Raw genomic sequence first — 56,513 nt, 5'->3', positions numbered from 1 at the left:
AAGCAGAAGCTGCTCGCCGCGCGGCCTGATGACTGCCCGGAGCCGCCGGTCGTCGTGGATGGTCAAGAGTATCCCTACTCCTCCTCGGCGCATCACCTGATCCCCGGCGAGGCGTCCCTGCCGAAGAGCGTGCTGATCAAGTTCATCTCCAAGGGTGCGAAGGGAAGCAAGATCTCGGGAGACATCGGTTATGACGTCAATGGTGGCGAGAACGGTGTCTGGTTGCCCACCCATCACGCGCTCTCGGCGGAGATGAAGGGGGGCCTCGTCCTGCCAGGCGAGGAGCAGGCGCTCAAATACTCAGCGCTTACCCGGCGCGTGAAGCAGCGAAATGAGGAGAATCAGTTCGTCGCGACCTTTCAGGAGCGGTTCACCGCCGCCATCATGGAGCGAGCGGGGCGGCAGTTTCACGACGCCCACCCCGATTACAGCGGGTTCGTGATCAAGGTCCTCGACAAGATACATACGAACATCGTCATGCTGAGCCAGAGCTCGGCGTGTGGAAAATGCGACGAGGTGAGGAATCAGAAGGGGAAATTCCCTCCTCCGCATGGGCTCGTGTCCCGGTTGAACAGCGTCTCCTCCCGTCTCTATCAGTTCCTGGTAGGTCCCCCGCAAACCTGGAGGCCTCCTCTGTACACGTCGCGCTTCGCGGCGAGCCTGGCGGAGCTGGAGCGAGCGTGGCTGCGGAGGCAAAGGTAGCATGCCGGACTATTACATGTTGGAGTGCTACGCGTCTCCGGAACAGTGGGAGTATACCGGTGTCGACGGACCCCCGCCGAGCATCGAGGGCATCCAGAGCTGGCTGTCGGGGAGACCTTTCGACGTCGCAGTGCGTGAGCCCATCGAGCTGTCCTGGGACCCTGACACCAGGGGCCCGCGAAAGTACCTCTACGACGCGGGCATCCCGCTCTACCACCGCGCGCTCTGCGCGGCGTTGAACGAGGCTGGCGTCGACAACCTGCAGACCTACCGCACGGCCATCGTCGATCCTCGGGATGGGGAGATCTGCAGGGATTATCTGGCAGTCAACGTCGTCGGCCTCGTGGCCGCCGCTGATCTCGGCAAGTCGGTCTATCGGGCGCAACGCGACCCGCCGCTCATCGACTCGGATTTCGATTCGCTGGTCATCGATCCGATGCGAGCCGCAGGGCTATTGATGTTTCGGCTTGCGGAATGCGTCTCCGGTGTGGTGATCCATCAGCGGGTCAAGGAAGCCCTGGAGGCGAGAGGTGGCTTCGGGCTGACGTTCGTGCCGCCGCAGGACTGGATCGGGTGATGAACGCCAGATCGAACGGACGGCTCGGACGCGGAGGCGCCCGAGCCGTGCCTGTCGCTCCGTCGAGCGGCCAGCGCGCGAGACCGGTAGCCAGCGGCTCGCGCGTCTCAAGGCGTCCGGGGCGCGTCTTGGGTGCCCGGACCGCGTTTCCTTTCCGATTCCGAGCGGCGTACTACGGCCGTCGCCGTCTCGATCCGTGGTGAGACCACATCAGCCAAGCAGGTGCCCATGCGCAAGATCGTCGTCCACGAGCCCGGCAGCCACGACAAGCTCCGCGTCGAGGAGCACCCCGATCCGCGCCCTGGGCGCGGCGAGGTGCTCGTCGACGTGCGCGCGGCTGGCGTCAACTACGCCGACTGCGTCGTCCGCATGGGCCTCTACGAGTCGGCGAAGAAGTACGTCGGCTGGCCGATCACGCCCGGCTTCGAGTTTGCCGGCACCGTCGCCGCGCTCGGCCAGGGCGCCTCCGATCTCGCGCCGGGGGCGCCCGTCTTCGGCGTGACGCGCTTCGGTGGTTACGCCTCGCGCGTCGCGGTGCCGCGCCACCAGGTCTTCCCGCTGCCGGCGCGGCTCACGCCGGAGGAGGCGGCCGGCTTCCCCGCGGTGTTCATGACGGCGTACTACGCGCTCTTCGAGCTCGTGCGGCTGCGGCCGGGCATGTCCTTGCTGGTGCACTCGGCCGCCGGCGGCGTCGGCAGCGCGCTCGTCCAGCTCGGCAAGATCGCGGGCTGCCGGGTGGTCGGCGTGGTGGGCGCGGCGCACAAGGTCGAGGCGGCGAGGCGCCTCGGCGCAGACGCGGTGATCGACAAGAGCAGCGAGCCGCTCTGGGCGGCGGCGGAGCGGCTCGCGCCCGAGGGCTACGACGTGATCCTCGACGCGAACGGGGTCGAGACGCTGCGGCAGAGCTACAGGCACGTGGCCTCGGCCGGCAAGCTCGTCGTGTACGGCTTCCACACGATGCTTCCGCGGCAGGGCGGCCGCCCGAGCTACCCGAAGCTCGCTGTCGACTTCGTCCGGATGCCGCGCTTTAACCCGCTCGATCTCTGCAACGACAACAAGAGCGTGCTGGCCTTCAACCTCTCGTATCTCTTCCACAGGACGGAGATCCTGCGCGAGGCCATGGATCGGCTCATCGGCTGGGTGGAGGAGGGGCGCCTCTCGGCGCCGCCGGTGAAGACGTTTCCGCTGGAGAGCGCAGGCGAGGCTCACCGGGCGATCGAATCGGGCAGCACGGTGGGCAAGCTGGTGCTCACGCTGTAAGGCGGGGGCGCCGGCGGCGGGCGGGACGATTGAAAATCAATCCCGAGGGTGTCGAGAGGTTCCAGGGAGGATTGAAATTCAACCCGGCGGGTGTCGACTCCTGTCGGTAGAGTCGGGAGAGATGAAATCCAACCCCGAGGGTGTCGAGATACGACGGCTACCTCGATGTTGCCGTCGGTACGTCACCGCCGGGATGCGACGTCCGCAGGGGGGCTCGACGTCGACAAGAAGCGACTGCACCAGCGCGCCCAGCAGAGGCGCGCTAGCTGCAACGCCGGCCGGTAGAGCAACGGTTTCGTGAACCGTAGATCTCGGGTTCAGGAGCTCCCAAGCTCGTCGCGTTGCTCAGACCACCAGGGCCAGCGGCCTCCTGCTCACCCACAGGCGAGCGAACACGCTGGCATTCACTTTGAGCCACCTTCGGGACTTGAACCCGAGACCTACGGTTTACGAAACCGTTGCTCTACCACTGAGCTAAGGTGGCACGCCTCTCGTTGAGGAGGCGCGCAGATTACCCACTCGGCCTGCCGAGTCAAGCTCTTTTATTTCCGTCCTCGAGCGACGCGGTTTCGCTCGCTGCTTCGGCTGCTTTCCCGGTTCCCTCGCCCGTCGCGTCCCCGGCGTCTCCTCCCGCGGCGAAGAACTCGCCCAGCCGCTCCGCCAGCTCCGCCGCCGCCGACCAGTGCATCATGTGCCCGGCCTCCGGCAGCTCGACGTGCACCGCGCGTTTGAGCCTCGCCGCCCGCTCCGCTTCGTCTTCCGGGTGCCACCCGGTCTGGCCGCCGCTCACGAGCAGCGTCGGGCACGCGATGCGCTCCAGGAACGTCATGAACGCCTCCACCTGGAACAGCAGCGGCGAGGTCGTCCGGTGCATCGGATCGTACGCCCACGCGAGCCCGCCGTCCGGCTCTTCCCGCGTGAGCAGCGGCGCGCGCGTCGCCAGCACGTCGCGCGGCACGCGCGGGTGGTTCGCCACGAGCCGCGCGATCGCGTCCCGCATCGACGAGAGCTTCCGCGGCGCGCGATCGAGCTCCGACATCTGGCGCAGCCATGCCTCGACGCGCACGACGGCGACCTCGGGCCCGCTCGCCGGCGGCCCCATGCCTTCGAGCAGCGCCAGGCGCTCTACGCGGCCGGGGCACGCGCCCGCGTAGTACACGGCGACCGCGCCGCCCATCGAGTGGCCCACCACGCCTAGGCGCGCCGGCGCGAGCGCGTCCACGAGCGCCGCGACGTCGGCGATGTAGTCGGGGAAGTAGTAGTAGCTGCCAGGTCCGACGCGGGCGCTCCGGCCGAACCCGCGCAGGTCCGGCGCGACGACGTCGTGCCCCGCCCGCGCGAGCGGCTCGGCTACGAGGTCCCACGTGCTCCCGGCGTCGAGGAAGCCGTGGAGCAGCAGCAGCGTGAGGCCCGTCGGCTGCGCGTGGTCGTCGCGGAAGCGATGGACGCAGAGATCCAACCCGTTGGTGTTCAAAAATTCCGACGACCTACGCACCACGCGCGCGCTCCCGTCAGCAGATCTCCCGTCAGCCCTCCGCGCGGCCGCGCGGTCCGCGCGGTCCGCGCGCGACCCGCCGGCGCTCCTGCGCCGCGTGCGCGCGCGGGCGTCACCGCCTCCCCGGCGGACCTTTCGCCGGGGGCGCCGCGGGGGCCGCCGGGGGCAGCATCGTCCCCGTCGCCACCGGCGCGGCGGTGGCCGGCTCCGCCGCTCCCGCAGGCGCCGCCGCGGGCGCCGCCCCGGTGGCGGCCGGCGCCGCGGTGTCCGCTCCGGCCGGCGCTGCGCTGCCCGGCGCCGCTGGCGCGACCGGGAGCGCGGCGCCCGTGAGCTGCGCGGCGTCCTTCAGCACCTCGTCCGCGTGCACCCCGGGATCCACGTCCGGATAGACCTTCGCGATCTTGCCGTCCGGATCGACGAGGAACGTCACGCGCGCCGTCGCACCGAGCCGCATCGGCACGCCGAACGCCGTGGCCCACGCGTGATCGGTGTCGACGAGGATCGGGAACGGCAGCTTGTTCTCGGTCGCGAACTTCTCGTGCGACTCGCGGGTGTCGGAGGACACGCCGAAGACCTGCACGTTGGCCTGCTTGAAGCGATCCCACGCGTCGCGGAACGCGCACGCCTCCTCGGTGCAGCCCGGCGTCCCGTCCTTCGGATAGAAGTACACGACCACGGCCCGACCCCGCTGGTCGGACAGCCGCTGGATCGCGCCGTGCTGATCCGCGGCGAACACGTCGGGCGCCGTCGCGCCGACCGGGATCAGCCCTTGTCCACCATCGGGTCGCTCGGCCGCGCCACACCCGAGCAGCGAGGCAAAGGCAAAGACGACAGCAAGTACGACAAAAACGACCGCAATCGGGAAGCGTCTCTTCATCAGAGCGCCACGTTAGCACGCACTCGGTAGGATCGATCCGACGCTTCTGGTACGTTCCCGCGCCAGGAGACGAGGCCGATGGCGATCTTCGGAAACGACAGCGGCGCCGCGCCTGGCGTGGTGCGCCAGGGCAGGGAGGTCACCTACCCCGATTTCTCTTCGCCCACCGTGGATAAGGTCATGGTCGAAGAGCGCGCAGCCGGGCTCGGCAAAAGGAGCATCAAAGGCCCCGCCAAGGTCGCCGGCCTCAAGCTCGCCATCTCGATGATGGACCTCACCACCCTCGAGGGGAAAGACTCCCCGGGAAAAGTTGAGCAGCTCTGTCAGAAGGCGCTTCGACCCCACGAGCGCGCGGACATCCCTTCCTGTGCGGCGGTGTGCGTCTATCCCAAGCTCGTCTCCGTGGCGAAGCGAGCGGTCTCGGGCTCGGCGGTCAAGGTGGCCAGTGTGGCGACCGCCTTCCCGAGCGGCCTCTCCACGCTCGCCGTCAAGCTCGCCGACGTCCGCCAGGCGGTCGAGCTCGGCGCCGACGAGATCGACATGGTGATCGACCGCGGCGCGATGCTCTCCGGCGAGTACCGCGCCGTGTACGACGAGATCGCCGCGACCAAGGAGGCGTGCGGGCACGCGCACCTCAAGGTGATCCTGGAGACGGGCGAGCTCGGGACCTACGATCGCGTCCGCAAGGCGAGCCGCATCGCGATGCTCGCGGGCGCCGACTTCATCAAGACCTCGACCGGGAAGATCACGCCGGCGGCGACGCCTCCGGTGACGCTGGTGATGCTGGAGGCGATCCGCGATCACGCGCAGGCGACCGGGCGGCGCGTCGGGATGAAGCCGGCCGGCGGGATCCGCACCGCGAAGCAGGCGCTCCACTACCTCGTGCTGGTCAAGGAGACCCTCGGCGACGCCTGGCTCACGAGCGACCTGTTCCGCTTCGGCGCGTCGACGCTCCTCAACGACGTGCTCATGCAGCTCGAGAAGGAGCGGACGGGCGCCTACCAGAGCGGGGACCATTTCAGCAAGGACTGACCGCGCCGCGAGGGCGGGTCCGCGTCGGTGTTCAACGCGCGGCCGCGGGCGTAGAGTGCGCTGCATGAGCGACAACAGCACCGCCGCGGCTGGCGGCGACGGGGGCTCGCCCCGGGACGCGACCGCGGCGCGGGACGCGGCCGTCGTGTTCGGCGACGCCTGGCGCTACGCGCCGGCGCCCGAGGGGCGCGACCACGTGAAGATCGCGCCGCGGTACGAGCTCTTCATCGGCGGCGCGTGGCGCGCTCCGGCCTCGGGCCGCTACCTCGACAGCATCAGCCCGTCGACCGAGGAGAAGCTCTGCGAGTTCGCCGAGGCCTCGGAGCAGGACGTCGATCTCGCCGTGCAGGCGGCGCGGGCCGCGTACGAGAAGCACTGGTCGCGGATGCGCCCGCTCGATCGCGGCAAGTACCTCTACCGCGTCGCCCGGGCCCTCCAGGAGAAGGCGCGCGAGCTCGCCGTCGCCGAGTCGCTCGACGGGGGCAAGCCCATCAAGGAGTCCCGCGACGTCGATCTCCCGCTCGCGGCCGCGCACTTCTTCTACCACGCGGGCTGGGCGGACAAGCTCGAGCACGCGTTCCCGGGGCGCGACCCCCGGCCGCTCGGCGTCGCGGGCCAGGTGATCCCCTGGAACTTCCCGCTGCTCATGGCGGCGTGGAAGCTCGCCCCGGCGCTCGCGGCGGGCAACACGTGCGTCCTCAAGCCCGCCGAGACGACGCCGCTCACCGCGCTGCTCCTCGCGAAGATCATCGAGGAGGCCGATCTCCCGCCCGGCGTCGTCAACGTGGTCACGGGCGCCGGCGCGACCGGCGCCGCGGTCGTCGGCCACCCTGGCGTCGACAAGGTCGCGTTCACCGGGTCGACCGAGGTCGGCAAGCGCATCCAGCGCGCGCTCGCCGGCACCGGGAAGCGGCTCACCCTCGAGCTCGGCGGCAAGGCCGCGAACATCGTGTTCGAGGACGCGCCGCTCGATCAGGCCGTCGAGGGGATCATCGGCGGCATCTTCTTCAACCAGGGCCACGTCTGCTGCGCGGGCTCGCGCCTCCTCGTCGAGGAGAGCGTCCACGACGCCCTCCTCTTCAAGCTGCGCGAGCGCATGGCGACCCTGCGCGTCGGCGATCCGCTCGACAAGAACACGGACGTGGGCGCCATCAACTCGCGGGCGCAGCTCGCGAAGATCGAGGAGCTCGTGGCGGCGGGGGAGCGCGAGGGGGCCTCGCGCTTCTCGGTGAGCTGCGCGCTCCCGCAGCGGGGCTACTGGTTCGCGCCGACGCTCTTCACGGGCGTCGCGCAGTCGCACCGGATCGCGCGCGAGGAGATCTTCGGCCCGGTGCTCTCGATCTTGACCTTCCGCACGCCCGAGGAGGCGATCGAGAAGGCGAACAACACGATGTACGGGCTGTCGGCGGGCGTCTGGACCGGCAAGGGCTCGAAGAGCTTCTGGGTCGCGCAGCGGCTCCGCGCCGGCGTCGTCTGGGCGAACACCTTCAACAAGTTCGATCCCAGCGCGCCGTTCGGCGGCTACAAGGAGAGCGGCTTCGGCCGCGAGGGCGGGCGCCAGGGGCTGCTCGCCTACCTCGAGGTGGACTGATGGCGCTCGGCGACAAGGACAGCGGCGGCGACGAGGGGTGCACGCCGATCGGGGATTGCGCCGGCGCGGCCGCGCTCGACGCTCCTCCGGGCGAGGCGCGCGCGCGGGTCGGCGTGCGCAAGGCGTACAAGATGTTCGTCGGCGGCGCGTTCGTGCGCTCGGAGTCCGGGAGGTACACGCAGGTGCGCGATCACGGAGGCGCGGGCGCGGTCGAGAACATCCCGCGCGCCTCGCGCAAGGACGGGCGCGACGCCGTGCTCGCGGCGGCCGGCGCGCTCGGCGGCTGGTCGGCGCGCGCCGCGTACAACCGCGGGCAGATCCTCTACCGCCTCGCCGAGATGCTCGAGGCGCGGCGCGCGGAGCTCGCGGCCTCGCTCGAGCGAGGCGGGCAGGGCGCAGGCGCCGCCGAGCGCGAGGTCCTGGCGGCGATCGATCGCGCGGTCGCTTATGCGGGCTGGGCCGACAAGTACCAGAGCCTCTTCGCGAGCCTGAACCCCGTGTCCGGCCCGCACTTCACCTTCACGGTGCCCGAGCCGATGGGGGTGGTCGTCATCGCGGCGCCGCCGCGGCCGGCGCTCCTCGGCCTCCTGGGCGCTCTCCTGCCGGTGATCACCGCCGGCAACACCTGCGTCGTGCTCGCGAGCGAGGCGGATCCGCGCACGGCGCTCGTCTTTGGCGAGGCGCTCGCCACGAGCGATCTCCCGGGCGGCGTCGTCAACGTCCTCACCGGCCAGCTCGCGGAGGTGCTGCCGCACCTCGCCGCGCACATGGACGTCGCCGCGCTCGATCTCCACGGCGTGGACGCGGCGCTGACGAAGCGCCTCGAGGAGGCGGCCGCGGCCAGCGTCAAGCGGGTGCGCGCCCGATCGCTCGGCGAGGCGGAGTGGTTCGACGACAGGGCGGCGACGTCCCCCCGCTGGATCGAGCGGTTCGTCGAGATGAAGACGATCTGGCACCCGGCCGGGCCGTGACGCGGGCGGCGCTCGACGACAGGGCGCCGTGAACGGCGCCCGGGGCGCTCAACGACCGAGCACCATCCCCGTCTGGAGCGTCCGCCCGGCGACGAGGTCCGCCGCCGCGAGCGGCTTCCGCCCCTCGACCTGGGCTCGCACGATCTGGATCGCGCCCGCGCCGCAGGCGACGATCACGACGCTGCGGCCGGCCATCACCACGGTCCCCGGCGGCGCGCCGGCCTGGTCGGCCTCGCTCTCGACATGCGCGGCCAGCACCTTGAGCGCCTTGCCGTCGATCGTCGTGAAGGCGCCTGGCCACGAGGTCATCCCCCGGATGTGGTCGTGGATCTGCCGGGCGCTCCGCTCCCACCGGATGCGCCCGTCTTCCTTCTTCAGGAGCGCCGCGTGCGTCGCCGCCTCGTGGTCCTGCGGCGTCAGCGTGAGCTCGCCGTCCACCGCGCCGCGGAGGTCCTCGCGCACGACGCGCGCGGCGAGCGCCCCGAGATCGATCGCGAGCTCGTCGGCGGTCGTGTCCGGGCCGATCGGCGTCCGGCGCACCGCGTAGACGGGCCCCGTGTCCATGCCCTCGTCCATCTGCATCAGCGAGATGCCCGTCTCGGTCTCGCCCCCGACGATCGCCCAGGTGATCGGCGCGGCGCCGCGGTAGCGCGGCAGGATCGACGCGTGCAGGTTCATGCAGCCGCGCCGCGGCGCCTCGAGCACCGCCTTCGGCAGGATGCGCCCGTAGGCGATCACCAGCGCGACGTCCGCTCCGGCGCCCGCGACCCACGCGGCGAACTCGGGCGTCCGGACCTTCTCGGGCTGCAGCACGGGCACGCCGAGCTCCAGCGCCTTCACCTTCACCGGCGGCGCCTTCAGCTCGAGCCCGCGGCCGGCGGGCCGATCCGGCTGACAGACGACGCCGACGACGTCCGCGATCGACGCGAGCGCCTCGAGCGACGGCACGGCGATGGCGGGGGTACCGAAGAACAGGGCGCGCACGCCCTGGCTTCTAGCAGGACCTGCGCCCGTCGTGCCGCCTTCTTCGCTCGCGGCGAGCGCCGCCGTGGAGGCTCGGCCTCAGGGCCCGGGCGCTCGGCGCCCGCCGCGCTCTTCGTTCGCGTCGCGCGCCGCCGCGCCGCTCGCGGGCCGAGGATCGGCGCAGCAGCGGAAGCCGGTCTCGTAGAACACGAACTTCGGATCGTGCGCGTCGTTCGTCCCGCGGCAGCCCGTCCACGGCTTGGCCCAGAAGCCCCCCATGAGCGCGCCTGGCCACCGGCGGCCGCGGCGCGAGGCGACCCACTCCTCGACGTTGCCCATCATGTCGAAGATGCCGAAGGTCGAGGCGCACCCGGGATGGGAGCCGCTCGGCGCGCCCTGCCAGAGCCGCTCGACCTCGCGCTGCGCCGCCTCGCCGGAGGCGCCGAGCTTCCGCTCGTCGACCGGCCGCCAGGCCTTGCCGCTGTTGCAGACCGCCTTGTCCACGCGCCAGCCGTAGGCGAGGGGACGCCGCTCGGGGCCCTCGCACGCGAGCTCCCACTCCTGCTCGGCGCACACCCGCTTGCCGCGCGCGGCGCACCACGCGGTCGCTGTCTCGAACGACTGCATGACGAGCGGCTTCGCCCCCCGCTGGTTCGGCGCCTCGAACTGGTCCATGCACACGGAGATCTCGGTCGACGGCCCCTCCTCGGCCGTGATGTCCTCCCAGTACGCGAAGCAGTGGGTCGCCTTGCCGCTCTTGACCGGCTCCACGCAGACGTGCTGCACCTCGTCGCGGTGCGTGCCGGTGACGAGCCGCATGTCCGCCGGGCACGCCGGGCTCGGCCCTGGATCGAGCGACGGCGCCGCCGGCAGGCCGAGCATCGCGATCGCGAGCGCGCCGAGGCCGAGCAGGGGATCGATCATCGTTCAGCGAGGGCCAGGGTGTCGCTCCGTGCCGGGCGCAGCCTCGGCTGCGCTGCGCGGCGAGGCCGAGGCGCGCCTCCTCCGCGCGCCGCGTTGACCCGGCCGCCGAGGATCCTGCGCCGCGCCGCGCGCGCCAGGTGGTGACGAGCGTGACGAGCGAGCGCTGCAGGTCGGAGTCGGACCTGACCACCCGCAGCGTATCCTCATTCAAAAAAATGGCCAGGGCTGTGGCACGCGGCATGCGCCGTGTCTATGGTGAGTTCCCGTAGCCTCGCGGGCTGTCTTCCACCAAGAGCTGCCAGCAGGGCTCCGCGTTGCACCATCCGCATCCGTCTGGATGCAAGCCAAGATGACCGGGGCGCGCGGTGGCCGCGCGGCCCGGCTGCGTGTTGATGAAGGGGTTTACCTCCCCCGGTCGGGTGCCTAGAGGAGATCGCCATGTCCGAGAAAAAGAACCCGCCGATGCCGCCGCGCTCCGAGGAAGAGGTCGTCTTCGGCGACGAGCTGCCGGTTCTGCCGATCCGCAATGCGGTGCTGTTCCCGGGCGCCGTCGCGCCCTTCGATGTCGGCCGCGAGAAGTCGGTCGCGCTGGTGGAGGATGTCGACAACCTCCCCGGCCCGGTCATCGCGATCTTCGCCCAGCGCGATCCGTCGACCGACGATCCCGGGGCGGAGGACCTGTACCCGATGGGCTGCGCCGCGCGCGTGCTGAAGGCGCTGAAGCACAGCTCGGGCAACTACTCGTTGATCTTGCAGGGCCTCACGCGGATCAGGCTCGATAGCGTCACGGCCCACACGCCGTACCTGCGCGCCAAGATCCGCCGCATGGACGAGCCGGCGACGGAGGACGTCGAGGCCGAGGCGCTGGCGATGAGCCTGCGCGACATCGCGAAGCAGGTCATCCAGCTCATGCCGGAGCTCCCGCGCGAGGCGGGCTCGCTCATCGACTCCATCCAGGCGCCTGGCGCGCTCGCCGATCTCGTCGCGGCGAACCTCGACGCTCCGGTCGAGGAGAAGGCGCAGCTCATCGAGACGATCGACGTCAAGGAGCGCATCCGCAAGGTGCTGCGGCTGCTCACGCGGCAGCTCGAGATCCTGAAGATGCGCGAGCGCATCAACTCCCAGATCAAGGAGGAGATGGGCAAGAACCAGCGCGAGTACGTGCTGCGCCAGCAGCTCAAGGCGATCAAGGAGGAGCTGGGCGAGGACGACGGCGATCAGGGCGATCTCGACGGGCTCGAGGATCGCATCGCGAAGGCGAACCTGCCGACCGAGGCGGAGACCGTCGCGAAGAAGCAGCTGAAGCGGCTGCGCACGATGCAGGTCGGGTCGGCCGAGTACACCGTGGTGCGGACGTACCTCGACTGGATCCTCGACGTGCCCTGGACGCAGTCGACGCAGGACAACCTCGACATCGGCAGCGTCCGCAAGGTGCTCGACGAGGACCACTACGGCCTGGAGAAGGTCAAGAAGCGCATCCTCGAGTACCTGGCGGTCCGCAAGCTGAAGCAGGACAAGAAGGGCCCGATCCTCTGCCTGCTCGGGCCTCCCGGAGTCGGCAAGACGTCGCTCGGCCGGAGCATCGCGCGCGCCCTCGGCCGCAAGTTCCACCGGGTCTCGCTCGGCGGCGTGCACGACGAGGCGGCGATCCGCGGCCACCGGCGCACCTACGTCGGCGCGCTCCCTGGCCAGATCATCCAGGGCATGAAGAAGTCGGGGACGATCAACCCGGTCTTCATGATGGATGAGGTCGACAAGATCGGGCACGACTTCCGCGGCGATCCGTCGGCGGCGCTGCTCGAGGTGCTCGATCCGGAGCAGAACAACACGTTCGCGGATCACTACCTGGAGATCCCGTACGACCTGTCGCACGTGATGTTCGTCGCGACCGCGAACGTGGCGGATCCGATCCCGCCGCCCCTCCGCGACCGCATGGAGATCCTCGAGATCCCCGGCTACACGCGCAAGGAGAAGCTCGCGATCGCGCGGCAGCACCTGCTCCCGAAGCAGCTGTCGGAGCACGGGCTCACGACCGAGCAGCTGGAGGTCACGGACAAGGCGCTGGAGGAGATCATCGATCACTACACGCGCGAGGCCGGCGTCCGGTCGCTCGAGCGGCAGATCGCGGGCGTCATCCGCGGCGTGGCGGTGAAGGTCGCCGAGGGCGACACGCAGAAGCGGCGCGTCGACAACGAGGACGACCTGCACGAGTTCCTCGGCCCGGCGAAGTACACGAGCGAGGTCGCGGAGCGCACCGCCGAGAGCGGCGTCGCGACGGGCCTCGCGTGGACGAGCGTCGGCGGCGAGATCCTCTTCATCGAGGCGACGCGGATGTACGGCACGGGCAAGCTCCAGCTGACCGGCCAGCTCGGCGACGTGATGAAGGAGTCGGCGCAGGCGGCGCTGTCGTTCGTGCGCAGCAACGCGTCGAGGTACAGCATCGCGAAGGACTTCCTCGAGAAGAGTGATCTGCACATCCACATCCCTGCCGGCGCGATGCCCAAGGACGGGCCGAGCGCGGGCGTGACGATGTTCACGGCGCTCGTCTCGCTCCTCACCGGGATCAAGGTCCGCCACGACGTCGCGATGACGGGCGAGATCACGCTCCGCGGTCGCGTGCTCCCGATCGGCGGCCTGAAGGAGAAGGTGCTGGCGGCGCACCGCGCCGGCATCAAGCGCATCATCGTCCCCGAGCGCAACCGGGCGGATCTCGAGGAGGTCCCGAAGGAGGTCGTGGACGAGCTGCAGTTCTTCTTCGTCAGCCGGATGGAGCAGGTCCTGGAGGCCGCGCTCGAGCGACTGCCCGAGCCCGCGCCCGTGACCGAGGAGTCGAAGGACGGCGAGAAGAAGGAGATCGAGAAGTCGGAGAAGAGCTCGATCGCCAGCAACTGATGACGGCCGTCGCCAGCGATCGCTGAGCGACCTGTCTCCGAGGCGCCGCGCGGCTTGAACGCGCGGCGCCTTTTTTCGTGCTTTTTTTCGTGACGACGCCCGCGCCGTAGCGACGGGCGCCCTGCCTCTCGGCGAGCTTGGCGCGCTCGCGTTGCAGCGCGTGGGAGCGGCATCGCATCGCCCGCGCAGCGCGCGCCGAGCTGCGCGGCGTGCTCGCGCGCTCTCGCCAAAGCGCGGCTTTCGCCTCGACGGATGTCAAGCGAATCGGTAGCCTCGAGATCGCATGAGGCCGTGTCCGAACTGCGCGTGGATGCTCAAGGAGACCGACGCTGCCTGCTCGATGTGCGGTACGAGCGTGGCGGGCGCATCGCCTGGAGCCTCTGTTCCGGTCGCGCCTCCGCCGGTGCAGGCGGGGGCTGGCGCCTATGCTCCGCCTGGCCCGCCGGGCTATCCAGGGCAGCCAGCCGTCGCGAGTTATGGCGGCGCGGCGTCGCCAGGCTACGCGGCGGGGGGCGCGCAGGGCGCCTATCCGCCTCCTCCTCAGGCCTACGGGGTCGGGGGAGGCGGGCTCGCGGTGCCGGCATCGCCGGGCGGAAGCGTCCCCTTCTCGACGGGGGGGGAAGCTCCCTTCCCGGTCTCCCCCTGGGCCCGAGCGGCGCCTTCCGCGGGGCTCACGTCGCAGCCGGCGTCTCCTCCGATGAACGCGCCGGGCGTCCCGCCGGTCCAGCCGGCGCTCGGGGCACCGGGGCCAGGCATGGTGCCTGGCGCGTCGATGGGTGGCGCGATGGGACAGCAGCCCGTGGCGCCGGCGCCAGTCTTCGGCGCGCCTCCGCAGATGGTTGCGCCCCCGCCGATGGTCGTGCCGACGGGGGCGCCGGGGCTGGTCGCGCCGCCGATGGTGCAGGGGGGGGCGGTCGCGCCGCCGCCGATGGTGCAGGGGGGCGTGGTGGCGCCGCCGCCGATGATGCAAGGGGGGGCGGTCGCGCCGCCGCCGATGGTGCAGGGAGGGGTGCCGATGGTCGCTCAGGCCAGGGCGCCTGCGATCGTCGCGCCGCCGATCGTCCAGGGGGCGGTCTCGGGCGCGGTGCCGCAGATGTCGGCGCAGCCTGCGCGTGTCCTCGTCGGCTTCATCGTGACGTTCCAGAACGATCCCGGAGGCAGCTTCTGGCCGATCTACAGCGGCCGGACGCAGGTGGGGCGCGCCGGGGCGGACGCCGCGACGGAGATCGGGCTCGCGGATGCGAGCGCCTCTTCACGGCATGCGTCGATCCACGCGGATCCGACGACGGGTCAGGTCTTCATCGAGGACGACGGCTCGCGCAACGGCACCTTCGTCAACGAGCAGCGCCTCGGACAGGGCGAGCGCCGGCAGCTGCGCGACAACGACCGGCTGCGCCTCGGGAGCACGACGTTCGTGGTGAAGGTGCTGGTCGCCTGAGCGGAGAGCGAGGCTACTGGCCGTCGGCGCCGCCTGCACCGCCAGTACCATCTGCGCCGCCGGCGCCACCCGAGCCGCCGGTGCCGGTGCCTTCCGTGGGCCCTGTGCATTTGGAGAAGCCATCCACGATGAGGCACTCGAGCCCATCCGAGCAATCATCGCCGCCCCTGATACACGACTGCCCATCGCCGCACCGCGCTTTGCAGAGCGCGCCGCCACAGTCGATGTCGGTCTCCGTGCCGTCCTTCACGCCATTGAAGCAAAGCGGGAGGGCCGCCGGGATCTCGCAATTGAAATATTCCACCACCTCAGCCGAGGGGACCGCGTCGGAGCCCGCTCCACCATCGCCCCCGCCGCCAGTCCCCTCACTCCCCCCAGGCGCAATGATAGGTGGGTAGTGGATGCTGAAGGAAATGAAACCATTGTACTCATCGAGATCGTTGGGGTCCGCCTCCGGGGGGGGCTGTTTGCCTAGGCTCGTTTTGAGTATGGCCCTCGGAAGGAGCGCGTCGTAGCCGCCGCACTTCGTTTCGGCCTCGAGCCGGTTGAAGTGGTACTGCGTGCCCTCCGAGCAGCTCAGGTCGAGTGTTGCACGGCCTTCCGGCGTGATGACGGTCACTGCACCGCCGTCCACGTCGGCAGCCTCGTTGCCGCCCCCGCCAGCGGCGCCACCACCGCCGGCACTTGCGTTCTCGCATTGTGGGATGGTGGCGGCACCGCCGATACCATCGGCACCGCCGCCGCCACCACCATCACCACCGGCACCGGTTCCATTCCCGGTCTGGACGCATGGATTGATGGTCACCGAGTAGCTGAACTCCCCCGAGTACGTGAAGGCGCCGCATTCCTGCGCCTGGGCGTCGAGGCGCTTGAATGCGATGCTCTTCGGAGGGAACGCGGCGATGTCGAGCGGCGGGTCGAAGACGACCTGACCTCCCTCTCTGAGGAAGCATATGTCGAGGGTTTCGCGGCTGGCGAACTGGCCGCTGGGCCCGTTTCCTGCGCCAGGTGCACCGCACCGATTCAGAACATCGGCATGAAAATCCGCGTAGCAGTTGCTGCTGTCTTCGAGGAACGCGCAGACGTCATCGAATTCCTCTGCGCAGCCGGGCACGGAGACGGCTGCGGTCACGGCGAGGATCGGGGCAACGGCGGCGGTGAGCAAGACGTAACGGCGCATGGGCGCAGTCTACGCGTTCTCGCCGAGCGTGGGCCAGCTTCGCAGAGGTCTGCAGACGGCGCGCCGGCGGCGTGCGTCTCCGCCCCGCGCGCCGCCAGCTCCCCTCACAGCTCGGCGTAGGGCCCGGGGACGACGTACGCGTCGTCGTTGGCCGCGTACGTGAAGACCCCCCAGCAGACGAGCTTGTACTTGATGGCGAACGCCATCGCCTCCCTCAGGTTCGCCTTCGGCGCGAGCACGGCGAGGTTCGAGCGACGGACGCCCCACCAGCCTGGCCCGTGCTGCAGCACCGCGTCGTGGAGATCCTGCGTCGCGTGCTTGGAGTCCTCGAGCACCGCGAGGCGCAGGCGGACGAACGACTTGTCGCGCGCGGGGAAGTCGAACCAGTACAGGTTCGACCTCGCCAGCTTCGGGGTGATGCTCCCGGCGCCCTGCGCCGCGAGGAAGCGGCTGAGATCCTCGGGCGAGAGCTTCTGGGTGACCGGGTGCGTGTCGACGCCGCTGCACGTCTCGGGGCCGATCTTGAACTCACCCAGCGCGAGCGGCGCCTCGGGGCCGTTCTCGGGAGTCAAGAGGTACCGATCGATCGCGGGCAGATCGTCCGGGTACTCCACGCCGGCGTCGATGCCGCTGCACGCCGGGGCCCCCAGCGCAAGCGCGAAGGCTGCCGCGAGCGCGGGGCGCCGGGGCGCGCGGCGGCTAGACGCCGGACGCTCGTGGCCCTGGCTCGTGCGGGTGGAGGGGGGGCTCGGCGCGCTCGCCGCCGGTGCTCCGGCGGGCTCGCCCTTGCGACTCGGTTTGCTTTCGTTGGACATGTCTCTCTCGCGGCACGGGGTGCCGCCTCGATCGGCGGGCGCAGCGCTGCCCGGGCCGGGCAATCATTCAATGCCGGGCACCCCGAGGGCAAACTCCTCGGCGAACATTTGGCTGGCGTGCCCTCGCTGGCCTAGAGTTCCCCCCGATGAGGCACCTCGGAATGCCGACGCTCGCGCACCTCCCCGCCTTCCGCGCCCGCCATCCGCTCGCCGCCGGAGCAGCGGGGCGCGCGGGCGTGGCCTGCGCCGCCGTGGCCGCGATCGCGCTGCTCGCCGGCTGCGGCGGCTCCCCGACCGCCCCCAAGCAGGACGACGTCTTCTACCTCCACGGCGCGGCCGGCTCCCTGAGCAAGGACTCGAGCTTCGAGGTGTACTTCCCGCCGCTCGACGCGCCGGCGACGGACCGGGTGCCGCGCCGGATCGGCGTGGGCCTCATGAACGGCGACGTCCGGATGAGCCGCCCGATGGACTGGAACGTCGGCGGCGCCGACTACACGCCCGAGCGCCGCTTCATCACGTACCAGTCCCCGCGGCAGTTCCTGTTCTCGATCTACGAGCGCATCGACAGCCCCGAGGATCCGTGGCCCGACGTGCTCAAGCGCTACGAGGCGGACCTCGAGGAGCAGGGCGCCGAGATCCTCTCCGGCCGCGCGCCTGTGGCCACGGCGAACACGCAGGGGCGCAGCTACCTCGTCAAGGCGAAGATCCCGTCGAAGCCGATCTCGGATGCCTTCGCCCACGAGATCCTGCTCCGGAGCCCCCGCCGCATCCTGCTCGTGCAGATCGTGCACCACGAGAATGTCGACGCGAACGCCGACGAGATCTCGGCCGCGCTGCAGAGCCTCACCGTTTACTGAGCGCAGGGCGAGCCCACGGCGCGAGCGCCGCCGCGCGTTCCGGCGGCGCGCGGCCTCGGTCACATCGGCGGGGGCTCGCCCCGATCGTCGTCGTCCTCGTCGTCGCCGCCCGCGAGGTGCTTGTCGTCGAGGGGGATCGTGATCACGAGCCGCTCCGCCGCAGATCCGCCGATCCACGCGGTGCGCTTGAGCGTCGCGGCGCGCGGCGAGCCGAGCTGGAACCGCGGCGCCTCCTCCGTGTCGACGTGGATCTCGAGCATCACGTCGTGGATGCCCGGCGTGAACGTCTCGATGACGCCGCGGACCAGATCCTGCCGCCGGCCCCCGGGCAAGAAGGAGAGGTACTCGTCGTAGCCGACCGGGCCGAGCACGACCTTGTAGCGGCCGGAGCCGTCGAACACGTAGCGCCCCAGGGTCAGGCTCTCGCCCAGCTGGTGGTTCATCACGCCGAGCTTGTTCCTGAACGGCTTCTCGATCTTCGTCCAGTGGCCGACGAACTGCTCGATCTTCACGCCGATGTTGCCGAGCATCTCGGACAGCACCGTCTCCAGGTTCCTCGCCGAGCGCGACTTCGAGGCGAGGACCGACGCGTAGCGGAGGAAGAAGAAGCGATCGAGCGGCGTCTCGTAGCCGCGGAAGCCGTCGATGCCGACCGCGCAGAGCATCCGGCGCGAGAAGGGATCGGCGCCCTGCTTGCGGTACGTGACGGGCAGGCGGTACTTCGTCCACGCGCGGTAGAGCAGCGACAGGAGCCGGTGGTGGAAGACGTCGAGGAGCTCGCGGATCGGCTGCGGGCCGCCCTGGTAGTCGGCCTGCGCGATCTGCTCGATGAAGTACGCCGGCAGCGGCGACACCGAGCCGTACAGGGCGAGGAACGTGGTCGAGACGCGGGCGCGCTCCACGCCGTCGGCGGCCTTGACCGGCGCGAGCTCGCTCACGTCGCTCGAGGCGAAGATGAGCGAGGGGTCGCCGCGCAGCCGGATGCGCTCGTCCTGCACCGGCCCGAGCTGGCCCACCGGCGGCGCGGCAGGGAAGAGCCGCTCGAGCAGGTAGATGAGGCGGTAGTACGAGAAGCGCGGCGCGGTATCCGCGAAGCGCCGGAGCGTCTCCAGCGCGACGGGGTCGGCGCTCGCGGCGCCTCTCGGCGCAGCCGGCTTCAGATCAGCGTCAGGCTGCCGCTCTTCGGGTCCCATTTGTGCACCACGCGTGTATTCGTGCCGGTGACCGTCAGCTGCGTGAACGAGTTCAGCGAGACGTAGGATCCGAGCATCTCGTTCAGGATGCTCGCGAACAGGTACATCTCCCCCTCGCCGACGAACCCGCCCTCGTCGAGCTCGATGTCGACCGCGACGCCGCGCACCGGCGCCCCTCGGTACAGCCGATCCGTCGGCCGCACCCGGATCGCCTTGATCGCGGCCAGGCGGAGCTGGTTCGCGCGCGCCGCCTGACGATCGACGATCGCCTGAAAGTTGTAGAGATCGACCGTCGCTCGGAGCACCTCGAGCTCGGTGATCGAGCGGTAGCTCATCGCCATGTGCGCCAGCACGCGCCACTGCAGCTCGCGCCCGAGCGGCGGTGGGAGCGGCGCGGTGACGCCGGTGAGGTTGGTGAAGCTCGCCACCGCGGGTGAGGTCGCCGTCGGCACCCTGAGATCGCCGAGCTTCAGCTGCGCCGGCAGGCGGCGGTTCGTGCTCGTCGCCTCGATGCTGATCACGTCGAACTCGGGGAGGGCCCCCGCGTCCTGCGGGGAGCCGAACGAGAGGTACATGTCGATGCCGTCGCCGATGGCGGCCGGGCGGAGGTGCGCCTGGTAGAAGATCGTCCGCGCGGCGGCCTCGGGATCGAGCTCGTGCTGGAAGCTGAAGAACGAGGGGATCTCGACGCGCTGGCTCGTGCGCCGGGCGATGCCGACGACCTTGTCGATGCTGTGGATCTCGAAGGCCGCGGGCGCCGCGCCCGCCGGGCGGCAGAGGTACTCGTGCTTCGTGGCCTCGGGCTTGATCGGATCGCTCGTGTGCTCGAACAGGTTCACGACCGGCGAGCAGAACAGCCGGATGTTCTCCTTGCCGATCCGCGTCCCTGGCGGGAGCCCGTCCCTGAACTGCAGCAGGATCGCGAACCGGTCGGAGATCCGCTCCGCCGAGAGCGCCTGCAGGCCGGTCACCTCGAAGAACGCGAACTTCTGCGGGAGCGTGAAGAACTCCTGCAGGAGCCGGAACCCCGGGTAGACCGTCTTCGGGTACGGGATCAGCGACTCTTCATCGGAGAAGCCGGTGAGCCGCACGGCGCGCGCCGGGAGCGACGCGATCGTCGTGTCGCGCCCCGCGGCGTCCACCGCGGCCAGCGCGACGGTGTCGACGTGCGCCCCGACCCAGAGGCGGAGGTCGTCCTGCAGCCTGCGCTCGCCGTGGATGTAGAAGCGCAGCGAGGAGAGCGACAGGCCCGACAGCGCGGCGCCGCCGGTCAGGCGGAGCTCGATGCGGAGCGTCTGCGCGAGCTGCGCGCCCGTGTCGACGCGCACGTCCTCCACCGCGAGCGGGACGAGCTCGACGTCCTGCGTCGTGCGGAACCGGCACGAGACGCCGTCGACCGGCACCGACCCGACCTCCGCGTGCCGAGCGACGACGAGCTTCTCGCGCACCACGTTCGGGAGCGGCGTGAACTCGATGATCGAGGTCGCCGGGATCTGGCGGAGGTAGTGCGGAAAGAGCAGCGACGCGACCGAGTGGATCACCTCGGGGAGCTCGTCGTCGAGCTTCTGGCGGATCTTGCCGGTCAGGAACGCGACGCCCTCGAGCAGGCGCTCGACGTCGGGGTCCCCGCCCTTCTCCGCGAGCATGGGCGCGATCCCGGGGTAGGCGGCGGCGAACTCGCGCCCCAGATCCCTCAGGTAGGTGAGCTCGTCCTGGTAGTACTTGTTGAACATCCTCTCGCCACCGCCAGTCGACCGCCGGGGCCGAAGGCTGTCAACCGCCGTGAGCCAGGCCGCCGGGCGGGGGCTACGTCATCCGGACGTTGCCGCTCTGGTCCACTGCAGCGCCGAGCCGGAGCGCCTGCCGCCGGCCGTCGGGAAAGTGGATCTGCGCGGTGATCTCGAACTCGAGGACCATCGACTGGATCGCGTCGGTGCGCAGGTGCCGGACCTGCACGTTCTTCAGCCGCGGCTCGTAGGTCTGGATGCAGTTCTTGAGCGAGCGCTGCACCAGGCCGATCGCCTCGGGGAACTCATGCAGGACCTCCGAGACCTCCATGAGGCCGTAGTCCGGGCAGGTCAGCGAGCTCCCCTGGCGGGTGTTCAGCATGTGCCCGAGGTGCGTCAGGATGGCCGACTCGAGGTCGTGATCCCGGTAGGTGTGCCGCTCCGTCGAGTGCGGGTCGGCCGCGTGCGCGATTCGGGTGAGGAGGGAAGCGCCGGCCACCGCGGGATCGTAGATCAGCTCGCCCCTCGAGCGGAAGCCCGCCCGCTCAGCGCGGGGTGAGCCAGTCGTCCTCCGCGGAGGCACCCCCGTCGTTCCAGGTCCAGACGACCTTCTGGTACGTGAACGCGACCTCCTCCTGCTCGGGCAGGCGCGATTGCCCCGGGTTCCTCACGTTGAGCATGTGGAACTGGATGCTCGAGATGTTCGCGTTCGTGAGCTGGACCGTGAAGACAGGCTTCTCGACGCCGATCGCGATCGACCTGTAGAACTGGAGCTCCCAGCGGGGGATGCCCTCGTTGTGGCTGAGGATGCTGAGGAGGAGCGGCGTGGACCGATCGAGGTCCTTCGTGACGATGAAGGGCTTGTGCATCCGCTTGCCCGTCGGGCGCCCGGTGACCGGGTCGCGCGGCCCTACCAGCGAGTGGAACACCTCGGTGACGAGGATGCTACCTTCTCGCCCCTTCTGGGTGACGGAGCCCCTGATTTCCCCTTGTCTTTCGCCGACGAGTCTGAGGTAGGCGCTGAGGGGCATGCCAACATTCTGAGCTTGCTGCGCGTGATGGCCATGCCTGATTTTGAGGAACCCCCTGATGCCCCAACGTCAGGACGACAAACGCAACCGGGCGACCCGAAGGTCGCCCGTGCGACGAGACGTCAGCAGCTAGGCGTCAGCTGCCCTGCGGCGTCTCCCAGTCGTCGTCCGCCTGACGCGCGCCGTCGCCGTCATCGAACGACCACTCGATCTTCTGGTACGTGAAGGAGACCCGCTCGTACTCCGGCCGATCCTTGGCGCCGTCCCCACCGCGCGTGTTGTCCATGTGGAAGTCGATGCTCGCGACCGTCGCGTTCGTGAGCTTGACCGTGTAGTGGTTCTGCTCCTTGCCGACGTTCTTCGATGCCGCGGTGCCCGGCGTGTAGAACTTGAGGGTCCACTCCGAGATGCTCTCGTTGTTGACCAGGGCGTTGTAGAGAAGGGGGGTCGACTTATCGAGCTCCTTCGTGATCACGAAGGGCTTGTGCTGGCGCTTCCCGCTGGGCAGCCCGGTCGCCGGGTCACGCGGGCTCACGACCTGATGCTGCACCGCGATGACAGCGATCGACTTCTCGCGACCCTTCTGGGTGACCGAGCCATCGATCGGGCCCTGGGTAACGCCCTTCAAAACGAGGTGAGCTTGCAACGCCATGATCAAATGCCTCTTCCTTCAAGAACTCGCCGCCTGGGCTCAGTCTACGCCCCATTGCGCGCTGGCAGACGGTGCGCTCCGTCGGGACTAGGAGTTCAGAGACGCAGAGATAAGACTCTTATCGTATCTCTACCCCTGTCTCTCTCAGGGAGTCCAGAAGGTAACTCCCTCTTTGGGAGCGTCAAGACTTTTGTGTCCGGGAGCAGCGCGGGTTTCTTGGCATTCGGTTCGCTTTGGGTTCGCGTTTGGTTCCTGAGCGCGCGCAATATTCCGTCACGAAGCCATCGCTTCCATAAGAGGACGCGGGCGTGTCCATCGCGTTGCGGGCGTGTGGGGAACGTGACGATGCGCAGGGCCACGGCGTGATGCTGGCATGCGCGCGACCGCCGACACGGAGAACGAGGCGGGCTGGCCGGCCACGGCCGTTGGCCGGCCATGGCCGTTGGCCGGCCAGGGCGTTAGGTCGCGAACTCGCCTTGGCGACGCCTTGCATGATACGAAGAGCGCGTGAGCATCGTTCGCTTCGGCTCCGTCGTCGGCCTGGGGCTCGCCGCCGCCCTCGCGGGCTGCGGATCGTACCCAGAGCAGCCACACGGCGAGCTCCAGACACGCAAGCAGAATCCGATCCCCGTGTGCACGACCCAGCTGCCGCCTGCGAAGCGCGGGGCGGGCGGCAAGGCGGCCGTCCGCACCCTCGACCCAGACCAGTGGCTGAGCGTCGTCATTCCCGGCTACAGCGAGGAACGAGGGATCGGGCCGACCGACGTCGACTGTACCGGCCAGTACGTGTTCGCCAACGAGACCCTTCGCGGCGGCATCTCCAAGTCCGGCTGGCCCCGCAAGATCGACCCCGACGAGGTCGAGATCCGCTCCGGGCCGGAGGGGCTTCGCGCCGTGTGGGTGCGCGTCCTCAAGTTCGAGAACGGCGACGAGGGCGGCCTCGTCGCGCTCGTGCGAGCGGCCGGCGATCGCGCGGACGTCTACGGGGTCGGCAGCTTCCGCGCGCCCGCGAAGGGGACCAAGCTGTCCCCGGTGCGCCTCGGCAACGACAACCTCGTCGTTGCCGAGACGAAGGACTGCCCTGATCCCGACGACTGCCGACAACGAGCGCACTTCTACCTTGCGCGAAGGGGACGGCTGATCGAGGCGGCGTCCGTCGACCTGGAGCGGACGGCGGTGGTGCCCTCCGTCACCGAGCGCGGGCTCTACGCCCGCTACGTGCTGCGCACCGACGTCTCCTACAAACCGAACGGCATTCAGCTGCTCGAGCAGGTGCGGGTGAAGATCGTGAAGCACGACGACGGCAACCGCGACAGCGACCGCGAGCTCCGCCGCGTGGAGTTCCAGCGATTCCTCCGGGTGGAGCGGGATACGCTCTTCTCGTCGAACGATCCGCTCTGGGAGCGCGTCGTCGGCCAGGACTAGAGCGGCGGTCGCCCGCTTCGGATACGGGCCCACCTCGACGTTTTCGGTGCTCAGCGCACAGGAGTGCGCTTGCGCGCCGAAAACGCCGATCTGGGCCCGTCTCCTGTGCGGGTGACCGCCGCTCTGCGACGCTCGTACCAGGGGCGGGCGGAAACTGCTGAAGAGCGGCGGCCGAGGCCAGGGGGGCGCGGGGGCGGGCGGCCCCCGCGACCCCTGGCTGCTCCCGCGAGCGGAGGGAGGCGTACCGGAGAGGCGGCTACCAGCAGAACAGCGCGTTGCCGTAGCCGCAGTTCGGGCGCTGGAGCATCGCGTAGGCGGTGCCGACGGCGAGGCCGCTCAGGAAGCCGGTGACGCCGCCGATCGCGATCTGACCGGCGTTCTCGTGCGGCCGCGTGTCGCCGGGGGCGACGCCGCGGGCGATGGTGGTGACGACCGAGGCGGTGAGGGGGAAGGCCACATTGCCGATGAAGGCGCCGGCGTTGAAGCGGCCAGACGAGTAGCGGAACGTGTCGACCACGAAGATGCCCGTGCCTGCGCCCGTCGCGCCCCAGGAGGCGAACGCGTGCGTCGACGGGCCGCCGAACGACTCGCAGCCCGAGTCGGACACCGCCGCGTTCGTCTCGTCGATCGAGCAGCCAGGGCGCGTCGACTCGAGCGCGTTCTTGATCGGCAGGTCCACGAGCAGCGTCAGCGCGGTCATCGTCATGGCGGGCGCCATGACCGAGAAATGCCAGCGCCCCTTCCAGCCGACCGTGGCCTCGGGATCGCTGTAATAGACACGCGGCATCAGGAAAACGACGGAGCTTCCCAGCACGAGGCTCACGTCCGAGACCGTGGCCCAGTTCTTATCGCGTTGGACCGTCGTCTGCGCGGCCGCCTCGCGCGGGGCGAGGAGGCACGCGGCGACGGCCAGACAACCTGCTGCTACGACTTTCTCCCTGATTCGCATGAACGGCGCCTCGCGTTCGGCCGCGCCTCCGGCGAAGATCGGCGAGCCCAAGGCGCGGCTCGCCGCGCGAAGCCCCGCCGTTTTGGGGCGCTAGCGTTTGTTCGGATTCCCAGAGCCGGGGAAGCGGACGATGCTCCGGCCTCCCGACTCGCCGGACGACCCATAGTCCTCTGCGGCGGTCGCAGCGTACGCCCGAGAGAACTGCTCGCCAAATATTTCCCGAAAAGTCTCCTTGTCCTCCCCCGAATAGTCGCCGTGGCGGCGCTCGTAGAGCTTCCAGAGCTCCTCGTACTTGTTCGAGAACAGCCCGCCTTTCTTGCCCGCGCGCTCGAGCTTCTCCTCGAGCGTCTTCGGGGAGAGCTTGACGAGCAGCGACCTCACGCCCCCCATCACGCCGTTCAGGAGCGCGATCTGGTGGCTCATGACATCCACGAAGATCTCGTGGAGGTGCCGCGCGGCGTCCGGGCCCCCGACCGGCGTGAGCAGGACCGTGCCGAGCTCCTTCGCGTCCTGCGCGTTCGCGACCTTGTCCGTCTCGGCGGAGCGATCGCGCGCCAGCACCTCGGCCTCGAACTCCTGGTAGCCGTCGCGCAAGCTCACGAAGCACTTCAGGAAGACCTCCATCGTGTCGCGGAGCCGCCGCGCGAAGTTGACGATGCCCGCGACATCGTCCGGGGGCTTCGCGCCGGGCGCGAGGGCGCCCGCCAGCTCGGAGAGCGCCGCGAACGCCGCGTTCGCGGGGGCCAGCTCGCCGAGCGTGCGGTAGTCCACGCCGTAGTACTGAGAGATCTTCTGAAAATCCCGCTCCGCGAGCACGCTCGGGTGCTCCTCGCCAAGCCGGCGCAAGTAGCTCTGGCGCGCATCGGGCGGGAGGCGCGCGAGGTGATCCCAGATCATCCGGTAGACCGCGGCCCACGCGGTCCGATACGCCTCCAGGTACGGGACCACCTGACGCAGGTAGGGGTCTTCACCGCCGGGAGCGGCGCGTTTCTGCGGGCTGATCAGCGCGGAGAGGTTGTCTCCGCCCGTGCCGAGCAGCGTGCCGTCGTTCGGGCTCTCGGACTTCAGCGGCGCCTCGATGATGGCGAGCCGGATCTGGATCGGGCCGATCGTGATCTCCGGCTGGCCGGTCACGTCCACCGAGGTGTCGCGTGCCAGCCGGTGCCCCGCGAACATCGTCCCGTTGGTGGAGCCGAGGTCGCGCACGAAGATCCGGCGATCGCGGACGTCCACCGCCGCATGGAACTGGGAGATGTAGGGCCGGTCGATGTGAAGGTCGTTCAGCTGATTCCTGCCGATCCGGACAGGGAAGCGCTCGAACGAAACGTCGAAGCTTTGGTTGGCCTGGGTGTCGGACACGCGGGCCGAGAGCGCCGCCGGCATGGGGGCAGACTAGCAGACCCGCTCCGCCGGACGGGAGTGCCTGACGTCCATCCGCACCCTGCGGCCCGCCAGTCTGCGTGCAGCCCACCCAGAGGCCACGCCGAGGCCCGAGAGGGCGCCGAGGCCGACCCCCCAGCGGCGCGCCGAGCCCGGCTCGCCCGGGCCGGTCGGTTTGTTGACCGGTTTGCCTACATGGTGCGACGTTGAACCACACACCAATGAGCCTCGTCCACAAGATCCCTCCCCTGGTCTCGGCCCTGGCGTTTGGCTACGGGGTCGGGATGGCGGCGCCCCAGTCGGCGATCACGTCGGTCCAGTCGGCGGTATCGACCTACCAGCTGGGGGCAGCGCGGGCCACGGCGCCGGTCGGGGCGCTCGCCGCGGCGCCGCCGCCGAGCGCGGCGCCGGCGCGCGGGCTCGACGGCCCGGCAGCGCCGCCGGGGGGCGAGTCGCGGGAGCTGTGGCGGCTGCGCGAGGCCGCGGGGCGCGACGCGCGGGAGGGCGCCGCGTGCGAGCTCGATCGGCCGAGCTACTCGAGGCCGCCGCGCGCGTTCTCGGCCGAAGGCAGCTACGCCGACGACGTGGACGACCTCGACTCGGCCGGCGCCGAGGCGCTCTCGAAGCTGCAGCTGCCGGACCTCCGGCTCGCCGTGTCGCGCCGCACCCTGAAGTACGTCCGCTTCTTCACGCGCACCGACCGCGGGCGGCAGATGTTCGAGACGTGGCTGAAGCGGAGCGGGCGCTACCAGGAGATGATCCAGGCCGAGCTCAGGGAACGACGGCTTCCGGAGGATCTCATCTGGGTGTCGATGATCGAGAGCGGCTTCGACCCGCGGGCGAAATCGCCGGCGGGCGCCGTCGGGCTCTGGCAGTTCATGCCCGCCACCGGCGCGGTCTACGGGCTCCAGCAGACGCGGCACCTCGACCAGCGGAAGAACCCGCGCCTCGCCACGCAGGCGGCGGCGCACCACCTGCGCGATCTCTACCTGCGCTTCGGCAGCTGGGACCTCGCGCTCGCGGCCTACAACATGGGCTACGAGCAGCTGCTCGACCGCATCGATCGCTACGGGACGTCCGACTTCAACGAGCTGGCGCGCCAGGAGGCGATCCCCTCGGAGACGGCCGCGTACGTGCCGAAGATCGGGGCGGCGGCGATCGTGGCGAACAACCTGGAGCGGTTCGGGTTCGATGAGGTCGCGGTGAGCCGGCCGATCGACGCCGCCGAGATCGCGGTGTCCCCGGGGACGCCGCTCAAGACGCTGGCGAAGGCCGCCGGCATCGGGACCTCGACGCTGCGGAAGCTGAACCCTGACATCCTGGGGGACCGCGTGCCGCCCGGACGGGGAGACTACCTCGTGATGCTCCCGCCGGACACGCTCGCTCGAGCGCAGGCCGCCCTGCCCGCGATGCTCTCCACGGAGCTGCTCTCCACGGACGACGCGTCGATCCTCGATCCGGTCGATCTGCTCGGCGGACGCGACTTCGCGCCGCGGAGGGGGAGCCGGGACGACGAGAGCCTGCTCTCGCTGCTCCCGAAGCCCGCGCGGAAGCGGACGGCCGAGACGGCGAACGCGGACGACGACGACCGGCCTGCGCTCGGCAAGCGACGCTCGATGCGCGATCCCGTGGCCACGTCCTCGCTCGACGACGGCGCGGAGGGCTCGTCCGACGACGACGCTGTCGACGTCTCGCGCGCCCCGCTGCGGACGCGCGCCGCGCGCGGGCAGTCGCGGTCCGCGCGCGAGGTGATGCTCTACCGCGTCGCGCCCGGCGATACGCTGATCGGCGTGGCGCGGCAGTTCGTCATAGACGTCGAGGACGTCGCGCGCGATAACCGTATTGAGCCGGACCAAAAGCTCCGCGTCGGCGCCCTGCTCAAGCTGCGGATACGGCCCGACATGGTGGACCGCGTCGCGGCCGGCGAGCCGCTCGCCGCGCAGGAAAAGGACGACAGCGCCCACGACGCCGCGCCGGCGCCGCGAGGCGACGCGACCCGCGGGGGGGCCAAGCCGGCCGCGCGGGAGCGCGGAGACGCGAGCGGGGCCGAGGGCCGCGCCCCGGAGCCCGCGGAGAAGAAGCGCAAGGGGCGAGGCTGACGAGGCGCTTTCGGACGAGGGCGCGCCTCGGCTAGCATGCCGCGCATGCAGCTCGTCGACACCAAAGCCATCGTCAAGCGACTCACCAAGAACTGCACCTCTGCCCTCGAGGCGGCGATTGGCCAGTGTGTCAACGCGCGCCACTACGAGGTAACGCTCGAGCACCTGCTCCTCGCGCTGCTCGACGACGCGAACTCCGACATCGCGTTTCTCGTATCCCACTATGATCTCGACCCCTCGCACCTCCGCGCCGCGCTGCAGCGCAGCCTGGAAGAGCTGAGGAAGGGCAACGCCGGGAGGCCCGTGCTCTCGCCGACGATGCTCGAGTGGATGCAGGACGCCTATCTCGTCGGATCCATGGAGTACGGCTACCAGCGGGTCCGGAGCGGCGTGCTCTTCCAGCGCCTCGTCCAGCAGCCGACCCGGTACTCGGTGAGCAGCATCGGCGCGTATCTCGAGGGCATCTCGAAAGACGATCTCAAGAACAACCTCCCCAAGATCGTCTCCGGCTCCAAGGAGGAGGCGGAGGCCGCCGCGGCGGCGGCGGGCGCAGGCGCGCCCGGGAAGCTGCCGGCCGGGATGGCGAGCGCCGGGCCCGACTCGGCGCTGGCGAAGTTCTGCGTGGACTACACGGGGAAGGCGCGCGCGGGGCAGATCGATCCGATCTTCGGCCGCGAGCGGGAGATCCGGCAGGTCATCGATATCCTCGCCAGGCGGCGCAAGAACAACCCGATCATCGTCGGCGACGCGGGCGTCGGGAAGACGGCGCTCGTCGAGGGGCTCGCGCTGCTCATCGTCGAGAGCACGCCGGAGAACCCGAAGGTGCCGCCGCTCCTGCAGGGCGTCGACATCCTCGGGCTCGACATGGGGCTGCTCCAGGCAGGGGCCGGCGTGAAGGGCGAGTTCGAGAACCGGATGAAGCAGGTGATCGCCGAGGTGAAGGGGTCGTCGAAGCCGATCATCCTCTTCATCGACGAGGCGCACACGCTCATCGGCGCGGGCGGCCAGCAAGGCGGCGGCGACGCGGCCAACCTGCTCAAGCCGGCGCTCGCCCGCGGCGAGCTCCGGACGATCGCGGCCACGACGTGGAGCGAGTACAAGAAATACTTCGAGAAGGACGCGGCGCTGGAGCGGCGCTTCCAGCCGGTGAAGGTCGACGAGCCGAGCGAGCCGGCGGCCGTCGTCATGCTCCGGGGGCTCCGGCCGAAGTTCGAGGCGGCCCACAACGTCATCATCCAGGATGAGGCGGTGACCGCGGCCGTGCGGCTGTCGGCGCGCTACCTGACCGGCAGGCAGCTTCCGGACAAGGCGGTCGACCTGCTCGACACCTGCGCGGCCCGCGTGAAGGTCGCGCTGCAGCAGCGCCCCGCCGCGGTCGAGGACGCCGAGATCCTCATCGTGAACACCGAGACCGAGCTCAAGGCGCTCGAGCGGGATCGCGACAAGGGCGTCCAGATCGATCAAGAGCGGGTCGCGGAGCTCAAGGACAAGCTCGCCAAGGCGAAGGCCGAGCTCGAGTCGGTGCGCGCCGATTACGCGAAGGAGACGGCGGGCACGCAGCGGGTCATCGACGCCCGCAAGAAGATGGACGAGGCCAAGACGAACGAGGAGCGGGACGCCGCGCGCCGCGACGTGGTGAAGGCCCTCGACGAGCTCAAGCAGAGCCAGGGCGAGGTGCCGCTGATCCGGCCGGACGTCGACGAGGCCATGGTCGCGAGCGTGGTCGCGGCGTGGACGGGCATCCCCGTCGGCAAGATGGTCCAGGACGACGTGAAGGCGCTCCTCGAGATGGAGGACCGGCTGACCCGGCGGATCAAGGGGCAGACGCACGGCATCGTGAGCATCTCGAAGGAGCTCCGGAGCGCGCGCGCGGGCCTGAAGCCGCTCAGCACGCCGCAGGGCGTGTTCCTGCTCGTGGGGCCCAGCGGCGTCGGCAAGACGGAGACCGCGCTCGGGATCGCCGACCTCATGTTCGGCGGAGAGCGGATGATGACGGTCATCAACATGTCCGAGTTCCAGGAGAAGCACACCGTCTCCCGGCTCATCGGCTCGCCCCCCGGCTACGTCGGCTACGGCGAGGGCGGTATGCTCACCGAGGCCGTGCGCCAGCGGCCCTACACGGTGGTGCTCCTCGACGAGGTCGAGAAGGCCGACCCCGACGTGATGAACCTGTTCTACCAGGTGTTCGACAAGGGCATGCTGAGCGACGGCGAGGGGCGGCTCGTCGACTTCAAGAACACGGTCATCATCCTGACGAGCAACCTCGCGACCGACAAGATCACGAACATGACGGTCGCGGCGCGGGAAGAAGACCCGTCGCGCCGCCTCGACGCGGACGGCGAGTTCATCAAGGAGATCGTCGAGTCGATCAAGCCGACGCTCTCCGCGCACTTCAAGCCGGCGCTGCTCGCGCGCATGACGACGGTGCCGTACCTGCCGATCTCGCCCGACGCGCTCGGGGAGATCACGCGGCTCAAGCTCGACGCGCTCGTCGACCGCCTGCGCAAGAGCCAGCGGATCGAGGCGTCGTACTCGGACGCGCTCGTCGAGACGATCGCGGCGCGCTGCACCGAGGTCGACACGGGGGCGCGCAACATCGACCATATCCTGCGGGCGTCGCTCCTGCCGCTGCTCTCGGTCGCCGTCCTCGAGAAGATGGCGGAGGGGCCGCTCCCCAAGCGGCTCCAGATCGGGGTCGACGCCGAGAAGAACTTCACGATCTCGTTCTCGGACTGAAACGGACTGAAACGGACTGAAACGGACTGAAACGGACCGAATCAGACCGATCGACGCCGCTCGCGCACCGAAAGTTGTACCGGCCGCGAGACTCCGCATAAATTGGGCGGAGCATGGTCCCGTTCGCCAAGCTCCTACAGCGTTCGATGTGGATCGGGGAGCCCCGTTCGCCCTCCCCCGCAGGGGAGGGCTCGGCGCGCCAGCCGGGGCCTCGACGTCGACCGGCGTCGCTCCTCCGCGGGGCGGCCCCGGCGAAGGTCGCGGCGGCCATCGCCGCGGCGACCTTCGCCGCCTCCCTCGGCGCCGCGCTGCCCGCCGCGCTCTCGGGCTGCACGTCCGCCGCGCCGCCGCCCGCGGCCCCCGAGCCGTGCGACGTCCAGATCGTGACGCTCTCGATCTACGCGTCCGACAACATCAACCCCAACGAGAACGGGAACCCGCGGCCCGTGGTCGTGCGGCTCTACCAGCTGAAGAGCAGCGCGCGCATGGAGAACGCGACATACGACCAGATCCTCCTCAAGGACAAGGAGACGCTCGAGGACGACCTCGCCAAGGTCGACGAGGTCGAGGTCTTCCCGAACGACCTCGTCGAGGTGAAGTTCGAGCGCCTGCCCGACGCGAGCCACCTCGTCGGCGCCGCCCTGTTCCACAGCCCGAAGGGCAACAGCTGGAAGACCTTCTACGAGTTCCCGCTCCCGCCCGGAGAGGCGCAGTGCGGCGGCCGCGAGCCCGACGCAGGTCCGCCCGTGGCCGATCCGCGGGTCGCGTTCTTCATCGACTCGACAAAGATCGACAACGGGGTCGAGTTCGACGAGTCGATGTTCCCCAACGCGAGCGCCGTTCGCCGGCTCAGCCTGCCGAAGAAGGTGGCCGCGCCAGAGGCGCCCGCTCGCCCGGGGAAGTGATCGCCGTGGCGCGCGCAGGTCGTCCTCCCAGCGGCAGTCCACGCGGCGTGCGCGACGTGATCGCGCGGCCGCCGGCGACGACGAGCGGCCCGATGCGCGCAGCGCAGCGTCGGCGCTCCCCGCGCCTGACCCGCTTTCGCGACGCCGCGCACGGCACATCTGATAAGACTGGACGGGCGACATGATTCACCCGCGCAAGCCGGTCTGGACCGAGGGGCTCTTCATGACCCCTCAGCACCTGCAGCAAACGGACGCCTACCACGAGACGCTGCTCCATGCGCGCCTCCATGCCGTCGTGGGCTACGACTGGGGCATCACGTCCGCCCAGTTCGATGAGCGCGCGCTCTCCGCCGGGCAGTTCAAGGTCGTCAAATGCCACGGCGTCTTCCCCGACGGCACGCCGTTCTTCATCGGCGATCGCGGCGAAGATCAGGTCGAGGCGCGGCCGCTCGAGGGCGCCTTCCCGGCCGCGTTGAAGACGCTCGACGTCTTCCTCGGCATCCCGAACCTGCGCGAGACCGCCGCGAACATCAGCCTGGACCCGGCGAAGGCGGGCCCCGCCCAGCGGTTCGTGGCCGCCCAGACGACGGTCCCGGACGTGAACTCCGGCCGCAACGAGCAGTCGGTCACCTGGGCCCGCACCAACCTGCGGCTCCTCTTCGGCACCGAGCCGCGCGACGCGTACCAGACCGTGCGCATCGCGCAGCTCGTCCGCGACAGCTCCGGCGCGATCGCCCTGCGGAAGAGCTTCATCCCGTCGGTCCTTCGCATCAACACGTCGGACCACATCATGTCCGGCCTCCGCCGCGTGCTCTCGGCGCTCGTCGGCAAGCAGAAGTCGCTCGTCGAGGGGCGGCGCATGCGCAACGCGGCGTCGGTCGACTTCCAGGCCTCCGATCTCACCAAGTTCTGGCTGCTCCACACCCTGAACTCGTACATCCCGATCGTGTCGCACCTCGTCGACCACGGCGGCGCGCACCCGGAGCAGTGTTATGTCGTCCTCGGCTCGCTCATCGGAGAGCTCTGCACCTTTGCGGCCACCGACAGCGATCCGACGACGATCCCCAAGTTCAACTACCTCGAGCTCGATGGCGTCCTCGACCCGATGTTCGACCGGGCCTGGAAGCTCATCAACGAGGTTGTCACGGAGCAGTTCGTCATCGTGCCGCTCGAGAAGCGCGAGGACGGCATGTACCTCGGCAGGTTCGAGGACCCGAAGCTGCCCCGCAGCCACGAGATGTTCCTCGAGGCGAAGGGCACGGACGAGGCCACGCTGCGCGAGCGGCTCCCGCGCCTGCTCAAGATCGGCTCGTGGACGCAGATCGGCCACATCCTGCACTCCGCGACGCCCGGCGTGAACGTCGCCATCGAGTACCGGCCGCCGGGCGCCATCCCGGTCAAGCCGGGGCTCGTCTACCTCCGCGTCAACCAGAACGGCGATTACTGGAACGATATCCTCGGCTCTGGCACGATCGCCATCTACCAGCCGATCGAACCGCAAAAGGTCGATCTCCGGCTGATCGCCGTGCCGGCAGGAAAGTGAACGTGTCAGGCCGCCCCTTCCGGGTGAGGAGCCCATGAGCCTCTCGCAGACGATGTACTTTGTGTGCTCCGACGTGCTCTCGCTGATCCTGCAGCTCAGGAACTCGCGCGACCTCCCGGCGCCCGACATCCTCCAGCGGCGCGTCCTCGGCCTGTTCGACACGATGATGCAGAACGGCCGTGAGGCCCGCATCCCCGAGCAGGACATGATCGACGCGAAGTTCGCGCTCGCGGCCTTCGCCGACGAGGTGATCTTCAACTCGAACTGGCCGGGGAGGACGCAGTGGCTCCAGAACCCGCTGCAGTTCCAGTTCTTCCAGCTGAACACGGCCGGCGACGGGTTCTTCACGAACCTCGACAACCTCTACGGCCAGCGCGGAAGGAACCACGTCGCGCAAATCTACTTCCTCTGCTTGGCCCTCGGCTTCCAGGGGAAATATCGTCTGCGTCAGCAGGAGGGCCTCGGCGCCGTCATCGAGGGCGTGGGCAACCACGTCGCTGTCGCCGAGGGCGGCGGTGAGGCCCTCGCGCCGAACGCGGAGCGCAAGGACGGCGGGGCGAACGCGGTGCGCCGCGAGCTGCCCTTCCTGGCCATCGCGCTCGGGCTGCTCGTGCTGGCCGTCCTCGTGGTCATCGTGCTCCGGCTCGTCGTGGCCTCGGACGCGGAGGGCGTGGCCGACCAGATCAAGAAGCTGATCAGCACGGGGACCTAGGCGACTCCGCCGTCCTCTGCTGTTCCCGAGGGAGACTTCCGATGTGGCTGTGGATCCTGAGCGCCCTGTTCCTCACCGCCGTGTGGGGAGTGTGGTTCATGCTGCGCACGGCGGCAGGGGAGGGGGCCGAGGCGTTCCCGATCGAGATCCCGCTCGTGGCGACGGCGGTCGTCCTCGCCCTGCTCGTCGGGCTGGCCGTCTATCGGCGCATCCGCGCGGCGCGCGCCGCGCGGGCGCTCGAGAAGGCGATCGCGCAGCAGGCGCAGGAGCAGGTGATCAACGCGAAGCCGGAGCGGCGCGCGGAGATCCAGGAGCTCAACCGGCAGATGCAGGAGGGCATCGCCGCGCTCAAGGCCTCGAAGCTCGGCGGAGGCAAGCGGGGCGCCGACGCGCTCTACGTCCTCCCCTGGTACGTGATGGTCGGCCCGCCCGGGGCAGGCAAGACCACCGCCCTCCGGCACTCCGGGCTCGTGTTCCCGTACATCGACCCCGAGCGCACCGGCGTGCGCGGCGTCGGCGGCACCAGGAACTGCGAGTGGTGGTTCACGAACGAGGCGATCCTCCTCGACACCGCCGGCCGGTACACGACCGAGAGCGACGACCACGACGAGTGGATGGCGTTCCTCGAGACCCTGCTGCAGCACCGCGAGCAAAAGCCGCTGAACGGCGTCATCGTCGCGGTGAGCCTGAGCGAGCTGCTCGACGCGAGCGACGAGCAGATCGATCAGACCGGCAAGAAGATCCGCGCGCGCATCGACGAGATGCAGCAGACGCTGCACATGGTCCTGCCGGTCTACGTGCTCTTCACGAAGAGCGACCTGGTGGCGGGCTTCACCGAGTACTTCGGCGACCTGAAGAAGAGCGAGCGCGCCCAGGCGTGGGGCGCCACCGTGCGGCTCGACGAGAACAAGGACGAGCCCGGGAAGATCTTCGACCGCGAGTTCGACGTGCTCGTCGAGAAGCTCCACGCGCGCCTCACGAAGCGGCTCATCAGCGAGCGCAACCGCGAGGTGAAGGAGAAGAGCTACCAGTTCCCGCTCGAGTTCGCGGCGGTCAAGCGCAACCTGTCGGACTTCATCGCGGCGGCGTTCGCGCCCAAGGCGGGCGCGGCGCCCACGCCGATCCTGCGCGGGTTCTACTTCACGAGCGGCGTCCAGGAGGGGCGGCCGCTCGACCGCGTGGTCGGGGCGATGGGGCGCGCGTTCGGGCTCCGCGCGGGGCTCGGCGAGGGCGAGGAGGACGCGGCGGCCCCGAAGGAGTCGAAGAGCTTCTTCCTGCACGACGTCTTCACCAACGTCGTCTTCCCGGATCAGGACCTCGCCGCGCGCTCCGAGGCGGAGCTCCGGCGGCGGCGGATGCAGCGGATCCTGGTGGCCGCGGCCGCGGCGCTCGTGGCGCTCCTGTTCCTCCTGCCGGCGGTGATCTCGTACTTCAACAACAAGGCGCTCGTCGCCGAGACGCGGCGCATCTCGGACGAGATCGCGTTCGTGGACTGGTCGGGGCGGAGCGGCACGCCGCCGAACGTGCGCGCGAACATCGACAAGCTCGATAGGCTGCAGGAGCACGTGGGGCGGCTCGACGGTTACGTCGAGAACACGCCGATCGAGTACGGCTGGTTCATGTTCCAGGGGGACAAGCTGTTCCCGCCGACGATGGGCCAGTACATCACGAGCCTGAAGCAGGGCTTCGTCAGCCCGGCGAAGGCGCAGCTCGAGGCGAAGCTCGAGAAGGTGCGCGAGGGGGAGTTCCTGGACGGCTACAACGCCCTGCGGAGCTACCTCCTGCTCGGCAAGGAGTACCAGGGCCACATGGATGAGCAGGCGGCGCGGTGGCAGACCGGGCGGCTCGTCCAGGTCTGGGCCGACACCCTGAAGCCGTTCACCGATCTGCCCGAGAGCGAGCTCAAGGAGCGGCTCACGCCGCACGTCGCGTACTACATCGATCTCGTGCGGCGGAAGAAGCTCGAGGCCGAGGAGCTGAACGAGCCGCTCATCGCCCGGGCGCGCGCCGACCTGCTGCGGGTCGACCCGACGAAGCGCTACTACGATCAGTTTGTAACGAGCCTGATCGATCAGAAGTACGACGAGTCGGGGCCGAACACGCCGGAGAACCTGAAGTACCCGCCGGTGTCGCTCAACGAGATGTTCGCGGATCGGCCCGAGGTGCTGACCGTCGTCCACAGCGCGCAGAAGAACCGGGGCGGGACGTGGTTCGAGGTGCAGGGGCCCTACACGGCCAAGGGGCACGCGCAGGTGCTCGAGTCGCTGAAGGAGGGGAGGAAGAAGCTCGAGCGCGAGCTCTGGGTGCTCCCCCTGTCGAGCGACGAGAAGCGGCAGGGCGACCAGATCCAGAAGGAGCTCGACCGCGTCCGGCAGGACTACGACAACGCGTACATCGCGCAGTGGGAGGCGTTCTTCCGCGACATCCAGGTCGACGTCCCGAAGACGAACCGGGACGCGATCCACGAGTTCAGGGTGCTCTCCACGCCCGACTGGCCCTACCGGCGGCTGCTCCAGCGGCTCTCGGACGAGACGCAGTTCGGGAAGGACGAGAAGCCGAGCCTGCTGACGGCGGACGGCGGCCTGCTCGACAGGGCCAAGGACATGATCGCGCAGAAGGTCGACCAGCGGACGGGCGTGCGGATCGACTCGATGCTCACGGGGAACCAGCGCGAGCACTACGATCCGGTGCCTGACAAGTTCGAGTCGATGGCCAGCTTCGGGGTGCCCCAGCCGCCGGCGGGCGAAGGTCAGCCCCCGCCGCCCCCGCCCAAGCTCGGCCAGTACGTGGGCCACCTCGAGCGGCTGGCAGGGGAGATGAGCGTCGTCGAGGACGGGCCGCCGGACGCGGACACCTCGAAGGCCACGGAGGCGTTCCAGGACGCGGTGAAGGAGACCCAGGGGCTGCTGCTCTCGATGGACCAGAACGGGCAGCGGCTGATGGAGCCGCTCCTCATGAACCCCCTCCGGCAGGCGTACAAGGCCGTCGTGCGGCGCGCAGGCGGCGCGGCGAGCGGGATCTGGGAGGTCGAGGTCTGGCCGCACTACCGCGACAAGATCAAGGACCGCTACCCGTTCAACCTCGCGTCGTCACGCGACGCCTCGCTCGAGGACGCGATGGCCTTCTTCAAGCCGAAGGACGGGGTGCTCTGGGGCTTCTACGAGACGTACCTCAAGGGCTTCCACTACCAGGTCGGGCACGAGTTCTTCCCGAAGGCGCACCTGTCGGGGCAGCCGCAGGCGGCGAAGCCGTTCACGCCGTTCAGCGCGAACCTGTACAACTGCCTGAGGCGCTCGAACGAGATCTCCGACGCGCTCTTCGGGAGCAGCGGCGGGGCGGATCCGAAGGTCGTCTTCCACATCAACATGAAGACGGTCAGCCCGATCGTGAGCGAGGTGGTCTTCGAGGTCGACGGCCAGAAGAGGCTCTATCGCAACGAGAAAGAGTTCTGGCACACCTTCAACTGGCCGGGCGAAGGCGCGAAGGGGGCGAGGATCCAGGTGCGCGGCGCGGGGGGGCTCGACGAGGAGCTCGTGCGCGAAGGGCCGTGGGGGATCTTCCGGCTCTTCGAGGCCGGGACGACCACCGCCCAGAAGGACAACGACGAGCTGTTCACGGTGACCTGGCAGATGACGGCGCCGCCGGTGACGGTGACCATGGAGATCAGGCCGACCCGGGGGAACCACCCGTTCCCGACGAGCTTCTTCCGGGCGACCAACTGCCCTGCAAGCATCGGCGATCGCTTCGGCAAAGGGTGAGGTAGGCAGCAGCAACGGAGCCAGCGGGGGAGGGGGCGTCGTGCGGGGGGCCGGCGGGGACCCCCTCCCGCGAACTCGCGCCTTCCGGGGGGCCGTTGCCGTGAGAACGGGGGGGACGAGACCGTGCGCGAGCGGCTCCGGGGCGGGCCGGCGCTCGGGTTCGCGGGGCCCTACCCCGCCGGCCCCCCGCACGACACCCCCTCCCCCGCTGGCTCTTTGTGAAAAGGGGGGGAGAGGGGGGCGAGGGGGCGTGGGACCTTGATGACGTGGTTCGGGGGGGGCGCTCGCACGTTCCTGGCGCAACCGGGAAGGTGGTAGCGCTCGGTGAGCGGTTCGTGGTTCACTCCCAGCAGTCATGTTCTGGCGCCGCAAGAAGGGCCCTGCCGCTCCGCCGCAGATCGGCTGCTTCGGCAAGCTGCCCGCCACGGGCGATTTCATCCGGCTGAACGCAGGTGGAGAAGAGCTCGCGGCCTTCGACCGCTGGCTGGGCGCGTCCATCGATTTCGCCCGGCGCGCCATGGGCGCCCATTTCGATGCGCACTACCAGACGGCCCTGGGCCTCTTCGTCTTCCACGGCGAACCGAAAGGCGACGAGCCGCCCACCCGCGGGCTCGTGGGCGCCTGGGCCGCCAGCGGCGATAACGCCGGGCGGCTCTACCCGATGGTGGTGTTCGGGTCCTACGATTACGATCAACTCGTCTCCGCCGGGCCGTCGCTCCCCATCGCCCTGTTCCCCCTCCTCGCCGCCGCCCACGACGCCGCGACAAACGGCAGGACCCTGCCCGTCGACGCCTTCCTCCACCGCGTCTCCCAGATCACGCCGCCGTCGCTCGACGACCCCGAATCGGCGCAGGCCGCCTACCGCGCATGGCTGAAGACCCACCCGATGAAGGCGCTCTGGGACGCCGGCTTCGGCACCGACGCGAGCCGCTTCTGGGTGCTGCAGAACATCCTCGACTCGGTGATCCCCTTCCGCGGTCAAGAGCTCCCGAGGACAGGGCTCGCCCTCAGGCTGCCGCTCGGCGCAGGAGACGCCTACGCCGCCGCCGTGTGGATGGACATGACCCGCCGCCTGTCGAAATGGGGACGAACGCTGATGAACGCGTTCTGGACACCCCAGCACACCCTGCTCCTCCACCTCGGCACCCCCCACGTGGGCTCGTTCCGCGAGATGATCGCGCCCACCACCCAGGCCGAGCACATCGCCGACCTCTGCGGACCCCCACGCGTCGAGGAGCACGTTTCCCGACATGCGCTCGGACCAGAGCTCGACGCGCTCGTCGCCCGGACCGACCTGTCGCTCGACAGCTTCCTGGAATCCCTCGGCTGAGCCGATGCCCGCGCCGAAGGCACCCGCTCCACCCGGCGCGCGGCCGCTCCGGTGCGCCGCCCAGCTCACCGCCGAAGTCGCCGTGCAGCCGTCGCGCAGCCGTCGTGCAGTCGTCGTCTGATTCGCCGTCCACACCCAGGACGCCTTGATATCCTGCGCGACCCATGGCCGCTGAAGACGCCATCCAACAATCCAAAGAGCGGATCGAGGCGCTGTACGCGCCCATCAACGGCGGCGTCGGCGCCGACGTCACCTACGACGAGGCGTTCGAGGGCCTCAAGAACGAGGTCGACAAACTGCAGTCGCTCGCGGGCGGCAAGGTCGACTGGGGGCGCATCGCGAGCGTCGCCGATGAGCTCCTGAGCGAGAAATCCAAGGACTTCCGCGTCGCGCTCTACTACGCGGCGGCGAAGTCGCAGATCGACAAGCTGCCCGGCCTGCTCGACGGGCTCGTGCTCGTGCAAGAGCTGAACAACGCGTTCTGGGACACGATGTATCCCGCGATCAAGCGGCCCAAGGCGCGCGGCAACCTGTGCTCCTGGTTCGGAGACCTCGCGGCAGGGGCGCTCACCGGCATCACCGTCTCCGCCGCGGACCGCGACGTGGTGAACGCGATCGACCAGGTGAGCCGCGCCCTGGACGTCGACCTCGCCGACAAGCTCGGCGACGCCTACGGAGGGCTCGGCCCGCTCCGGAACGCAATGCGCAGCCTCGTCGCGAGCCTGCCCGCGGAGGCGCCGCCTCCGCCGCCGCCGCCTCCACCCCCGCCGCCTCCACCTCCGCGGGTCGAGCCGCCGAAGGCCGAGGCGCCGCCGGCGGCCACGGTTGCGGCCGCCGCGCCGCCGCCGGCGCCGCCCGTCGCCGCCGCGGGCGATCCGGCGCTCAGCCTCGAGGCGATCGTCGACGAAGACTCCGCGCTCGCCGCCCTCGGCAAGTGCTCGCCCCTGATGGCGCGCGCGGGCGACGCGCTGCGGGCGTCGGATCCGAAGCGGGCGTCGGCGTACCGCATCCTCCGGGTGGGGCTCTGGGTCGACCTCCTCGACGATCCGGGCGCGTCGTCTCCGACCGGCAGCACGGCGATCCCGCCGCCGCCCGAGCACGTGCTGCAGACGCTCCCGGCGCTCACGACCCAGGGGGCGTTCGCCGATCTGCTGCAGGTCGCCGACGAGTACGCGCAGAGCTATCCCCTCTGGCTCGATCCGCACAGGTACGTCGCGAACGCGCTCGAGCAGCTCGGCGACGACTACGCCGACGCCAAGCGGGCGGTGCTCGTCGAGGTGGGCGCCCTGCTGCTCCGCGCGCCGCTCCTGCCGAGCCTCAAGTTCAGCGACGGCACGCCGTTCGCCGACGGCGAGACGCAGGCCTGGCTCTCGTCCGAGGTCGCGGCCGCGCTCGGCGGCTCGGGTGCGAGCGGCGCCGCAGCCCCGGCCAGGCCGCGGAGCTACCTCGACAAGCCGCTCTCCGACGCCCGAGGGCTCGTCGCGAACCAGCAGCCCATCGACGCGATGGCGCTCCTCGAGAAGGCCGCCGCCGCGGCTCCGACGGCGCTGGACCGCTTCCGCGTGAGGCTCGCGATGGCCCAGATCAACATCGAGCTGTCCCAGTTCCTCGTGGCGCGGGCGCAGCTCGAGGCGCTGGAGCACCTCGTCGACCACCACCGACTCACCACCTGGCAGCCAGATCTCTGCGCGGAGCTCTACGCCGCGCTCCACACGTGCTACCGGGTCCTGAACCAGGGCTACGAGGCCACCCCCGAGGCCAAGGCGAAGGAGACGCTCTGCTTCGAGCGCGTCTGCCAGCTCGACGCGGCGCTCGCCTTGAAGATGTCGCTGGGGGAGTGAGCCGGATGCCGGGGGGCAGGGGGGCAGCGTGGCAGCGTGGCAAAGACGGGGATGCGCGTCGCGCCGAGAAGCTTGCCCGAGGGGCGGGGGTTTTGTTCTATGCTCGTTCGGCCTGCGGGCGCTCCGCCCGCTGCTGACGGGGAAAGGAGCCTGCGATGAAAGAGGGATCGGTCGCGCCGAAAGAGCGCGTGAACATCACGTACAAGCCGGCCACCGGGAACGCGAAGGAGGACGTCGAGCTGCCGCTGAAGCTCCTGATGCTCGGCGACTACACGCAGCGGCCGGATCCGCGGCCCCTCGAGGACCGCAAGCCCATCAACGTGGACAAGGACAACTTCCAGAAGGTCATGAGCGAGCAGAAGCTCGCGCTCACCTTCAACGTGAAGGACGTCCTGTCCGAGCAGGAGAACAGCGAGCTCACGGTCAACCTCAAGTTCCGCCGCCTGAGCGACATGGAGCCCGAGGCGATCGCGAACCAGGTGCCGGAGCTCAAGAAGCTGCTCGATCTGCGCGCCGCGCTGACGGCCCTCAAGGGCCCGCTCGGAAACGAGAAGGCGTTCCGCAACAAGATTCAGCAGATCCTGAGCGACCCGGCTCAGCGCAACAAGATCGTGAGCGAGCTCGGGCTCGACAAGGAAGGGGAGTAAGCGATGGCGACGGAGACACAGGCCGCGGGGAGCGCGGGCGTCCAGACCCTCGAGGGGGGGTCGCTGCTCGACGAGATCCTCGCCGAGACGAAGATGACGCCCGGCGACGAGGGGTACGAGATCGCCAAGCGGGGCGTGCAGGCCTTCATCTCGGAGCTCGTCGCCCCGCGGCGCGAGGGCGAGAAGGTCGACAAGGCCTTCGTCGACGCGCTGATCGCGGAGATCGACGTCAAGCTGTCGCGGCAGATCGACGAGATCCTCCACAACCCGAGCTTCCAGAAGCTCGAGTCCGCGTGGCGCGGCCTCAAGTTCGTCATCGACCGGTGTGACTTCCGCGAGAACGTCAAGGTCGAGATGCTCAACTGCTCCAAGGAGGACCTCCTCGCCGATTTCGAGGACGCCCCCGAGGTGCCGAAGAGCGGGCTCTACAAGATCGTCTACTCGGCCGAGTTCGGGCAGTTCGGCGGCAAGCCGGTCGGCGCGATCATCGCGAACTACGAGTTCGGCCCGGGCCCCCAGGACATCGCGCTCCTCCAGAAGTGCGCAGCGGTCGCGACGATGTCGCACGCGCCCTTCATCGCGGCGGCAGGGCCGCAGTTCTTCGGCCTGAAGGACTTCCAGGGGCTGCCCAACCTGAAGGACCTCAAGGCGCTCTTCGAGGGGCCGCAGTACACGAAGTGGAACGCGTTCCGCGAGACCGAGGACGCGCGCTACGTCGGGCTCGTGATGCCGCGCTTCCTGCTCCGCCTGCCCTTCGGCGCCAACACCGTCCCGGTGAAGGCGTTCAACTACGAGGAGGACGTGGTCGGCAAGCACGACGCGTACTGCTGGGGCAACGCGACGTACGCCTTCGCCACCCGCCTCGCCGACAGCTTCGCCAAGTACCGCTGGTGTCCGAACATCATCGGCCCCCAGGCGGGCGGCTCCGTGGAGAACCTGCCGCTCCACCAGTACGAGGCGATGGGCGAGATCCAGACGAAGGTGCCGACCGAGATCATGCTCACCGAGCGGCGCGAGTTCGAGCTCTCCGAGGAGGGCTTCATCGGGCTCACGTTCCGCAAGGACTCGGACAACGCCTGCTTCTTCTCGGCCAACTCCGCCCAGAAGGCGAAGTTCTTCGGGCAGAGCGACGAGGGCAGGGCGGCCGAGATGAACTACCGGCTCGGCACGCAGCTGCCGTACATGTTCATCATGTGCCGCATCGCGCACTACCTGAAGGTGCTGCAGCGCGAGCAGATCGGTACGTGGAAGGAGCGCGGCGATCTCGAGAAGGAGCTCAACGACTGGATCGGCCAGTACGTCGCCGATCAGGACGTCGTCTCCGCGGCGACCCGCGGGCGCAGGCCGCTCCGCAAGGCGCGCATCATCGTGACCGAGGTGCCGGGGAACGCCGGCTGGTACAAGGTCGACATGCAGGTGCGCCCGCACTTCAAGTACATGGGCGCCTTCTTCACGCTGAGCCTCGTCGGCAAGCTCGACAAGGAGTGATCCGCCGGTCACGGCACCGCCGCCACGCGGGGGTGCCAGGCCGCGGCGCGGGGGTGCCAGGGCGCGCCGCCGGGGAGAAAGCTACCCTCCACGGCGCGCCGGACCACCGCTCCCCGCTTGGACGAGCTCGCCTGCCGGCGTAGGCTCGGGCCCATGAGAACGCTCTCCAGGATCTGCGTTTACTGCGGGTCGAACCCCGGCGCGTCGCCGGCCTACCGCGAGGCGGCCGTGCGGCTCGGTGAGCTCCTCGCGGCGAGAGGGATCGGGCTCGTGTACGGCGGGGGCCGCGTCGGGCTCATGGGCGTGATCGCCGACGCGGTGCTCGCGCGCGGCGGTGAGGTGATCGGCGTCATCCCGGGGTTCCTCAACCAGCGGGAGATCGAGCACCGCGGGCTGACCGATCTCCGCGTGGTCGAGACGATGCACCAGCGCAAGGCAGAGATGGCCGCCCTCGCGGACGCGTTCATCGCCTTACCGGGGGGCGTCGGGACGCTGGAAGAGCTGTTCGAGGTGTGGACATGGACGCAGCTCGGCTCTCAGGACAAGCCGGTCGGGCTGCTCGATGTGGCGGGGTATTACCGCCCGCTGATCGCCTTTCTGGATCACGTCGTGGCCGAGCAGTTCATGAAGCCGGCCCACCGCGCCGTGCTGCAGGTCGCCGAGGAGGCGCCGGCCCTCCTGGATCTGCTCGCCGCGTGGCGCCCGGGCGCCGAGCCCAAGTGGATGGCGCCCGGCGAGCGGTAGGCGCCGCGGCGCCGTGTGATGCGCGCCGCGCTGAAGCAGCCGCCTTCTGCGATCCTCGTCATCCGAGGGCGCCGCCCGTGGCCTCGGCGTCCCACAACCGCCCCGCCATCCACGAGAGCAGCAGCACACCCGCCGTGTCCGCCGCGAAATCGGCGAGCGACGAGGTCCGGCGCGGCGACAGCCCCTGCGCGAGCTCCTCGAGGCCGGCGCCGGCGAGCACGAGCGCCGGGCCGAGGCGCGGGAACAGGATCCCGCGGCGGAGCGGGCGGAAGTCGAGCGCCCCGTCGACGCAGGCGGCGAGCAGGCCGAAGCCCAGCGCGTGCATCGCGAGGTCGGCGTGCGGGACCGACGGGAGGGACGTGGGGAGCAGGCCCGTGTAGGCGCCCGCCGAGGCGGCGGCGACAAGCGCGAGCTGGGCGCAGAGCAAGAGGCGGAACTGGCTGCTTCGTGGGGTGATCATGTGCCCGGCATAACGGCGCTGCGCGCTCGGGCAATCCGCGGTGAGCGGCCTCCTCGGGAACTCCTCGCGCGCCACGGCTCCGCCACATCTCGTCCGCAGCGCCGCCTCGCGCGCCGGTCGCGCTTCGCGACGGCTGCGCGCTCAGAGCACGCGCGCGAGGACCACGACCGAGTAGCCGACCGCCGGCTGCTTGCCGGGGTTGTTGTACGAGTGGCGCTGATCGCCGCGGAACACGGCGACGTCGCCGGAGCCGAGCGTGAACCGCTCTCCGCTGACCACGAGCTGGAGCTCCCCCGACTCGCACGTCAGGTACTCGCGGGTGCCCGGGGTGTGCGGGACGCCCGTCATCCGCCCGCCCGGGGGGATCGCGATGCGATCCATCTCCATGCCCGGGATCGGGTCCGGCAGGAGCTTGCGGACGAACGCCTGCCCGGGAGAGCGCGTGGGGAGCGTGTCGCGCGCGTAGAGCTGGCACGTGGCGCGGGGCGCGGAGAGCATCTCCTCGATGGAGACCTGGAGCGCGGCGGCGGCCCGGTGCAGCACGCCGAGCGTCGGGTTCGCCGCGCCGGACTCGAGGTGCGCCCAGGTCGCCCGCGGCACGCCGGCGAGCTTGGCCAGCTGCTGCTGCGTCAGCCCGCGCGCCTCGCGCAGCTGCTTGATGTTCTTCGCCAGCCGCCCCGCGAGCTCCGCGTCCTGATCCATGCCCGGAGATTAGCACTCTTCCAGGATATTGGCGCCCGCTCCAACGGGAGAACCCGCGCGGATTAGGCTGGTGTCGAGGAGGAAGGCACCATGAACGACGAATCGACCGGAAGCGAGGCGCTGATCCAGGCCGAAGGGAGCTCCCACCCGTCGCTCCCCCGCGCCGCGCGGGGCGAGCGGTTCGCGCCGCGGGCGGCGCTGGTCACCGGGGCGAGCCGCGGGCTCGGCGCCGCGCTCGCCAGGGAGCTCGCCCGGCAAGGAGCGAAGGTGGTCCTCGTGGCGCGCGAGCGCGCGCCGCTCGAGGCCGTCGCGGCCGAGATCGCCGCGCAGGGCGGGGAGGCGCACGCGCTCGCGGCGGACATCGGGGACAAGGGTCAGACGCACGCGATCGCCGGCGCGGCGGCGGCGCTGGTCGGGCCGATCGACCTGCTCATCCACAACGCGAGCACGCTCGGCAAGACGCCGCTGCCGATCCTGCTCGACACGGAGTGCGAGGATCTCGGGCGCGTGCTCGAGGTCAACGTGGTCGGCCCGTTCCGCCTGACGAAGGTGGTCGCCGGCGCGATGGCGCTGCGGCGGCGCGGGGTCGTCGTCCACATCAGCTCGGACGCGGCGGTGAACGCCTATCCACGGTGGGGCGCTTATGGCGCCTCGAAGGCGGCGCTCGATCACCTGAGCCGCACCTGGGCCGCAGAGCTCGAGGGGACGGGCGTCGCGTTCTACGCGGTGGATCCGGGCGAGATGAACACGCGGATGCACGCGGAGGCCATCCCCGACGCCGACCCGAGCACGCTGGCCGATCCAGCGGACGTGGCGAGGCGCATCGTCGCGCTCGTCGGCCGCGCCGGCGACGTGGCGAGCGGCGCGCGCCTCGAGGCGGCGCGCCTCCAGGAGGCGCCATGAGCCCCGCCGTGTGGCCCCGCGAGAGCCCGCTCGAGGAGCGGCTCCTCCACGTCGATCCGCGGAAGGGGCGTCTTCGCGACGCGCGCATCGCGGATCTGCCCGCGCTCCTCGAGCCGGGCGATCTCCTGGTCGTCAACGACGGCGCCACGCTGCCGGCGTCGCTCCACGGCGCGACCGAGCGCGGCGCGGCGGTCGAGGTGCGCCTCATCGGCGAGGTGTCCGAGGGGCGCTACTCGGCCCTGCTGTTCGGCGCCGGCGACTGGCACACGCGCACCGAGGAGCGCCCGGCGCCGCCCGCCCTCGGCCCGGGGGACGCGGTGACGTTCGGAGACGATCTGTCGGCCGTGATCGAGCGCGTGTCTCCGGCCTCGCCGCGCCTCGTCGAGATCGCCTTTCGCGAGCGGGGCGCGCCGCTCTGGTCGGCGCTCTACCGGCGGGGGCGCCCGATCCAGTATGCGTACGTCGCGGCCCCGCTCGCGATCTGGCACACGCAGACGCGCTACGCGAGCCGGCCTCTCTGCGCCGAGCTCCCGTCGGCCGGGCGGCCGCTCGTCTGGGGGCTGCTGCTCGAGCTGCTCCGCCGCGGCGTGCGCGTCGCCTCGCTCACGCACGCCGCCGGGATCTCGTCGACGGGCGAGCCGGCCCTCGACGCCCTGCTCCCCTTGCCGGAGCGCTTCGACATCCCGGAAGAGACGGTGACGGCGGTGCGCGAGGCCAAGGCGCGCGGGTGCCGGGTCGTCGCGGTCGGCACGACGGTGACGCGCGCGCTCGAGGGCTGCGCCGCCCTGCACGGGGGTGAGCTCCAGGCCGGGCCGGGGGTCACCGACCTGGTCCTTCACCACGGCTTCCGGCCGAGGGTGGTCGACGGGCTCCTGACCGGCGTGCACGATCCGACGGAGAGCCACTTCCGGCTCCTCGAGGCGTTCGCGCCTGCCTCGCTGCTCCACCGCGCGAACTCCTATGCGGAGGAGGCAGGGTATCTCTGTCACGAGTTCGGCGACTCCTATCTTGTTCTGAGCTGACGCGGGCGACGGAAAATCATCGCGCGGAAACCACGGCGAAACCCCTGTCCGCACATCATCCACCGCGTTGCGTGTCGGGCTCGGCCGGCGCGGCGAGCCCGAGCGCAGCCGCCTTCCCGGGCGCTCTCGTGACGAGAGGGCGTGTGGTACGGCCGCCCGCCGTTCGGGTCGGTGGGATTCGTCCGGCGTTGCCGTCGCCTCGGAGCGATCGATGGAAGGAAATCCGGTTCGGGTGAGTTTCGTCGCAGGTTCCGCCGGGGAGTGGCGGGTCGAGCGGATGATCACGGTGCGAGGCGAGGAGATGCCCGCAGCGCCGCGGCTGCAGCGCGTCGAGGGGAGCAGCTTCGTCGCGCCTCCGGGAGCGGCCTGGGTCCTGAACGGCGTGAGGAGCAACGAGCGCTACGTCGAGCTCGAGGAGAGAAAGCGCCTCGTCGCCGTCCAGGAGGACCTCGGCCGGGCGTCGAGCTCGCAGGCGGCGCTGATCCCGCTCAGGAAATCGAAGGCGTGGTGGGCGCTCGCGCAGGACGAGCGGCGGGCGATCTTCGAGGCGAGGTCGCGCCATATCAAGATCGGGCTGGAGTACCTGCCGGCCGTGGCGAGGCGGCTCTACCACAGCCGGGATCTCGGCGGCCCGTTCGACTTCCTGACCTGGTTCGAGTTCGCCGAGGGCGACGCCGGCGCCTTCGACGAGCTCGTGGGCAGGCTGCGCGAGACGGAGGAGTGGTCCTACGTGGAGCGGGAGATCGAGGTGCGGTTGTCGAGCGCATAGTACGGAGTTGCCGAGGGATGCGTTGATGGAGGGTGAACCGTCGCGATCGGGTGCTTCCCTGGAGCTGCGAGCCGAACCCCGCGTCCGCTTCGTGTCCACCCTGTTGCCCGCCCGCGCGTCGTGCCCGCGGAGCGGGCGGGGCAGCCCTGCGAGATCCGTGATAATTGTTGAGCTCGCCAGCTCCCCTTGGTACCCTCCTCAGCGGAGGCGGTCGCCATGGGAAACGTCGATTTTCTCTGGGATGGCAGGCAACTCCGCGATATGGCGGCGTTCGATAGCTACCTGTCGACGCTCGGCAAGCGGGGCCCCGCGTGGGTGAAGGGCATCGTCATTCACCACACGGAGGGATTCCGCAAATCGTGGAATGGGAACGTCGACATGCCCAATCTCATGGCGACGTACAAGGCCAAGCCCAAGTGGACCGCCGGCCCCCACCTCTTCAATGCGCCGGATGGCATCTGGGTCGGCACGCCTCCGAATCAGGTGGGCATCCACGCCGGGGAGTGGAACGCCCGGACGCTCGGCATCGAGATCGTAGGAAATTACGACAGAGAGACGATGTTGCCGGATCTCCGTAACAGGGCATTCTGCATGATCCGCTCTCTGATGCGGTGGTGCGAATTGCCCTTCAACGACATCACGGCGAACACGGTGCCTGGGCATCGCGAGTGCTCGTGGAAGGACAAGACGACCGGTACGATCATGTATCCGCCTACGTGGGACGGCAAAGGGATCAAGACGTGCCCGGGCCGGAACACCGATATGAACGTATTTCGAACCGACCTGGCCCGCTTTCTGAGGACCTACCGAGCGTCGTCGACCGGAGCCAACGTCTACAACGTGGATGCTCCGTCGCGCCCTCGGAAGATCGTCGGCAAGCTGAACCGCGCAGCGCTGGTCCAGGTCACGAGCTTCACCTACGGTGGTAGCTGGGCGCTGCTCGACTCCAAGATCCCGCGCATGGCGGGCGTGCCCAGCGGCCTCATGTACGTGGCGAAGAGCGACCTCACGGACATCACCGAGTCCCCTGGCGCTTCGAACGCCGTGATCCTCCAGGCCGACGCCTGGTCCACCTCCCTCTGTGGCCGGTGACACCGCCGGAGGGCGCGGATCGCCGCGTGGCGCGATCCGGGGCTCGACGATCGGCGGCGCGACGGACCCGGGCGCGGCGCTCCTCGGGGTCGAGGGGCAGGCGGTCGAGCAGAGCGCCCGCATCGCGCTCGTCGGGCCCGTCTGAAGTCTTTTATCGCCTCGAGGTCTGCTGCACCCCGAGAGCACGCCGACAAAACCAAGAAGGCGGCCAGGTCGCCCCGGGCGCTCTCTGCGCCGTCGCGATCACTCGCAGACGTGCGTCGTCGTGTTGCACGTGGCCGGCGAGGTGCAGCTCGAGTCGTCGTTGCACTCGACGCACGTGCCAGCCGCGAGCCCGCTGCCGCACACCGTCTTGCCGGGCAGGCCGTCGGCGGCGCAGTCGGTGCCCGCCGGCGCCGTCGAGAAGCTCGGCATGGCCGGCGTGCCCGTGCACGCGAGGTCCGTCAAGCAGACGGTCGCTGACACCGGGACATCGGTGACGTCATCGTCCGTCGTGGTGCCGCCGGCGCCGTTGCACACGCGCTGCTGGCAATCGCCCGGCGTCTGCCCGGACGGCACCACGGTGCCCGCTGCGTAGCGCTGGCAGGCGCCTGCGCCGTCGCAGGACCCGTTGGTCCCGCACGACGCCGCGCCCGTGTCCGGGCACTCGTCGTCCGGATCGCCTCCGGCCGCGATGTCGTCGCAGACGCCGTCGGAGCCGCCGAGCTTCTTGGCCGCGGAGCACGCCTGGCAGGCGCCGGTGCACGCCGTGTTGCAACAGACGCCGTCAACGCAGCGCGCGCTGGCGCACTCGGCGTTGGCCACGCAGGACGCGCCGTCCGGCTTGGCCGCGCAGGTGCCGCCGCTGCAGAAGCCCGTTGTGCAGTCGTCCGCGACGCCGCACGTCTGCCCGACACCGCACCTGTCGCAGGCCGGAGCGCCCTGGAAGGACGCGCCGCCGCAGTCGACGTCGGTCTCGTTGCCGTTCTGGTCGGTGTCCATGCAGCTGGGCGTCGCGCACAGGCCGGCCGTGTTGCAGTAGCCGCTCGCGCAGTCCGAACCGAGCGTGCACTCCAGGTCGTCGGCGCAGGGCGCGCAGCCGGAGCCGTCGTCGATGCCGCCGCAGTCGACGTCGGTCTCGCTGCCGTTCAGCAAGCCGTCGGTGCACGACACGTTGACGCACGTGTGCGTGCCCCCCGGATCGCAGAGCTGGGGCGCGGTGCAGTCGGTGCCCGAGAGGCAGCCGACGCAGGCGCCGCTACCGTCGCAGACCTTGCCGCCGGTGGTGCACCTCGTGCCAGCGGTCTTCGGTGAGCTGCCCGGAGTGCCGCCCGGGCACGTGCCGACGTTGCATTCGTCGTCGGCCGGCTTGTCGGTGTCGTCGCGGATCGACGTCGTGCCGCCGTTGCCGTTGCAGACCTGCTGCTTGCAGTCACCCGCCGCCTGGCCCGCCATCGTGACGGTGCCGTCGGGCACGTTGGTCGTACCGCAGCACCGCGCTTCGCACGTGGCCTTCACGCACTCCGTGGCCGGGGCCGGGCAATCGCCGATCGTGTCGCACGGTGTCGCGCCGCCGGGGCATGCCATTGCGCCACCGGTGCCATCCGAGCCGCCGGTGCCGCCGGTGCCATCCGAGCCGCCGGTGCCGCCGGTGCCATCCGAGCCGCCGGTGCCATCCGAGCCGCCGGTGCCGTCCGAGCCGCCGGTGCCATCCGAGCCGCCGGTGCCGCCCGAGCCGCCGGTGCCTGACGACGAGCTAGCGCTGCTGCTCGTCGTCGTGCCGCCTCCGGAGCCACCGGTCCCGCCGGCGCCGCCGGCGCCGCCCGTGTCGGAGATCCGGCTGCGATCGACGGCGACGATGAGCTCGCAGCCGGTCAGGTTCACCGTGAGCGCGCCCGCCGCGAGCACCAACGCAGGGAGGAATGTCGTTTTCTGGTTCATGCCAACAAGCACATTGGCCAGGGGCCAGACCTGACCAGGGGCCGAGCCTACAGCAAGATGCCCAGGGAACCGCAGGTTTTCTCTGACGATGCCCGAGATGGGAGAGCGCGCGCCCGGCGCCTGGTCCACCGCGGGAGGGGGACGCGGCCAGGTCGCGCCCTTGACGGCCGCTCGTTCATGAGTAAATAAACATTTACCTGATGCCGGGAGACGAGAAAAAGGAGACGCGGCGGGCGCTCCTCGACGCCGCCGCCGAGGAGTTCGCGCGGCATGGGCCTGACGGGGCCCGCGTGCACGCCATCGTGGGGCGCGCCGGGGTCAACGAGCGCATGATTTACCATCACTTCGGGAGCAAGGATGGCCTCTACCGCGCGGTCATCGAGGACCAGTGGTCCGGCCTCATGGAGGGGTGGCGGCCGGCGCTCGAGGCGTCGGCGGCGCTCGAGCCGCGCGAGGGGCTCTGGCGCGCGTTCACGATGTTCTTCCGGCTGCTCCTCTCGCGCCCGCTGTGCATGCCGCTCGCGATGCACGAGGCGATGAGCGGCTGGCAGGCCGCGCCGCCAGCGACGCTCGCGATGCTGCCGTCGGAGCTGCGCGATCTCTACGAGCGAGGTCAAGCCGCCGGGGTGTTCCGGCGCGACTGCGAGTTCGAGCTCCTGTACTGCACCGTCGTCGGCGCGCTGGCCGGGATCGGCATCTTCGGGCCGCGCTTCTCGGACCTCCGGGCGCGCCTCTCGTGCGATCTCGAGCTCGCCGCGCGCCTCGGCGAGCAGACCGTGAGCCTCGTGCTGGATGGCGTGACCACGCCTGAATGGGGCGGCCGCGCGGGCGCGTCAGAGGCCACGTGACGTGAGCCTCGTTCGTCCGTCGCCGCCCGCAGGTCGTCGCTGAACAATCGTTGTCAATCGATCGTTGCTCGACAAGGAGAACGCGTATGAACGTCGATGTCGTCATCGTGGGCGGCGGTCCGACCGGGTTGATGCTGGCCTGCGAGCTGCGGCTGGCCGGCGTGCGCCCCGTCGTGCTGGAGCGGCTGCCCGAGCCCACGGGGCTCTCCAAGGCGCTCGGCCTCGGCGGGCGCGCCGTGGAGATCCTCGACCACAGGGGCCTCCTCGATCGCTTCCGCGGGCAGCAGAGCGCCGCAGAGATGACGCGCTTCGTGCACTTCGGCGGGATACCGCTGGCCATCGGCGGCGATTCCCCGCGTGTCGCCAGGCGTTTCCTGAGCATCCATCAGGCGCGCATCGAGGCGCTGCTGGAAGAGCGCGCGCGCGAGCTGACGACGGAGATCCGTCGAGGTCACGAGCTCGTCGGGCTGGATCAAGGCGGGGAGGGCGCGACGGTCACGGTCCGAGGCCCGGACGGCGACTACCCGCTTCGGGCGCGCTTCGTCGTGGGGTGTGACGGCGGCCGCAGCGCCGTGCGCAAGCTGGCCGGGATCGGCTTTCCTGGACTCCCGCCCTCCCGGCTCCTGCGCCTCGCCGACGTCACGCTGGCCGAGGGCGCGACGGAGGACGGGCACCTCGTCCTCTCCGGCGGCCGCCGCGTTCGGTTCGGGCTCGGCGGGATCGCCCTCGTTCCCCTGGGAGCGGGCGTGTTTCGCGTGGTCACGTCGGAGCCGTATCCGCCGGACTTCGACCGCGACGCGCCGATGACGCTCGACGAGCTGCAGGCCAGCGTTCGCGCGGCGCTCGGCGAGGATCTGCCCGTCCGCGAGGCGCGGTGGTTGTCTCGGTTCACCGACGCCAGCCGGCAGGCGGAGACGTACCGCGCGGGCCGCGTGCTGCTCGTGGGCGACGCGGCGCACATCCATCTCCCCGCAGGCGGGCCAGGCCTCACCACCGGATTGCAGGACGCGGTCAACCTCGGCTGGAAGCTGGCGGCGGAGGTCCACGGCTGGGCGCCGCCGGGGCTCCTCGACACCTACCACGCGGAGCGGCACCCCGAGGGCAAGCGCGTGATCATGCACACGCGGGCGCAGGGCGCGCTGATGATGCGGGACGAGCGCGTCGCCGCGCTGCGCGAGCTGCTCGGTGAGCTGCTCAAGCACGAGCAGAGCCTGCGGTATGTCGTCGAGATGCTGGACGCGGCCGACGTCCGTTACGAGATGCCGACCGAGCCCGGCGAGCAGCATCCGCTGCTCGGGCGCTGGGCGCCGGACGTCGCACTGACCACGCAGAAGGGGGAGACGCGGGTCGCGCAGCTCATGCACGGGGCCAGGGGCCTGCTGCTCGATCTGACCGGCGGCGCCGCGCTCGGCGGCGTGGCCGCGCCCTGGGGCGATCGCGTGGACGTCGTGAGCGCTCGCTGCGCCGCGCTGCCGCGCCCCGCGGAGGCGCTGCTGATTCGCCCCGACGGCTACGTGGCCTGGGCGGCCGCGGCAGGTGAGCCCGAGGCCCCCGCCCACCGCCGGCTGCGCCGCGCGCTCGCCGCGTGGTTCGGCGCGGCCTGCGGCAGCTCCGCGGCGGCCTGAGCCGGCGGCGTGCAGCGCCGGCGCAGATCCGGTAGAGGGCATCGCCCATGGCCGAGCCGTCCGAGACCCCTTTCGATCTGCTGGGCGGCGAGCCGGCGGTGCGCCGGCTCGTCGAGCGCTTCTACGACCTCATGGGCCGCGACGAGCCGGCGCTCGCGCGCCTCCACGTCTGCGACGAGGGCGGCCAGGTCGCCCGGGAGAGCCGCGACCGATTCGCGCTCTTCCTGATCGGCTGGCTGGGCGGGCCGCAGGACTACATCGCGGCGCACGGCCACCCGCGGCTGCGGATGCGCCACGCGCGCGTCCCGGTCGATGTGGCGATGCGCGACGCCTGGATGCGCTGCATGCGGGCCGCCATGGCCGAGCTCGACGTGCCCGCGCCGCTCCGCGCCTTCCTCGACCAGCGCTTCGCCGAGGTGGCGGACTTCATGCGAAACCGTCCGGGCTGACGGGAACCGCCGGCCGGCGCGGCGCGGCGCGCGAGGCGCGCGCGTCTGGACGCCCCCATCGCTCCCCGATTTTCCGTACGATACGTCGTTCGCTCTCTGAGGTCGCGCGAGCCGCCTGCCGCCAGCGCCGCGGAATCCGGGGCGCCACGGCGGGCGTGCGGCGCCTGGAATCCGCGCGGGGAACGATGTCTCAACCGAACGAGCACCCGATGACCAAGCCCACGCCGCCGGACGAAGGGCGCGCGCTGCAGCAAGGGAGCACCCGCGTCGCTGACGCGCCGGATCGGCAGGGGCCGCGTCACGGGCAGCGCAACCCCTGGCCATGGATAAGGCGCTTCCTTGGCGAGCTGCATCCGCGCGTTCGGCGGCTCCTGGTGCCCTACTGCCTGATCGTCGCGGCGGTGCTGTTCAGGGTGCCGCCGAAGCTCGTCACTCCGGTCATCGAGCAGCGCGGCGCGCTCGCCAGCGCCGCGGCGCACGCGGTCCCGATCACCTTGGTCTTCTTGCTGTCCGTGGCACCTCAGGCGTTTGTCGTGTGGGTCTTCTTCCGGCGCCCGCCGCAGGATCCACCCCCGGCAGCGGGCTCGACCCGGCTCAAGCGCATGAGCCGCGGCGGGCTCTTGATCGCCGTCGGCCTGATGGTGAGCACGTTTCTCACGGTATGGGGGGTAGCGCTGTGGTACGCGGTCCACGGGAACGAGCGCACCGACCTGCTGTACAAGGCGGGTTGCTCGTTCATCGTCTTCCTGATGCTGATCCTCGGCACGCTGCTGACGATCCTGCAGTCGTGGGAGTCCGCCGAGCGGCCTTCGAGGGACGAGGCCGTGTACCCCGACATCGGTCGGCTTCGCGCGCTCGAGGCCGAGTGGATCCAGGCGCGGCGCCGCGCGGCGAACCTGAAGCACGAGGCCGCGGGCGACGGCGATCCGCGCGGCGCGCACCTCATCGGGCTATCGCTCTCCGGCGGAGGCATCCGCTCGGCGACCATCTGCCTCGGCTTCCTGAAGGGGCTCGCCACGATCCCGACGAAGAGCGGTGAGGTGATCCTCAGGTACGTCGATTACATGAGCTCCGTGTCCGGCGGCGGCTGGGCGGGGGGCGCGCTCACGGCTCGGACGTCCGGCCCTCAGCCGGAGGGGGACGCGGGGCGTGAGCGCCGCTTCGACCCGCTGGAAGCCGCGTCATGGAACCGCCTCCTCGACAGGATCCGCCTGCGAGGCGACTACCTTATTCCCGGCGGGATCGGCCTTACCGCGAACACGCTCCAGCCCCTCCTCATGATCTTCGTCGGCGCGATCGCCAATGCGCTGTCGCTCCTCACCGCCGGGTTCGCGGCGATCGTGTTCCTCCACCACTCGAGCGCGAGATCGCCGAAGGCGTTCCTCGCGCGCGTGGTCGAGCACGGCGTGACCGCGGTGGTCTGCCACGTCGACGGAGCGCGATCTCTCTTCTTCACCACGGCCTCTGCGGCGCCTGACACGTTGCCTGGCGCGATCGCAAGAGACCTCCCCGTGCTCGACCTCCTCGTGTTCGTCCTGGCGATGATAGGGGGTGTCCTTCTCGCCGCCCTGCTCGTCATGTACCTCGGGATCCTCTTCTCGTGGCCGTCCGTCCACGAGGCGGGGACCTGGCTCGCCGCTCGCGCGGCGCTGCTCGTGGTGCTCACGTGGGGCTCCCTGCTGGCGCTGCGGGCCGATCCGCTGCTCACCCTCTTCGTGCTGTGCGCTGCCCTGGCCGTCGCGCTTGCTGTCCTGCTGAGTCGCCTGAAGCGCGAGCAGCTCCTCGCGGTCATCGGGGTCGCCATCAGCGGACAGGTGTTCGCGCTCAGGTTCACGGATCTCTACGATGTCGTGAAGGGCGTCACGTCGACATGGGCGAGCATGCTTCAGTGGCTGCTCTTGGAGCCGATCGAGCTCGCTCGGTCGATCGACGGGCTCGTCCACGTGCCTGTCCGGCAGGACCCGATGAAGGTCGTCGAGCTGACGTTGGGGGCGACGCTCTGCCTGGTGTTCATCGGGCTCAGCTTCCTGACGTCGAGGAACTACGCGGGGATCAACAGGTTCTGGGCCAACCAGATCCGCCGTGCCTACCTGTCGCTGCCGGGCGACTCCGGCCGGGCAGCCAGCGATTCGCCCTCCGCCTGGCCGCTCGCGGCGCTGAGGCCCTCGAACGAGCCGCGCGTCGAGAGGACGTACGCGGCGGACCCGCGGCCCTGGAACCTGGGCGGGCCGCGCCGCGGCGCGCCGCTCCACGTCGTGACCGCCACGGTCAACACCCCGGGGTCGGACGACCCCGTCCTCTACAAACGGGGCACCGCGCGGTTCGAGTTCAGCCCCTATGCCGTCGGCGGGCCCGCGACCGGGTGGGGGCCGGCCGAGGCCTATGGCGACGCGCTCACCCTGGCCCATTCGAACGCCATCAGCGCCGCGGCCGTGAACAGCCAGGGCGGCACGTTGATCCCGCGGTGGGCGCGCGTCGTCCTCACCCTGCTCAACTGCGGTCTCGGCGTCTGGGTCCGGAACCCGCGCTTTGCGAGGCGCGCCGGCAAGCAGCTCATGCTCTTCCGGAGGTGGGCGCACTTCTGGAGCGCCTATCACATCAAGGAGATCTTCGCGCGGAACAAGGAGAGCGACACGCTGGTCTTCGTCTCCGATGGCGGTCACCACGACAACCTGGGGCTGACCACGCTCGTCGAGCGAGAGTGTGAGCTCATCCTGTGCATCGACGCCGGCGCCGATCCCGAGTGGACGTGCGACGAGCTCGCGAAGGCGGCGCGCATCCTGCGCGTGGACCGCGGGCTGAACTTCGAGCTGAAGCGCGAGGACCTCGAGCGCGTTCGCCCGAAGGATCCGCGAGGCACGTGGGAGCAACGCACCCCGAGCACGCCGATCCTGGTGGGGAAGTTCAAGCCGGATCCGGGCGAGAAGACCGAGGCGACCAAGGAGGTCACGGTGGTCTACGTCAAGGCCGGCCTCTTGCCGGGACTGCC

At 70.3% G+C, this 56,513-nt stretch carries 46 protein-coding genes and 1 tRNA gene (2 of these 47 running past the window's edge); 30 read left to right on the top strand and 17 right to left on the bottom strand.

What is annotated here, in order from left to right; all coding sequences use genetic code 11:
* The 3 genes from WMF11_RS28480 to WMF11_RS28470 all read left to right on the top strand — a co-directional run.
* A protein-coding gene (locus tag WMF11_RS28480) for a hypothetical protein (RefSeq protein WP_437902416.1) crosses the window boundary here: on the top strand, positions 1-702 show its 3' portion. 195 nt of this gene lie to the left of the window's left edge; 702 of the gene's 897 nt are visible here — the last part of the coding sequence; its start codon lies beyond the left edge, outside the window; the stop codon is at positions 700-702.
* A gap of 1 nt (position 703) precedes the next feature.
* Positions 704-1,279 carry a hypothetical protein gene (locus WMF11_RS28475; RefSeq protein WP_437972932.1) on the top strand — a complete coding sequence of 192 codons (576 nt, stop codon included), beginning with the start codon at positions 704-706 and terminating at the stop codon, positions 1,277-1,279.
* A 228-nt stretch (positions 1,280-1,507) separates the two neighbouring features.
* Positions 1,508-2,539, top strand: a complete 1,032-nt coding sequence (locus tag WMF11_RS28470) for a synaptic vesicle VAT-1 family membrane protein (RefSeq protein ID WP_437972931.1) — start codon at positions 1,508-1,510, stop codon at positions 2,537-2,539.
* A 412-nt stretch (positions 2,540-2,951) separates the two neighbouring features.
* On the opposite strand, the gene WMF11_RS28465 is transcribed toward WMF11_RS28470, so the two are convergent.
* The 3 genes from WMF11_RS28465 to WMF11_RS28455 all read right to left on the bottom strand — a co-directional run bounded on the left by WMF11_RS28465 (position 2,952) and on the right by WMF11_RS28455 (position 4,911).
* Positions 2,952-3,023, bottom strand: a tRNA-Thr gene (locus WMF11_RS28465).
* A gap of 48 nt (positions 3,024-3,071) precedes the next feature.
* Positions 3,072-4,013, bottom strand: a complete 942-nt coding sequence (locus tag WMF11_RS28460; protein ID WP_437972930.1) for an alpha/beta fold hydrolase — start codon at positions 4,011-4,013, stop codon at positions 3,072-3,074.
* A 133-nt stretch (positions 4,014-4,146) separates the two neighbouring features.
* The gene (locus WMF11_RS28455; protein WP_437541463.1) at positions 4,147-4,911 is read right to left on the bottom strand and encodes a peroxiredoxin; all 765 of its coding nucleotides are present in this window, start codon (positions 4,909-4,911) and stop codon (positions 4,147-4,149) included.
* 78 nt (positions 4,912-4,989) lie between these two features.
* Between WMF11_RS28455 and deoC the strand changes: the two genes are divergently transcribed.
* From deoC to WMF11_RS28440, 3 genes are all read left to right on the top strand, one after another.
* The gene (gene deoC, locus WMF11_RS28450; RefSeq protein ID WP_437541460.1) at positions 4,990-5,943 is read left to right on the top strand and encodes a deoxyribose-phosphate aldolase; all 954 of its coding nucleotides are present in this window, start codon (positions 4,990-4,992) and stop codon (positions 5,941-5,943) included.
* Positions 5,944-6,007: 64 nt separating this feature from the next.
* On the top strand, positions 6,008-7,534 hold the full coding sequence (locus WMF11_RS28445) for an aldehyde dehydrogenase family protein (RefSeq protein ID WP_437902412.1): 1,527 nt from the start codon (positions 6,008-6,010) through the stop codon (positions 7,532-7,534).
* Between the two features lie 131 nt (positions 7,535-7,665).
* The gene (locus WMF11_RS28440) at positions 7,666-8,505 is read left to right on the top strand and encodes an aldehyde dehydrogenase family protein (RefSeq protein ID WP_437911035.1); all 840 of its coding nucleotides are present in this window, start codon (positions 7,666-7,668) and stop codon (positions 8,503-8,505) included.
* 48 nt (positions 8,506-8,553) lie between these two features.
* Here WMF11_RS28440 and fmt read toward each other — a convergent pair whose 3' ends face one another.
* A complete protein-coding gene (fmt, locus tag WMF11_RS28435; RefSeq protein WP_437972929.1) occupies positions 8,554-9,489 on the bottom strand; it encodes a methionyl-tRNA formyltransferase in 936 nt (311 codons plus the stop codon).
* Between the two features lie 78 nt (positions 9,490-9,567).
* Complete coding sequence (locus WMF11_RS28430; protein ID WP_437902410.1) at positions 9,568-10,392, bottom strand: formylglycine-generating enzyme family protein; 825 nt, start codon at positions 10,390-10,392, stop codon at positions 9,568-9,570.
* A 438-nt stretch (positions 10,393-10,830) separates the two neighbouring features.
* Between WMF11_RS28430 and lon the strand changes: the two genes are divergently transcribed.
* Both lon and WMF11_RS28420 read left to right on the top strand, forming a co-directional pair.
* Positions 10,831-13,284: an endopeptidase La gene (gene lon, locus WMF11_RS28425; protein WP_437541452.1), complete on the top strand. Its 2,454-nt coding sequence runs from the start codon at positions 10,831-10,833 to the stop codon at positions 13,282-13,284.
* A gap of 283 nt (positions 13,285-13,567) precedes the next feature.
* The gene (locus WMF11_RS28420) at positions 13,568-14,722 is read left to right on the top strand and encodes an FHA domain-containing protein (protein WP_437972928.1); all 1,155 of its coding nucleotides are present in this window, start codon (positions 13,568-13,570) and stop codon (positions 14,720-14,722) included.
* A gap of 13 nt (positions 14,723-14,735) precedes the next feature.
* Here the strand turns inward: WMF11_RS28420 and WMF11_RS28415 are convergent, their stop codons facing one another.
* Positions 14,736-15,902, bottom strand: coding sequence for a hypothetical protein (locus WMF11_RS28415; RefSeq protein WP_437972927.1), 1,167 nt, complete (start codon positions 15,900-15,902; stop codon positions 14,736-14,738).
* A gap of 104 nt (positions 15,903-16,006) precedes the next feature.
* The gene (locus WMF11_RS28410) at positions 16,007-16,717 is read right to left on the bottom strand and encodes a hypothetical protein (protein WP_437902407.1); all 711 of its coding nucleotides are present in this window, start codon (positions 16,715-16,717) and stop codon (positions 16,007-16,009) included.
* 146 nt (positions 16,718-16,863) lie between these two features.
* Between WMF11_RS28410 and WMF11_RS28405 the strand changes: the two genes are divergently transcribed.
* Positions 16,864-17,574, top strand: a complete 711-nt coding sequence (locus WMF11_RS28405) for a hypothetical protein (RefSeq protein WP_437902406.1) — start codon at positions 16,864-16,866, stop codon at positions 17,572-17,574.
* A gap of 59 nt (positions 17,575-17,633) precedes the next feature.
* On the opposite strand, the gene tssG is transcribed toward WMF11_RS28405, so the two are convergent.
* The 5 genes from tssG to WMF11_RS28380 form a co-directional block, all read right to left on the bottom strand.
* Positions 17,634-18,767 (bottom strand): type VI secretion system baseplate subunit TssG, encoded by a 1,134-nt coding sequence (tssG, locus tag WMF11_RS28400; protein WP_437292886.1) that lies wholly within the window; start codon positions 18,765-18,767, stop codon positions 17,634-17,636.
* Positions 18,731-20,500, bottom strand: a complete 1,770-nt coding sequence (gene tssF / locus WMF11_RS28395; protein WP_437541438.1) for a type VI secretion system baseplate subunit TssF — start codon at positions 20,498-20,500, stop codon at positions 18,731-18,733. Before tssF ends, tssG begins: the two co-directional genes overlap by 37 nt.
* Before the next feature lie 73 nt (positions 20,501-20,573).
* A complete protein-coding gene (tssE, locus tag WMF11_RS28390; protein ID WP_272093900.1) occupies positions 20,574-20,993 on the bottom strand; it encodes a type VI secretion system baseplate subunit TssE in 420 nt (139 codons plus the stop codon).
* Between the two features lie 46 nt (positions 20,994-21,039).
* Positions 21,040-21,525: a type VI secretion system tube protein TssD gene (tssD, locus tag WMF11_RS28385; RefSeq protein WP_437972926.1), complete on the bottom strand. Its 486-nt coding sequence runs from the start codon at positions 21,523-21,525 to the stop codon at positions 21,040-21,042.
* A 136-nt stretch (positions 21,526-21,661) separates the two neighbouring features.
* A complete protein-coding gene (locus tag WMF11_RS28380; RefSeq protein ID WP_437902404.1) occupies positions 21,662-22,177 on the bottom strand; it encodes an Hcp family type VI secretion system effector in 516 nt (171 codons plus the stop codon).
* A gap of 507 nt (positions 22,178-22,684) precedes the next feature.
* Between WMF11_RS28380 and WMF11_RS28375 the strand changes: the two genes are divergently transcribed.
* Positions 22,685-23,602: a hypothetical protein gene (locus tag WMF11_RS28375; RefSeq protein ID WP_437541431.1), complete on the top strand. Its 918-nt coding sequence runs from the start codon at positions 22,685-22,687 to the stop codon at positions 23,600-23,602.
* 256 nt (positions 23,603-23,858) lie between these two features.
* Here WMF11_RS28375 and WMF11_RS28370 read toward each other — a convergent pair whose 3' ends face one another.
* A complete protein-coding gene (locus tag WMF11_RS28370) occupies positions 23,859-24,551 on the bottom strand; it encodes a hypothetical protein (RefSeq protein WP_437541430.1) in 693 nt (230 codons plus the stop codon).
* Between the two features lie 90 nt (positions 24,552-24,641).
* A complete protein-coding gene (locus tag WMF11_RS28365; RefSeq protein ID WP_437541428.1) occupies positions 24,642-25,934 on the bottom strand; it encodes a type VI secretion system-associated FHA domain protein in 1,293 nt (430 codons plus the stop codon).
* 203 nt (positions 25,935-26,137) lie between these two features.
* On the opposite strand from WMF11_RS28365, the gene WMF11_RS28360 reads away from it, so the two are divergent.
* From WMF11_RS28360 to WMF11_RS28310, 11 genes are all read left to right on the top strand, one after another.
* The gene (locus WMF11_RS28360; RefSeq protein WP_437972925.1) at positions 26,138-28,030 is read left to right on the top strand and encodes a transglycosylase SLT domain-containing protein; all 1,893 of its coding nucleotides are present in this window, start codon (positions 26,138-26,140) and stop codon (positions 28,028-28,030) included.
* Positions 28,031-28,066: 36 nt separating this feature from the next.
* Positions 28,067-30,766: a type VI secretion system ATPase TssH gene (gene tssH / locus WMF11_RS28355; protein WP_437541423.1), complete on the top strand. Its 2,700-nt coding sequence runs from the start codon at positions 28,067-28,069 to the stop codon at positions 30,764-30,766.
* A gap of 146 nt (positions 30,767-30,912) precedes the next feature.
* The gene (gene tssJ / locus WMF11_RS28350; RefSeq protein WP_437541421.1) at positions 30,913-31,671 is read left to right on the top strand and encodes a type VI secretion system lipoprotein TssJ; all 759 of its coding nucleotides are present in this window, start codon (positions 30,913-30,915) and stop codon (positions 31,669-31,671) included.
* Between the two features lie 181 nt (positions 31,672-31,852).
* Positions 31,853-33,214 (top strand): type VI secretion system baseplate subunit TssK, encoded by a 1,362-nt coding sequence (tssK, locus tag WMF11_RS28345; protein WP_437541419.1) that lies wholly within the window; start codon positions 31,853-31,855, stop codon positions 33,212-33,214.
* Positions 33,215-33,248: 34 nt separating this feature from the next.
* Entirely contained in the window at positions 33,249-33,926 is a 678-nt protein-coding gene (locus WMF11_RS28340; protein WP_437541416.1) for a DotU family type IV/VI secretion system protein, read from the top strand.
* 41 nt (positions 33,927-33,967) lie between these two features.
* Positions 33,968-37,684 carry a type VI secretion system membrane subunit TssM gene (gene tssM / locus WMF11_RS28335; RefSeq protein WP_437902401.1) on the top strand — a complete coding sequence of 1,239 codons (3,717 nt, stop codon included), beginning with the start codon at positions 33,968-33,970 and terminating at the stop codon, positions 37,682-37,684.
* A 355-nt stretch (positions 37,685-38,039) separates the two neighbouring features.
* Positions 38,040-39,014 (top strand): type VI secretion system-associated protein TagF, encoded by a 975-nt coding sequence (gene tagF / locus WMF11_RS28330; protein WP_437972924.1) that lies wholly within the window; start codon positions 38,040-38,042, stop codon positions 39,012-39,014.
* A 164-nt stretch (positions 39,015-39,178) separates the two neighbouring features.
* A complete protein-coding gene (gene tssA / locus WMF11_RS28325; protein WP_437972923.1) occupies positions 39,179-40,855 on the top strand; it encodes a type VI secretion system protein TssA in 1,677 nt (558 codons plus the stop codon).
* A gap of 155 nt (positions 40,856-41,010) precedes the next feature.
* The gene (tssB, locus tag WMF11_RS28320) at positions 41,011-41,502 is read left to right on the top strand and encodes a type VI secretion system contractile sheath small subunit (protein ID WP_012237614.1); all 492 of its coding nucleotides are present in this window, start codon (positions 41,011-41,013) and stop codon (positions 41,500-41,502) included.
* A gap of 3 nt (positions 41,503-41,505) precedes the next feature.
* Positions 41,506-42,990 carry a type VI secretion system contractile sheath large subunit gene (gene tssC, locus WMF11_RS28315; RefSeq protein ID WP_437541406.1) on the top strand — a complete coding sequence of 495 codons (1,485 nt, stop codon included), beginning with the start codon at positions 41,506-41,508 and terminating at the stop codon, positions 42,988-42,990.
* 153 nt (positions 42,991-43,143) lie between these two features.
* Positions 43,144-43,734 carry a TIGR00730 family Rossman fold protein gene (locus tag WMF11_RS28310; protein ID WP_437972922.1) on the top strand — a complete coding sequence of 197 codons (591 nt, stop codon included), beginning with the start codon at positions 43,144-43,146 and terminating at the stop codon, positions 43,732-43,734.
* A 58-nt stretch (positions 43,735-43,792) separates the two neighbouring features.
* Here WMF11_RS28310 and WMF11_RS28305 read toward each other — a convergent pair whose 3' ends face one another.
* Both WMF11_RS28305 and WMF11_RS28300 read right to left on the bottom strand, forming a co-directional pair.
* Complete coding sequence (locus WMF11_RS28305) at positions 43,793-44,194, bottom strand: hypothetical protein (RefSeq protein ID WP_437902397.1); 402 nt, start codon at positions 44,192-44,194, stop codon at positions 43,793-43,795.
* A gap of 141 nt (positions 44,195-44,335) precedes the next feature.
* Positions 44,336-44,896, bottom strand: coding sequence for a helix-turn-helix domain-containing protein (locus WMF11_RS28300; protein WP_437541399.1), 561 nt, complete (start codon positions 44,894-44,896; stop codon positions 44,336-44,338).
* A gap of 90 nt (positions 44,897-44,986) precedes the next feature.
* On the opposite strand from WMF11_RS28300, the gene WMF11_RS28295 reads away from it, so the two are divergent.
* The 5 genes from WMF11_RS28295 (at position 44,987) to WMF11_RS28275 (ending at position 48,827) form a co-directional block, all read left to right on the top strand.
* Positions 44,987-45,799 (top strand): SDR family NAD(P)-dependent oxidoreductase, encoded by an 813-nt coding sequence (locus WMF11_RS28295; RefSeq protein WP_437972921.1) that lies wholly within the window; start codon positions 44,987-44,989, stop codon positions 45,797-45,799.
* On the top strand, positions 45,796-46,821 hold the full coding sequence (locus WMF11_RS28290; protein WP_437972920.1) for an S-adenosylmethionine:tRNA ribosyltransferase-isomerase: 1,026 nt from the start codon (positions 45,796-45,798) through the stop codon (positions 46,819-46,821). Before WMF11_RS28295 ends, WMF11_RS28290 begins: the two co-directional genes overlap by 4 nt.
* A 211-nt stretch (positions 46,822-47,032) precedes the next feature.
* Complete coding sequence (locus tag WMF11_RS28285; protein WP_437972919.1) at positions 47,033-47,590, top strand: chlorite dismutase family protein; 558 nt, start codon at positions 47,033-47,035, stop codon at positions 47,588-47,590.
* Between the two features lie 216 nt (positions 47,591-47,806).
* On the top strand, positions 47,807-48,682 hold the full coding sequence (locus WMF11_RS28280) for a peptidoglycan recognition protein family protein (RefSeq protein ID WP_437972918.1): 876 nt from the start codon (positions 47,807-47,809) through the stop codon (positions 48,680-48,682).
* Complete coding sequence (locus tag WMF11_RS28275; protein ID WP_437972917.1) at positions 48,672-48,827, top strand: hypothetical protein; 156 nt, start codon at positions 48,672-48,674, stop codon at positions 48,825-48,827. Before WMF11_RS28280 ends, WMF11_RS28275 begins: the two co-directional genes overlap by 11 nt.
* Positions 48,828-48,925: 98 nt before the next feature.
* On the opposite strand, the gene WMF11_RS28270 is transcribed toward WMF11_RS28275, so the two are convergent.
* On the bottom strand, positions 48,926-50,602 hold the full coding sequence (locus WMF11_RS28270) for a hypothetical protein (RefSeq protein WP_437972916.1): 1,677 nt from the start codon (positions 50,600-50,602) through the stop codon (positions 48,926-48,928).
* Positions 50,603-50,802: 200 nt separating this feature from the next.
* On the opposite strand from WMF11_RS28270, the gene WMF11_RS28265 reads away from it, so the two are divergent.
* From WMF11_RS28265 to WMF11_RS28250, 4 genes are all read left to right on the top strand, one after another.
* A complete protein-coding gene (locus tag WMF11_RS28265) occupies positions 50,803-51,450 on the top strand; it encodes a TetR/AcrR family transcriptional regulator (RefSeq protein ID WP_437972915.1) in 648 nt (215 codons plus the stop codon).
* Positions 51,451-51,536: 86 nt separating this feature from the next.
* Entirely contained in the window at positions 51,537-53,075 is a 1,539-nt protein-coding gene (locus WMF11_RS28260) for an FAD-dependent monooxygenase (protein WP_437972914.1), read from the top strand.
* A gap of 47 nt (positions 53,076-53,122) precedes the next feature.
* The gene (locus WMF11_RS28255) at positions 53,123-53,524 is read left to right on the top strand and encodes a group II truncated hemoglobin (RefSeq protein ID WP_012237604.1); all 402 of its coding nucleotides are present in this window, start codon (positions 53,123-53,125) and stop codon (positions 53,522-53,524) included.
* A 209-nt stretch (positions 53,525-53,733) separates the two neighbouring features.
* Positions 53,734-56,513, top strand: the 5' portion of a protein-coding gene (locus WMF11_RS28250; RefSeq protein ID WP_437972913.1) for a hypothetical protein. The gene runs 253 nt beyond the window's last position; the window shows 2,780 of its 3,033 coding nt (coding positions 1-2,780); it begins with the start codon at positions 53,734-53,736; its stop codon lies beyond the right edge, outside the window.

Origin of the sequence: Sorangium sp. So ce295 (assembly GCF_051527405.1) — a bacterium.
GTDB lineage: Bacteria > Myxococcota_A > Polyangia > Polyangiales > Polyangiaceae > Sorangium > Sorangium cellulosum_B.
This window is presented reverse-complemented; position numbering and strand designations above follow the sequence as displayed.

What these genes read in the sequence shown, in the direction of transcription:
- tssF (WP_437541438.1), bottom strand. Translation starts at nt 20,500, where the DNA reads ATGTTCAACAAGTACTACCAGGACGAGCTCACCTACCTGAGGGATCTG.
- tssH (WP_437541423.1), top strand. Translation starts at nt 28,067, where the DNA reads ATGCCGCGCATGCAGCTCGTCGACACCAAAGCCATCGTCAAGCGACTC.
- WMF11_RS28440 (WP_437911035.1), top strand. Translation starts at nt 7,666, where the DNA reads ATGTTCGTCGGCGGCGCGTTCGTGCGCTCGGAGTCCGGGAGGTACACG.
- WMF11_RS28410 (WP_437902407.1), bottom strand. Translation starts at nt 16,717, where the DNA reads ATGTCCAACGAAAGCAAACCGAGTCGCAAGGGCGAGCCCGCCGGAGCA.
- tssM (WP_437902401.1), top strand. Translation starts at nt 33,968, where the DNA reads ATGTGGCTGTGGATCCTGAGCGCCCTGTTCCTCACCGCCGTGTGGGGA.
- WMF11_RS28415 (WP_437972927.1), bottom strand. Translation starts at nt 15,902, where the DNA reads ATGCGCCGTTACGTCTTGCTCACCGCCGCCGTTGCCCCGATCCTCGCC.
- WMF11_RS28255 (WP_012237604.1), top strand. Translation starts at nt 53,123, where the DNA reads ATGGCCGAGCCGTCCGAGACCCCTTTCGATCTGCTGGGCGGCGAGCCG.
- WMF11_RS28290 (WP_437972920.1), top strand. Translation starts at nt 45,796, where the DNA reads ATGAGCCCCGCCGTGTGGCCCCGCGAGAGCCCGCTCGAGGAGCGGCTC.
- tssB (WP_012237614.1), top strand. Translation starts at nt 41,011, where the DNA reads ATGAAAGAGGGATCGGTCGCGCCGAAAGAGCGCGTGAACATCACGTAC.
- tssK (WP_437541419.1), top strand. Translation starts at nt 31,853, where the DNA reads ATGATTCACCCGCGCAAGCCGGTCTGGACCGAGGGGCTCTTCATGACC.
- lon (WP_437541452.1), top strand. Translation starts at nt 10,831, where the DNA reads ATGTCCGAGAAAAAGAACCCGCCGATGCCGCCGCGCTCCGAGGAAGAG.
- WMF11_RS28445 (WP_437902412.1), top strand. Translation starts at nt 6,008, where the DNA reads ATGAGCGACAACAGCACCGCCGCGGCTGGCGGCGACGGGGGCTCGCCC.
- tssC (WP_437541406.1), top strand. Translation starts at nt 41,506, where the DNA reads ATGGCGACGGAGACACAGGCCGCGGGGAGCGCGGGCGTCCAGACCCTC.
- WMF11_RS28265 (WP_437972915.1), top strand. Translation starts at nt 50,803, where the DNA reads ATGCCGGGAGACGAGAAAAAGGAGACGCGGCGGGCGCTCCTCGACGCC.
- WMF11_RS28455 (WP_437541463.1), bottom strand. Translation starts at nt 4,911, where the DNA reads ATGAAGAGACGCTTCCCGATTGCGGTCGTTTTTGTCGTACTTGCTGTC.
- tssG (WP_437292886.1), bottom strand. Translation starts at nt 18,767, where the DNA reads ATGGGACCCGAAGAGCGGCAGCCTGACGCTGATCTGAAGCCGGCTGCG.
- WMF11_RS28295 (WP_437972921.1), top strand. Translation starts at nt 44,987, where the DNA reads ATGAACGACGAATCGACCGGAAGCGAGGCGCTGATCCAGGCCGAAGGG.
- WMF11_RS28300 (WP_437541399.1), bottom strand. Translation starts at nt 44,896, where the DNA reads ATGGATCAGGACGCGGAGCTCGCGGGGCGGCTGGCGAAGAACATCAAG.
- WMF11_RS28340 (WP_437541416.1), top strand. Translation starts at nt 33,249, where the DNA reads ATGAGCCTCTCGCAGACGATGTACTTTGTGTGCTCCGACGTGCTCTCG.
- tssA (WP_437972923.1), top strand. Translation starts at nt 39,179, where the DNA reads ATGGCCGCTGAAGACGCCATCCAACAATCCAAAGAGCGGATCGAGGCG.
- deoC (WP_437541460.1), top strand. Translation starts at nt 4,990, where the DNA reads ATGGCGATCTTCGGAAACGACAGCGGCGCCGCGCCTGGCGTGGTGCGC.
- tssJ (WP_437541421.1), top strand. Translation starts at nt 30,913, where the DNA reads ATGTGGATCGGGGAGCCCCGTTCGCCCTCCCCCGCAGGGGAGGGCTCG.
- WMF11_RS28420 (WP_437972928.1), top strand. Translation starts at nt 13,568, where the DNA reads ATGAGGCCGTGTCCGAACTGCGCGTGGATGCTCAAGGAGACCGACGCT.
- WMF11_RS28260 (WP_437972914.1), top strand. Translation starts at nt 51,537, where the DNA reads ATGAACGTCGATGTCGTCATCGTGGGCGGCGGTCCGACCGGGTTGATG.
- WMF11_RS28405 (WP_437902406.1), top strand. Translation starts at nt 16,864, where the DNA reads ATGAGGCACCTCGGAATGCCGACGCTCGCGCACCTCCCCGCCTTCCGC.
- WMF11_RS28270 (WP_437972916.1), bottom strand. Translation starts at nt 50,602, where the DNA reads ATGAACCAGAAAACGACATTCCTCCCTGCGTTGGTGCTCGCGGCGGGC.
- WMF11_RS28430 (WP_437902410.1), bottom strand. Translation starts at nt 10,392, where the DNA reads ATGATCGATCCCCTGCTCGGCCTCGGCGCGCTCGCGATCGCGATGCTC.
- WMF11_RS28310 (WP_437972922.1), top strand. Translation starts at nt 43,144, where the DNA reads ATGAGAACGCTCTCCAGGATCTGCGTTTACTGCGGGTCGAACCCCGGC.
- WMF11_RS28280 (WP_437972918.1), top strand. Translation starts at nt 47,807, where the DNA reads ATGGGAAACGTCGATTTTCTCTGGGATGGCAGGCAACTCCGCGATATG.
- tagF (WP_437972924.1), top strand. Translation starts at nt 38,040, where the DNA reads ATGTTCTGGCGCCGCAAGAAGGGCCCTGCCGCTCCGCCGCAGATCGGC.
- WMF11_RS28380 (WP_437902404.1), bottom strand. Translation starts at nt 22,177, where the DNA reads ATGGCGTTGCAAGCTCACCTCGTTTTGAAGGGCGTTACCCAGGGCCCG.
- tssD (WP_437972926.1), bottom strand. Translation starts at nt 21,525, where the DNA reads ATGCCCCTCAGCGCCTACCTCAGACTCGTCGGCGAAAGACAAGGGGAA.
- WMF11_RS28285 (WP_437972919.1), top strand. Translation starts at nt 47,033, where the DNA reads ATGGAAGGAAATCCGGTTCGGGTGAGTTTCGTCGCAGGTTCCGCCGGG.
- WMF11_RS28305 (WP_437902397.1), bottom strand. Translation starts at nt 44,194, where the DNA reads ATGATCACCCCACGAAGCAGCCAGTTCCGCCTCTTGCTCTGCGCCCAG.
- WMF11_RS28370 (WP_437541430.1), bottom strand. Translation starts at nt 24,551, where the DNA reads ATGCGAATCAGGGAGAAAGTCGTAGCAGCAGGTTGTCTGGCCGTCGCC.
- WMF11_RS28365 (WP_437541428.1), bottom strand. Translation starts at nt 25,934, where the DNA reads ATGCCGGCGGCGCTCTCGGCCCGCGTGTCCGACACCCAGGCCAACCAA.
- WMF11_RS28475 (WP_437972932.1), top strand. Translation starts at nt 704, where the DNA reads ATGCCGGACTATTACATGTTGGAGTGCTACGCGTCTCCGGAACAGTGG.
- WMF11_RS28470 (WP_437972931.1), top strand. Translation starts at nt 1,508, where the DNA reads ATGCGCAAGATCGTCGTCCACGAGCCCGGCAGCCACGACAAGCTCCGC.